43 protein-coding genes and 2 tRNA genes (2 of these 45 running past the window's edge) are annotated in these 57,671 nt (G+C 61.0%); 39 read left to right on the top strand and 6 right to left on the bottom strand.

Annotation, left to right across the window (positions count from 1 at the left end):
- The 4 genes from PZH32_RS00940 to PZH32_RS00925 form a co-directional block, all read left to right on the top strand.
- A protein-coding gene (locus PZH32_RS00940; RefSeq protein ID WP_275205761.1) for an ABC1 kinase family protein crosses the window boundary here: on the top strand, positions 1-525 show its 3' end. The gene continues 1,128 nt to the left of window position 1, outside the view; only the last 525 of its 1,653 coding nucleotides appear in the window; its start codon lies beyond the left edge, outside the window; the stop codon is at positions 523-525.
- Positions 526-764: 239 nt separating this feature from the next.
- Positions 765-1,235 carry a universal stress protein gene (locus PZH32_RS00935; RefSeq protein ID WP_275205760.1) on the top strand — a complete coding sequence of 157 codons (471 nt, stop codon included), beginning with the start codon at positions 765-767 and terminating at the stop codon, positions 1,233-1,235.
- Between the two features lie 582 nt (positions 1,236-1,817).
- Complete coding sequence (locus PZH32_RS00930) at positions 1,818-2,525, top strand: hypothetical protein (protein WP_275205759.1); 708 nt, start codon at positions 1,818-1,820, stop codon at positions 2,523-2,525.
- A 134-nt stretch (positions 2,526-2,659) separates the two neighbouring features.
- Positions 2,660-3,343 carry a PspA/IM30 family protein gene (locus PZH32_RS00925; protein WP_275205758.1) on the top strand — a complete coding sequence of 228 codons (684 nt, stop codon included), beginning with the start codon at positions 2,660-2,662 and terminating at the stop codon, positions 3,341-3,343.
- Positions 3,344-3,540: 197 nt separating this feature from the next.
- Here the strand turns inward: PZH32_RS00925 and PZH32_RS00920 are convergent.
- Both PZH32_RS00920 and PZH32_RS00915 read right to left on the bottom strand, forming a co-directional pair.
- Positions 3,541-3,627, bottom strand: a tRNA-Leu gene (locus PZH32_RS00920).
- A 221-nt stretch (positions 3,628-3,848) separates the two neighbouring features.
- The gene (locus tag PZH32_RS00915; RefSeq protein WP_275205757.1) at positions 3,849-4,106 is read right to left on the bottom strand and encodes a hypothetical protein; all 258 of its coding nucleotides are present in this window, start codon (positions 4,104-4,106) and stop codon (positions 3,849-3,851) included.
- A 283-nt stretch (positions 4,107-4,389) separates the two neighbouring features.
- On the opposite strand from PZH32_RS00915, the gene purE reads away from it, so the two are divergent.
- From purE to PZH32_RS00875, 8 genes are all read left to right on the top strand, one after another.
- On the top strand, positions 4,390-4,854 hold the full coding sequence (gene purE / locus PZH32_RS00910) for a 5-(carboxyamino)imidazole ribonucleotide mutase (RefSeq protein ID WP_275205756.1): 465 nt from the start codon (positions 4,390-4,392) through the stop codon (positions 4,852-4,854).
- Between the two features lie 121 nt (positions 4,855-4,975).
- Positions 4,976-7,231: a thiamine pyrophosphate-dependent enzyme gene (locus PZH32_RS00905; protein ID WP_275205755.1), complete on the top strand. Its 2,256-nt coding sequence runs from the start codon at positions 4,976-4,978 to the stop codon at positions 7,229-7,231.
- A complete protein-coding gene (locus tag PZH32_RS00900; protein WP_275205754.1) occupies positions 7,224-8,033 on the top strand; it encodes a 2-oxoacid:acceptor oxidoreductase family protein in 810 nt (269 codons plus the stop codon). The genes PZH32_RS00905 and PZH32_RS00900 overlap by 8 nt, the downstream gene beginning before the upstream one ends.
- Before the next feature lie 839 nt (positions 8,034-8,872).
- Positions 8,873-11,497 carry a molybdopterin-dependent oxidoreductase gene (locus PZH32_RS00895; RefSeq protein WP_275205753.1) on the top strand — a complete coding sequence of 875 codons (2,625 nt, stop codon included), beginning with the start codon at positions 8,873-8,875 and terminating at the stop codon, positions 11,495-11,497.
- 3 nt (positions 11,498-11,500) lie between these two features.
- Positions 11,501-12,100 carry a 4Fe-4S dicluster domain-containing protein gene (locus tag PZH32_RS00890; RefSeq protein ID WP_275205752.1) on the top strand — a complete coding sequence of 200 codons (600 nt, stop codon included), beginning with the start codon at positions 11,501-11,503 and terminating at the stop codon, positions 12,098-12,100.
- A 90-nt stretch (positions 12,101-12,190) separates the two neighbouring features.
- Positions 12,191-13,924 carry an ATP-binding protein gene (locus PZH32_RS00885; RefSeq protein WP_275205751.1) on the top strand — a complete coding sequence of 578 codons (1,734 nt, stop codon included), beginning with the start codon at positions 12,191-12,193 and terminating at the stop codon, positions 13,922-13,924.
- A complete protein-coding gene (locus tag PZH32_RS00880) occupies positions 13,911-14,660 on the top strand; it encodes a response regulator transcription factor (protein ID WP_275205750.1) in 750 nt (249 codons plus the stop codon). The genes PZH32_RS00885 and PZH32_RS00880 overlap by 14 nt, the downstream gene beginning before the upstream one ends.
- 893 nt (positions 14,661-15,553) lie before the next feature.
- On the top strand, positions 15,554-17,266 hold the full coding sequence (locus PZH32_RS00875) for an FAD-dependent oxidoreductase (RefSeq protein WP_275205749.1): 1,713 nt from the start codon (positions 15,554-15,556) through the stop codon (positions 17,264-17,266).
- Between the two features lie 265 nt (positions 17,267-17,531).
- Here the strand turns inward: PZH32_RS00875 and PZH32_RS00870 are convergent, their stop codons facing one another.
- Positions 17,532-18,743: a helix-turn-helix transcriptional regulator gene (locus PZH32_RS00870; RefSeq protein ID WP_275205748.1), complete on the bottom strand. Its 1,212-nt coding sequence runs from the start codon at positions 18,741-18,743 to the stop codon at positions 17,532-17,534.
- 226 nt (positions 18,744-18,969) lie between these two features.
- Here PZH32_RS00870 and PZH32_RS00865 point away from each other — a divergent pair, with 226 nt between their 5' ends.
- The 16 genes from PZH32_RS00865 to PZH32_RS00790 all read left to right on the top strand — a co-directional run bounded on the left by PZH32_RS00865 (position 18,970) and on the right by PZH32_RS00790 (position 38,097).
- On the top strand, positions 18,970-19,518 hold the full coding sequence (locus PZH32_RS00865; RefSeq protein ID WP_275205747.1) for a hypothetical protein: 549 nt from the start codon (positions 18,970-18,972) through the stop codon (positions 19,516-19,518).
- Positions 19,511-20,176: a Dabb family protein gene (locus tag PZH32_RS00860; protein ID WP_275205746.1), complete on the top strand. Its 666-nt coding sequence runs from the start codon at positions 19,511-19,513 to the stop codon at positions 20,174-20,176. Before PZH32_RS00865 ends, PZH32_RS00860 begins: the two co-directional genes overlap by 8 nt.
- A 393-nt stretch (positions 20,177-20,569) precedes the next feature.
- Positions 20,570-21,805, top strand: a complete 1,236-nt coding sequence (locus PZH32_RS00855) for a phenylacetate--CoA ligase family protein (RefSeq protein WP_275205745.1) — start codon at positions 20,570-20,572, stop codon at positions 21,803-21,805.
- A gap of 162 nt (positions 21,806-21,967) precedes the next feature.
- Positions 21,968-24,079, top strand: coding sequence for a bifunctional diguanylate cyclase/phosphohydrolase (locus PZH32_RS00850; RefSeq protein ID WP_275205744.1), 2,112 nt, complete (start codon positions 21,968-21,970; stop codon positions 24,077-24,079).
- 32 nt (positions 24,080-24,111) lie between these two features.
- Positions 24,112-24,474, top strand: a complete 363-nt coding sequence (locus tag PZH32_RS00845) for an Hpt domain-containing protein (protein ID WP_275205743.1) — start codon at positions 24,112-24,114, stop codon at positions 24,472-24,474.
- Between the two features lie 62 nt (positions 24,475-24,536).
- Positions 24,537-27,533, top strand: coding sequence for a hybrid sensor histidine kinase/response regulator (locus PZH32_RS00840; RefSeq protein WP_275205742.1), 2,997 nt, complete (start codon positions 24,537-24,539; stop codon positions 27,531-27,533).
- Positions 27,534-27,537: 4 nt separating this feature from the next.
- Positions 27,538-28,500 carry a transglutaminase-like domain-containing protein gene (locus PZH32_RS00835; protein ID WP_275205741.1) on the top strand — a complete coding sequence of 321 codons (963 nt, stop codon included), beginning with the start codon at positions 27,538-27,540 and terminating at the stop codon, positions 28,498-28,500.
- 14 nt (positions 28,501-28,514) lie between these two features.
- Positions 28,515-29,567 carry a type II secretion system F family protein gene (locus PZH32_RS00830; protein WP_275205740.1) on the top strand — a complete coding sequence of 351 codons (1,053 nt, stop codon included), beginning with the start codon at positions 28,515-28,517 and terminating at the stop codon, positions 29,565-29,567.
- Positions 29,560-29,895 (top strand): hypothetical protein, encoded by a 336-nt coding sequence (locus PZH32_RS00825; RefSeq protein WP_275205739.1) that lies wholly within the window; start codon positions 29,560-29,562, stop codon positions 29,893-29,895. Before PZH32_RS00830 ends, PZH32_RS00825 begins: the two co-directional genes overlap by 8 nt.
- The gene (locus tag PZH32_RS00820; protein WP_275205738.1) at positions 29,892-30,515 is read left to right on the top strand and encodes a DUF4860 domain-containing protein; all 624 of its coding nucleotides are present in this window, start codon (positions 29,892-29,894) and stop codon (positions 30,513-30,515) included. Before PZH32_RS00825 ends, PZH32_RS00820 begins: the two co-directional genes overlap by 4 nt.
- Positions 30,515-31,174, top strand: coding sequence for a hypothetical protein (locus tag PZH32_RS00815; RefSeq protein ID WP_275205737.1), 660 nt, complete (start codon positions 30,515-30,517; stop codon positions 31,172-31,174). Before PZH32_RS00820 ends, PZH32_RS00815 begins: the two co-directional genes overlap by 1 nt.
- Positions 31,175-31,744, top strand: coding sequence for a S4A5 electrogenic sodium bicarbonate cotransporter 4 (locus tag PZH32_RS00810; RefSeq protein WP_275205736.1), 570 nt, complete (start codon positions 31,175-31,177; stop codon positions 31,742-31,744). It abuts the gene before it with no gap.
- A gap of 19 nt (positions 31,745-31,763) precedes the next feature.
- Positions 31,764-32,837, top strand: coding sequence for a type IV pilus twitching motility protein PilT (locus PZH32_RS00805; RefSeq protein ID WP_275205735.1), 1,074 nt, complete (start codon positions 31,764-31,766; stop codon positions 32,835-32,837).
- Between the two features lie 110 nt (positions 32,838-32,947).
- Positions 32,948-33,787 (top strand): 1,4-dihydroxy-2-naphthoyl-CoA synthase, encoded by an 840-nt coding sequence (gene menB / locus PZH32_RS00800; protein WP_275205734.1) that lies wholly within the window; start codon positions 32,948-32,950, stop codon positions 33,785-33,787.
- Positions 33,788-33,814: 27 nt separating this feature from the next.
- Complete coding sequence (locus PZH32_RS00795) at positions 33,815-36,565, top strand: AMP-binding protein (RefSeq protein ID WP_275205733.1); 2,751 nt, start codon at positions 33,815-33,817, stop codon at positions 36,563-36,565.
- 146 nt (positions 36,566-36,711) lie between these two features.
- Positions 36,712-38,097, top strand: coding sequence for an amidophosphoribosyltransferase (locus PZH32_RS00790; RefSeq protein WP_428994005.1), 1,386 nt, complete (start codon positions 36,712-36,714; stop codon positions 38,095-38,097).
- A 3-nt stretch (positions 38,098-38,100) separates the two neighbouring features.
- On the opposite strand, the gene PZH32_RS00785 is transcribed toward PZH32_RS00790, so the two are convergent.
- The gene (locus PZH32_RS00785) at positions 38,101-39,075 is read right to left on the bottom strand and encodes a DMT family transporter (RefSeq protein ID WP_275205731.1); all 975 of its coding nucleotides are present in this window, start codon (positions 39,073-39,075) and stop codon (positions 38,101-38,103) included.
- A gap of 159 nt (positions 39,076-39,234) precedes the next feature.
- Between PZH32_RS00785 and PZH32_RS00780 the strand changes: the two genes are divergently transcribed.
- The 6 genes from PZH32_RS00780 (at position 39,235) to PZH32_RS00755 (ending at position 46,628) form a co-directional block, all read left to right on the top strand.
- Positions 39,235-40,959 carry a c-type heme family protein gene (locus tag PZH32_RS00780; RefSeq protein ID WP_275205730.1) on the top strand — a complete coding sequence of 575 codons (1,725 nt, stop codon included), beginning with the start codon at positions 39,235-39,237 and terminating at the stop codon, positions 40,957-40,959.
- Positions 40,952-41,677, top strand: a complete 726-nt coding sequence (locus PZH32_RS00775; protein ID WP_275205729.1) for a response regulator transcription factor — start codon at positions 40,952-40,954, stop codon at positions 41,675-41,677. Before PZH32_RS00780 ends, PZH32_RS00775 begins: the two co-directional genes overlap by 8 nt.
- A 295-nt stretch (positions 41,678-41,972) precedes the next feature.
- Positions 41,973-44,450, top strand: coding sequence for a molybdopterin-containing oxidoreductase family protein (locus PZH32_RS00770; RefSeq protein WP_275205728.1), 2,478 nt, complete (start codon positions 41,973-41,975; stop codon positions 44,448-44,450).
- 14 nt (positions 44,451-44,464) lie between these two features.
- On the top strand, positions 44,465-45,127 hold the full coding sequence (locus tag PZH32_RS00765) for a 4Fe-4S dicluster domain-containing protein (RefSeq protein ID WP_275205727.1): 663 nt from the start codon (positions 44,465-44,467) through the stop codon (positions 45,125-45,127).
- 107 nt (positions 45,128-45,234) lie between these two features.
- Positions 45,235-45,909: a TorD/DmsD family molecular chaperone gene (locus PZH32_RS00760; protein WP_275205726.1), complete on the top strand. Its 675-nt coding sequence runs from the start codon at positions 45,235-45,237 to the stop codon at positions 45,907-45,909.
- On the top strand, positions 45,906-46,628 hold the full coding sequence (locus tag PZH32_RS00755) for a ferric reductase-like transmembrane domain-containing protein (RefSeq protein ID WP_275205725.1): 723 nt from the start codon (positions 45,906-45,908) through the stop codon (positions 46,626-46,628). The genes PZH32_RS00760 and PZH32_RS00755 overlap by 4 nt, the downstream gene beginning before the upstream one ends.
- A gap of 144 nt (positions 46,629-46,772) precedes the next feature.
- Here PZH32_RS00755 and PZH32_RS00750 read toward each other — a convergent pair whose 3' ends face one another.
- Both PZH32_RS00750 and PZH32_RS00745 read right to left on the bottom strand, forming a co-directional pair.
- Positions 46,773-48,386, bottom strand: a complete 1,614-nt coding sequence (locus PZH32_RS00750) for a fibronectin type III domain-containing protein (RefSeq protein ID WP_275205724.1) — start codon at positions 48,384-48,386, stop codon at positions 46,773-46,775.
- Between the two features lie 168 nt (positions 48,387-48,554).
- The gene (locus tag PZH32_RS00745) at positions 48,555-49,256 is read right to left on the bottom strand and encodes a hypothetical protein (protein WP_275205723.1); all 702 of its coding nucleotides are present in this window, start codon (positions 49,254-49,256) and stop codon (positions 48,555-48,557) included.
- A 487-nt stretch (positions 49,257-49,743) separates the two neighbouring features.
- Here PZH32_RS00745 and PZH32_RS00740 point away from each other — a divergent pair.
- The 5 genes from PZH32_RS00740 to PZH32_RS00720 form a co-directional block, all read left to right on the top strand.
- A tRNA-Met gene (locus PZH32_RS00740) sits at positions 49,744-49,821 on the top strand.
- Between the two features lie 782 nt (positions 49,822-50,603).
- Positions 50,604-52,937, top strand: a complete 2,334-nt coding sequence (locus PZH32_RS00735) for an S-layer homology domain-containing protein (RefSeq protein WP_275205722.1) — start codon at positions 50,604-50,606, stop codon at positions 52,935-52,937.
- A gap of 183 nt (positions 52,938-53,120) precedes the next feature.
- A complete protein-coding gene (locus PZH32_RS00730) occupies positions 53,121-55,631 on the top strand; it encodes a leucine-rich repeat protein (RefSeq protein WP_275205721.1) in 2,511 nt (836 codons plus the stop codon).
- The gene (locus tag PZH32_RS00725) at positions 55,624-57,618 is read left to right on the top strand and encodes a hypothetical protein (protein WP_275205720.1); all 1,995 of its coding nucleotides are present in this window, start codon (positions 55,624-55,626) and stop codon (positions 57,616-57,618) included. Before PZH32_RS00730 ends, PZH32_RS00725 begins: the two co-directional genes overlap by 8 nt.
- 4 nt (positions 57,619-57,622) lie before the next feature.
- Positions 57,623-57,671, top strand: partial view of a FecCD family ABC transporter permease gene (locus tag PZH32_RS00720; RefSeq protein ID WP_275205719.1) — the start only. The gene runs 1,388 nt beyond the window's last position; the window shows 49 of its 1,437 coding nt (coding positions 1-49); the start codon lies at positions 57,623-57,625; its stop codon lies off the right edge, out of view.

The raw sequence follows: 57,671 nt of genomic DNA, 5'->3' as shown, positions 1-57,671 counted from the left end.
CAGAACATGGTGGTTACCTCGTCGGTGACCATGTTGGCTCGCGGCTTCGTTACTATCGAGGGCGTTATCGCCCAGGTGGCGCCCTCGATCAGCGTTATCGAAATTGTGTCCAAGCACGTCATTGCCCAGCAGGGCAGCCCGAAGAACATTGCCCAGCGCATGGTGGATCTGGCCATTGCGGGTACCGAGTCGGCCGAGGCGCTGGCAAAACTTCCCACGCAGCTGTCGAACACATTGGAGATGATCGATCGCGGGCAAATCAAGGTCAACGGTAATGTCGACGTGTCATCGCGGGTACTGGCCACGGTGTACGCCTCGGTGGGGCGCCTTTCGCTGGCGCTGCTGTCGGCGGGGCTTTTCCTGGGCTCTTCTATTCTGTGCACTACCGGCATGCAGCCGCAGTTCTTGGGCGTGCCGCTCCTGGGCGTGCTGGGATATCTGGGGGCTTTCGTGCTGGGGGTGTACACCATTGTGCGCATCATGGCCTCGCGCCATCGCCTGCTGAACAACGAAGAGCCGCGCTAGGCGTCACGGGAGCCAGGCGGGTCGCACGCTCCTGGGGCGCGGCTAGGCAACGCGATCCTTCAGGGCTCCCCGCGCCGAGCCGCTGAAGCGCGGAGCCGCAGCGCGGGGGTGGGCGATGGCTCGTAACATGGCGTCTACAGCTGGCGGCCTTTCAAAGGGCTGGTGGTAGAATGAATGCGTCTTTCATATATATGAGCAAATAGCTAATTAAATTGCTCTACCAGGGGAAAGGTGTTGCCATGTATCAGAAGATTCTTGTTCCCTACGACAAGTCCGACCCTGCGAAGAATGCCCTGCAGGCGGCTCTCGATCTGGCCGCGGGCGTGCCGGACGCCACCATCACCGTGCTTTCGGTGGTCGATTGGCATGACTTCAACGCCGAAACCTTCCGCATTGCCTCCCGTATGTCGGGGGTGCTGGGCGACTCTCTGGACATGGACGCCATCGCCGAGGTGGAAAGCGAAGCCGTGAAGGCCGACACCGATGCCATCGCTGCCGACATTGCGCCGCTGGTGGGCGATACCGCTGGTGTCGAAATTGCCGTGGTCAACGGCTCGCCCCACGATTCCATCACGGCCTATGCCGACGAGGGCGGCTACGACTGCATCGTCATGGGCCATCGCGGCCTGGGGGCTGTGCGCGGCATGCTGGGCAGCGTGTGCTACTCGGTGCTTCACAAGACCAGCGTGCCCGTCCTCATTGTGAAATAAGCTGTTCTGCTTGTCCTTCGGGATGCGCGGAAGCGCCGACGCTGAGGTGGCGGCAGGCATCTGCCGCCACCTCGCTGACTTCCTTAGGCGAACCTACGAGTTTAAACAAGACGGAAAGAAGGAACGATGGGTAGATCAGGCGGAGGCGGAAGCTTCGGCGGAGGCGGCGGAGGGTTTTCCGGCGGCTTCGGCGGGGGCGGGGGGTTCTCCCGCGGCCCCAGCTCGGGCGGTCGCTCTGGTGGGCCCAGTTTCGGGGGAGGCCGCTCAAGCGGACCAAGCTTCGGCGGCCATCCCGGTGGCTACTATGGCGGCGGCTTCGGCGGAAGCAGCTTCTGGGGTGGCTTTCTCGGGGGTCTTATGGGTTCCAGCCGGTCGGGTGGATCGGAGGGCGGGGGCAGTGTTCCTCCCCAGATGCCTCAGGGGCCGCAGCAGCCCGGGCCTGGGAACAGCGGCCAATCCGGATCTCCTCAGGGCACATCGCCGAACAGCGGTTGCGGAACGATCTTCATTATTGTTGCCGCCTTTATCCTTGTCGTGTTTCTCGGCATGGCGCTTTTCGGGGGTGGCTGTACGACGAATTCGGTGGCGGCTTCGACGGTAGAGCGCACGGCGTTGGCGCCAGGTTCCGCCCAGGAAACGGGCTACTATACCGATGAAGACGGCGATTGGATTCACAACACGGCCGTTCTGCAGAAAGGCATGCGCCATTTCTACGAGGAAACGGGCGTGTGGCCTTACGTGTACATTCTGCCCAACGGCAGCGTGACGTCCACGGCGGAACTCACCGATATGGCCCAGCAGCTTTACAGCCAGCTGTTCAGCGACGACGCCCACTTCCTTCTTGTCTTCTGCGACAACAACCAGGGTGGATTTAACGCGGGTTATTGGGCGGGCAGTCGCGCGCGCACGGTTATGGATGACGAGGCGGCTGAGGTGCTGGCCGATTATCTCTGGGTGCAATACCAGGACGCACCGTCAGAGGAGGAAATATTCTCCAATGCCTTCGCCGATACGGCTGACCGTATCATGACGGTTACGCCTTCACCATGGCCGGTGGTTGCGGTGGCGGTTGCTGTCATAATCATCGCCATCGTGGTGTTTGTGCTGGTGCGTCGTCGTCAGCAGGCCAAGCAACGCGAGGCCGAGCGCATGGAGCAAATCCTGAACACGCCGTTGGAAACCTTTGAGGATTCCTCGCTGAAGGATCTCGAGCAGAAATACGCCGAAGCATCATCGGCTCCGCCGGTAACCTCGTCGAAGCCCATTTCTGACGACCCCATTCAGCGCTAGATGTTTGGGCGCTCTGCTGCAAGACAGCGCGGCGCACAAGCCGCCCCTGTTGGAACCACCTTCGCTTTGTGCGAAGTTTGCCCCGGCCCTTCGGGCCACGACCTAGGCCGCTCAGGCCAGAGAGGAGCACCCCCATGGGTATTCTCGATCGTTTCGCCTCCATCGTAAAGGCGAACATCAACGAGCTGTTGGACAAGGCCGAAGACCCGGAGAAGATGGTCGATCAGTACCTGCGCGAGATGACGGAGTCCCTCGCCGAGGTGCGCGAGGCCACCGCGGGCGTCATGGCCGAGGAAAAGCGTACGAAGAAGCTGGTCGACGACAATATGGCCGAAATGGCCAAGTACGAGGATCTGGCAAAGAAGGCCCTGGCCGCCGGAAACGAGGACGACGCCCGCACGTTCCTGGCGAAGAAGCAGGAGCTGGCCGGCCGCACCGAGGGCCTGACCATCGCCTACGAAGGCGCCAAGGCCAACGCCGATAAAATGCGCATGATGCACGACAAGCTGGTCAAGGACATCGAAGAGCTGAATGCCCGCAAGGCCACCATCAAGGCCAAGGCTGCGGTAGCGAAGACGCAGGCCAAGGTGAACGAGATGACCTCCGCGGGCGACCGCGCTGAGGGCGCGCGCAGCGCCTTCGATCGCATGGAGGCCAAGGCCGACGACATGCTCGAGCGCGCCAATGCCGTGGCCGAGCTGTCCGAGAAGCCGAAGGATCCCACCGAGGAACTGGAGAAGAAGTACGAGCAGGCCGGAGTTACTGCTGCGGTCGATGACGATCTGGCTCGTCTGAAGAAAGAGATGGGTCTCGACTAGCTCGTGCTAGTCGTTTCCATAGCCGCAGGGTCCGCTTTCGGGAGGGAAGGCGGACCCTGTTTTTGTTGGGTGGGGTTGGCTTTTGCGCGGACGCTTCGGCTCTGGTTAAATCCCCATTTGCACTTTGTTTGCGCCGCAGAGTAGCAGAAACAAATCAGGCCAGGCGGAAAATACCGTCTGGCCTGGTCTTTCTTAAATGGTGCGGGCGAGAGGACTTGAACCTCCATGGGGTTGCCCCCATACGGACCTGAACCGTACGCGTCTGCCAATTCCGCCACGCCCGCAGGTGCACTTTGGCATTGCCAAAAGAGCGTTGACTATCATAGCCGACCCCGCGAGGTGACGCAAGGGGTAATTTTGTCCCGATGCAAACTTTCTGCGAAGCATGCCGAACGGAGTGAGGCGATGCTGGGCAGAAAGATGCTCTGTTGAGGGGGCGTTTGCTGCCATCGAGCCGCGGACCGCCGTTGATAGCTGCCGGACATCGCTCGGTCAGGGGATTCAGCTACTCCTCGCGCAGGATGGTGTTGGCCGTCTCCTTCAAGGCGGCGTCAGTCATGTCCTCCTGACGGCGCTCGCCCTTTTCCTCGTAGCCGATCTTGTCCTTCAGCTCATGGGTGGCCTTGTCCTTGGCGCGCTCTTCGCGGTCTTTCGCAGCGCGCATCTCATCGCCCACGTGGTCCTTCAGGTGCTTCAGCATCTCGTGCTCGTGCTCGCGATCGATGCGGGCGTCTTCGCGGCTGTCGGGAATTTCCAGGCTCATGGTGAGCTCCTTTCCTTGGTTTGTCCTGCGCTTTAAGAGCGTTCCGACGTTCGACAAAAGCACAATGCGTCGGCGCGCTTTGATGATGCGCTGCCTCTACTTTAGTGAGCAACCGCCATTGCGGCATTCACCGACCCCATTCGTCAACGAATTGCAACGCCTTTGATCCCTGATCTTCTCGTATCGGCTCCCCGCTGCCAGGGTTGCCGTGCTCTGGCGGCTATAATGGTGGAAAGAGAGCAGCCGCGCAGCGATAGCTGCGCGTTCGGACAAGGAGGATCGTATGGCGGAAGCAACGCCCGTCGTGGGCATCATCATGGGATCGGAATCGGACATGCCGGCCATGGAGCCGTGCATGGCGCAGTTGGATGCCCTGGGGGTTCCCTATGAAGTAAAGGTGGCCAGCGCCCACCGCAAGCCGGCCGTCGTCCACGAGTGGGCCGAGACGGCCCGTGATCGCGGCATCAAAGTGATCATCGCCGCCGCGGGCAAGGCGGCTCACCTGGGCGGCGTGGTGGCGGCCTTTACGCCGCTGCCGGTTATTGCCGTACCCATGAAGACCAGCGATCTGGGCGGCTTGGACTCCCTGCTGTCCATGGTGCAGATGCCCTCCGGCGTGCCCGTGGCCTGCGTGGCCATTAATGGCGCGAAGAACGCGGCTATTCTGGCCGTGCAGATGATGGGCACCAACGACGAGGCCATGTTGCAGAAGGTGGCCGACCTTAAGAAGGACATGGCCGAGGCCTAAAGCGCAGGGCGACGGGCGCAGGTGACGGCGCCCTTATCGGGGTTCTGGCAGGCGTTCGATCCGATGGAGCAGTCGGACGGCTTCTGACCCACCCTGGTTCAACGCGGGAAACGGATATCGCATGAAGCAACTTTTAATGGGAAACGAGGCGTTCGCCCATGCGGCCCTGGAGGCTGGGGTGAACGTAGTGGCGGGCTATCCTGGCACGCCCTCCTCAGAAGTGGTGGAAACGGTGGCGAAGCTGCACGGGCAGGGCGTCGCTCAGGACGTGCATGTGGAATGGTCCACGAACGAAAAGGCCGCCCTTGAAATGCTGGCCGGCGCTTCATACTGCGGAGCGCGTGTGCTATACACTTGCAAGCAGGTGGGTCTGAACGTGGCCTCGGACGCGCTGATGTCGCTCAACTATGTGGGCGTGCGCGGCGGGTGCGTGCTGTTCGTGGCTGACGATCCCGGCCCCATTTCGTCCCAGACCGAGCAGGACACGCGCCGCTTCGGCTCCTTCGCGAAGGTGCCGGTGCTCGACCCGTGCTCGCCCGATCAGGGCGTGGCCATGATGAAGGCCGCCTTCGAGCTGTCCGAGCGCTACGATACGCCGGTTATCGTGCGACCTACCACGCGCATCTGCCATGCCTCCACCTTCTTCGAGGTGCAGGAGGAGACCCACGGTCGTCCGCTGCCCGCCGACGGCTTCCAGAAGGATCCGAAGTGGGTCATCTTTCCGAAGCGTGCCTACGAGGCCCACGGCGAGATTGTTCGCCGTTTGGCCCGCATGGCATGGGATTTCGACTTTGATCCGGCGTTCTCGCAGTTCAACCAGGTGTTTGAAGGCGGCGGAATCGCGGCGCCGAGGGAGGCCGCTGCGGCGGCTGCGGCTGCGAGTGCGACGGCGGTAGGGAGCGCGCAGGCGGCTGGGGCGGACGACGCCTCCGGCGCCCCTACCATTGGCATTGTGGCTGGTGGCGTGTCCGTGGCCTACGCCCGCGAGGCCCTGGGGCTCATCGAGCGCGCGGCCGCTGCGGCCGGCGTGGCGGTGCCCCGCTACCGCTTCATGGCCGTGGGCACCCCGTATCCCTTCCCCGCAGAAACGGCCGCAGCCTTCGCTGCCGGGCTGACCGACGTCATTGTGTTCGAGGAGCTGGACAGCGTCCTTGAAGAGGAGATGCTCAAGCTGGCCGGTGCCCGCGGTCTGAACCTGCGGGTGCAGGGCAAGTTGACCGGCTCGGCCAACGACCGTGGCGAGAACTCCACCGAGAACATTGCCGGACGCCTCGGGCGCTTCTTCGACCGCACCAGCGGTACCGATGGGGTGGCTGGCCTGGTTGATCGCGCCATTGCGGGCGGCAACGGCCTTGCCTATGATGGGCCGCTTCCGGTGCGGCCGCCAGTTTTGTGTGCCGGCTGCCCTCACCGCGGGAGCTTCTACGCGGTCAAGCGCGCCCTGGGCAAGCGCCCCGCGGTGCTGACGGGCGACATTGGATGCTACACCTTGGGCAATGCCCAGCCGCTCGATGCGGTAGACACCTGTCTGTGCATGGGCGCCGGCCTCACCATGGCCCAGGGTTTTGCCGTGGCCGAGCCGGGGAAGAAGGCAGTGGCCTTCATCGGCGACTCCACGTTCTTCGCCAGCGGTATGACCGGCGTGGCCAATGCGGTGTACAACGGCCACGATGTCACCTTCGCCATTCTGGACAACGCCACGACGGCTATGACCGGCAGCCAGCCTCATCCGGGCACGGGCGTGACGCTGATGGGCGAGGAGCGTCGACCCATTGTCATTGAAGAGGTGCTGAAGGGGCTCGGCATCGAGTGCATCACCTTTGCGAATCCCCACTCCCTGGAAGGTGCCACGGAAGCAGCTCGTCGGGCCATCGATTTCGAGGGCCCTTCGGCAGTCATCTTCCGTGCGCCCTGCATTCAGCTGAAAAAGCCCGCAGCGCCGGTGGCCATCGACGCCGATACCTGCACGGGCTGCAAGAAGTGCATCACGTCCATCGGGTGTCCGGGCATCGGCTTCGATGCGGCGCGGCGCGGGCCTGCTTCTCGCGAGCGCGGCCAGGCGTTCGTGGATGGCAGCCTGTGCGACGGTTGCGGCCTGTGCGTGCAGGTGTGCCCCTTCAACGCCATCGCAAATCCGAACGAGGCTCCTGTTGACCTGCCCCTTTACGGCCGAGTGCTGGAAGACGAGATGAACGATTTTCAGCAGACGGAAATTAACGGCGAGCCTGATGAAACGCCGGGGGAGGCCCTGGGACAGGCCGAGGGCCTCGGATCTGACGGGGTTGCCGTAGCGCGCTGCATTGTGCACAGCGATGATCCGACGGGGCCCATCGACGGACTCCCTGTGTCGGCGCCGGAAGGAGGCTGCCATGATTAACGTTCTTCTTGCCGGCGTAGGTGGTCAGGGCACCGTACTGGCGGCGAAAGTGCTGGCCCAGGCGGCGCTGGCCCGTGGATGGCAGGTGCGCACCGCCGAGACCATCGGCATGGCCCAGCGCGGCGGCAACGTCACCAGCCATGTGCGCATGGGCTCCGAGGGTGAGGAAGTGTTCTCATCGCTGATCACGCCGGGAACCGCTGACATGGTCATTGCTCTTGAGCCGGGCGAGGCGGCCCGCGCACTGCCCTACTTGGCACCAGGCGGCGTGCTGGTGACGGCTACCACGGCCATCCAGCCCGTAACCGCGGCCCTGGCCAGTCAGCCCTATCGCGCAGGCGACGTGGTAGCCGCGTTGGAAAACGCCCTGCAAAAGAATGCCACGCAGGAGCAGCAAGCGGAAGCGGAGCGCGAGGAGGTGTTCGGGGACGCCGCAGCTGCGGCCGGCGCCGTCGGGGATGGCCGCAGCCTCAGCGATTGCAGTGCGGGCGCAACCAGCGCAAGCGCCCCTAGCGCTGCGCGTGGGACTTTTGCTGCCGCGGGCAAAGACGCCCAGGCCCCGGGCGTCGGAGGCTATCCCGTGCCGTTGTTCGTGCCCGTGAACGATGAGGCGCTGGTGACGGCCTTGGGCCCGGGTTCTCGCAAGTCGCTCAACATGATGCTGCTGGCGGTGGCCGTGGCGCAAAACCGCATTCCCCTCACGCTGGACGAGGTGAAGAAAGCGGTAGAGGCCTGCGTAAAGCCCCAGTTCGTAGCCATGAACCTCCAAGCCATCGACCACGCCGCCGAGGCGTACGGGTAGGGACTGTCTGTCCAGGTGTTCGGATAGGGAGCTGTTCGCCCGGGCGTACGGGCAGGGGCTGATCTCCGAGGTCACGGCTGCCGCTGATGCTTTGCATGAACGTATCGGCGTCAATCCGCCAGAATGCCGCCGCCAATGCCGCTGTTGGGTAATGCAGGGCCCGCTACGCGAACGGGACCCCTTGGTTTCCCTGTCTATTAAAGCGTGAACTGCCTGGGAGAGGCTGGTGTTTTCGTGCGCAGTCCCAGGAGGTACGGTAACAGGTGGGGCGAGAGAAGTTTCGCTGAGTCCAATTCTGCTGAACCTTGCGGGATGGTCAATCAGGGCCCGTTTTCCATCGACGCACCGTAAATAGGAACTTTTTGGTCAATCAGACGGCGTTTTCCATCGATTTGCTTCCACTGCGAAACGAGCGCAAGAGAGCCCGCCTTTCTGACCTGGTCTTTTCCCGACGCCAAAAAGGCGCGATGGAAAACGCAGGCTGATTGACCACCGAATCGATGGAAATCGGCCCCTGTTTGACCAAAAATCTCTTGTTGACATATCGTCGATGGAAAACGGGTCCTGATTGACCAGAGGACCCAACCGCGGTTGTTCTAGGTGCGTTTGTCCCGCGGGAGCGCCGCGTTTGGATGGTCACACCCTCCCGGTTTCTGCGTGGGCTAATTTACGAGTGATATTTGTGCTCCTTCTTAATGTCGCGTCAGTGGCTGTTAATAATTCGGAAAGAAAGAATGCGGACAGAGGTAATGGCTATCTCAAGGCGGATTTTTTACTCTGAAAGCGTGCCTCGGAAGCCGAGAAGGACTTCCGGGGCCACGAGAGGAAGAGGAGGATCAATGGCAACCTATCTTGAGAAGTTCAAGCAGGCGTCGATGCTGAACCGTCGCTCCTTCATGAAAGCCGGCGCGGCTGCAACCGTTGCTTTGGCGGGAGGTTCGTTGGTGGCGTGCTCGTCTCCCAGCCGCTCGAGCGACGAGTTGGCTACCACGGGGGAGACTCCAGCCGAGGAGGGTACCTGGCTTACGGCAGCATGCTGGCATAATTGCGGCGGCCGCTGCTTGAACAAAGTGCTTGTGCACGAGGGCAAGCCGATTCGTCAGAAGACCGACGACACTCACGAGGACAGTCCCGACTATCCCCAGCAGCGCGGATGCCTACGTGGCCGCAGTCAGTCGCAGCAAGTTTTCGCAGAAGACCGTATCAAGTACCCGCTTAAGCGCAAGGGGTGGAGTCCCGATGTCCCGAACGGCGAACTGCGCGGCAAAGACGAATGGGAGCGCATCAGCTGGGATGAGGCGCTCGACTATGTGGCTGACGGGCTAAAGCGGGCGAAGGAGCAGTACGGCAATCGTTCGATCCTGTTGCTTAAGGGGTGGAACCCCGAGATGACGCGAACGCTGGGCGCTTTTGGCGGTTTCACGAACTTCTGGGATACGAATTCCTATGGCTCTTGGTCGAAGACGCCGTTTCTGATCGGCTTCCATCATGACAACATGCAGGATCAGACCATTAACGACCGCTATGACCTGCGCAATTGTGAAACTATCGTCATGATGGCCATGAACCCTGCGTGGAGTGCTGCTGGCAGTCAAATGTGGAACTATTGGCAGGCCAAGGCCAATGGGGCGAAGTTCATCGTGATCGATCCCATGTACAGTGAGACGGCATCGACTCTCGATGCCCAGTGGATTCCCATTCGCCCTGCCACTGATATGGCATTTCTGCTTGGTGTGGCCTACGCCATGCTTGATCAGGATGAGGCTGAGGGTCTGATTGATTGGGATTTCCTCAACCGTTGTACGGTTGGTTTCGACGCCGACCACATGCCGGCCGACGCCAAGGAAAAGACCAACTTTAAAGATTATGTGCTGGGTGCTTACGACCACACGCCCAAAACGCCCGAGTGGGCAAGCGAAATCTGCGGTGCCAGCCCCGAGGACATTCGCATGCTGGCAAGCGCCATGGGCAAGGATCACAAGGTGGCCTTCCTGGTATCGGCGGCATCGGCTCGCGTGAATGACACCGACAACCTGCCGCAGATTATCATGACCGTGGGTGCCATGGGCGGCCATATGGGCAAGTCTGGTCATATGACGGGTACTACCATGCACGTGACCTCGGGAAATGGCGGCCCTGCACTCATTAAGGCGGGCAAGGACGGCCTGCCTGAGATCGAAAACCCGGTGGACGACCACATTAACGGCAACGAAGTATGGGACGCTGTTCTCAATGGCACGTATACCTTTACGGGTACTAAGCACTATGATCCTGCCGAGAAGCGCGACATCGATATTCATGTCATTTACCACTCCAGCGGCAATAAGATGCAGACGAATGTGGGTATGGCGCGAGCCATTGAGGCTCATCGCAAGGTGGACATGGTGGTGGCCCATGCGCAGTTCTACACGACGGCGGCGCGGTACTCCGACATTATTCTGCCCATCAGCACCGAATGGGAGCGCTTTGATGGTCTGTTCGGAGGAACCTTGGGTCACAAGTCCAACCGCGAGATGATGGTGGCCTACCAGCAGATTATCGACCCTCTGTACGAAAGCAAGTCCGATCAGGACATCGCCTGCGAACTGGCCGAGAAGCTGGGTCTTTCTCGCACGGATGTGTACCCCTTCGACGTGAAGCAGCAGTACTTCAACCAGCTGGCCTCTATGGAGGTATGCGACGAAGATGGCAAAACCTACGTGCCGGCCGTGGGCATTACTCAGGAAGACATCGATGCTCTGGGCGTCGAAGGGTCGCCGCAGGAGGGTAAGCTGCCCTATCAGGAGCTGAAGGATCTTGGCGTCTATCAGGTGAAGCGCCAGCCGGGTGACAACTACGGCTATATTGCCTTCGAGGACTTCGTGAAGGATCCCGAGGCCAACCCTGTCGAAACGCCCTCGGGCAAGCTGGAGATCTACTGCCAGACGCTGGCCGACACGTACAACGCTATGGGCTGGAGCAACGTGACCCCCATTCCCACCTATGTAAAGGTGACGAACGGGTACGAGGACGCCTCGGCGAAGGGGGCGGAGTACCCTCTGCAGGTGATGAATCCTCACTATCTGCGTCGTGCTCACAGCGTGTTCGACAATATCGGCTGGTTGCGTGAGGCATGGGCCAACCCCGTGTTCATTAGCACGGCTGACGCCCAGGCCGCCGGAGTTTCCGATGGCGATACGGTGCTCATCTCGAGCCCCTATGGGCAGTGCGTGCGCAATGCGACCGTGTATGCCGGCTTGATGCCTGGTGTGGTCGCACTTCCCCATGGCGCTTGGGTGGCGGTCGATGAGGCGACGGGCATTGATCAGGCCGGTGCCGACAATTACCTTACGGGTCCCGCTCCTAATGGCCAGGGCACCTCGGGATACAACTCGGCTCTGTGCAAGATTGAGAAGTATACGGGCGATGCGCTGGGCGCCGATGCCGATCAGCCGCTTCGCGTTGTCTGCAAGGACGGTGAATAATCCATGGCCGACGTTAAAGAGAACAAAGCACCGCAGGGCTTCTACTTCAACCAGCAAGCTTGCGTGGGGTGCCGTACTTGCCAGGTGGCTTGCAAGGACAAGAATGATTTGGATGTGGGGTACTTGTTCCGCAAGGTCGAGACGTTTGAAATCGGTGAGTTCCCCAAGCCCGCAGTGTTCCATTACTCGGGCGCCTGCAATCACTGCCACACGCCAGCCTGCGTCGAAGTGTGCCCTGCTGGTGCCACCTACATCAACGAGGAAGACGGCACGGTGCAGCACGATGACGACAAGTGCATCGGGTGCGAGTATTGTACGAAGGCCTGCCCCTACAGCCACCCGGTGCTGATCAAGGAGCTGAAAGTAGTGCATCGCTGCGATGGGTGTATCAACCTGCGTGCTGCAGGCGAGCAGCCGGCTTGCGTGGCCGCCTGCCCCATGCGCGCTCTTGAGTTCGGCCCGATCGAGGAGCTTCGTGCGGCCCATCCGGACGGGGTGAACCAGATATCGGTTCTGCCGGATGCCTCGCAGACCGATCCTTCGGTAGTCATTGATGCTCGACCGGCAGCCTTGGAGGGTGAGCCGAAGCGCTTGACCATGTAAGTTTCTCTCGTCGAAGCCGTGCGATCCTCCCTTCGCACGGCTTCGATCTTTAGATACACTGCACCGTAAGAGGGGAGGGGGTGTTGTGCGATGAAGCTGAAAACGAAATTTCTTTGTCTGATTGCGTTGCTGCTGGTCGTATCGCTCGGCGCTAACGTGCTGTGGACGACGAAGAACCAGCATACGCAAACTGAAAACGAGTTACGCGTGCAGGGACGAGCCTTGGCTCAGCAAATGGATGCCGTGTGGGAGTTTATGGTGTACAACCAGGATCGTTTGGCGGAGGTAGCTTTTACGGAAGATGGAGTTTACCAGGGACTTCATTGCGCTATTGCCGGCCGCATTATTGGTCAGGTTTTCACTCTTCAATCCGACTACACGACGCGCTTCGTTAATTTCGAGCCCCGCAACGACGCGGGGCTTCCCGACTCCTTCGAGGCCGAGGCCTTGGAAGCCTTTCATGCCGATTCGCAGCGAAAAGATTTCTACGGTTTCGTCGACTATGAAGGCGAGCAGGTGTTTCGCTATGTGGCGCCTATGACCATCGAAGAGGCGTGCTTGCAGTGTCATGGCGAGCCTGTGGGAGAATTAGATGTGACGGGCAACCCGAAAGAGGGTTGGCAAATGGGGGACGTGGGTGGCGCCATCAGCATCATCATGCCCCTTGATGTGTACCAGCAAAACGAACGCGACTCCATTGCGCAGGACGTGCTGTTCTTCGCCGTTATGCTGGCGGTATGCCTGGTGGTGGTGTACGTAGCCCTTACCTATTTGGTCACGCGACCGTTGGGGAAAATCCAAGCCGGCGTGACCCAGGTGTCCGAAGGTAATTTGAATGTGCAGCTTTCCTACAGTGAGTCCTCGCAGGAAATGAGCACGCTGACCAGCGAGTTCAATGGCATGGCCCGCGAGCTGGCCGACGTGTATGCCAACTTGGAAGATCAGGTGGCCGATCGCACGGCTCAGTTGCAGCAGGCCAACGAAGTGCTTGAGCGCCAGCGCAAGCAGCTGGAGTCGGTGAACGCCCAGCTGGTGGACGAGAACCAATACAAATCGGACTTCCTCTCCATGGTTAGTCACGAGCTGCGCACGCCGCTGACTTCCATTGTGGCCTTCGCTGAGCTGCTGAACAAGCACGTGGTAGCCACGGATGAGAAGGAGTGCCGCGCCCTGAAGGGCATCGAGGCGAATTCCCAGGCGCTTATGCTGATGATCAACGACATTCTGGAAATGAGCCGCTTGGATGCGGGCCACGTGCGGCTGAACTGCGAAGTGGTGGACCTGGGGGATGTGGTGTCCATAGTGAAGGCCACGGTGGGACCGCTGGCCGCAAAGGAGAACTTGACGTTCTCGAGCAGCGTGACACCCGATGTTCCCCTGGTGAACGCCGACTTCGATAAGCTGGTGCACGTACTGCAGAACCTATGCGGCAATGCGGTGAAATTCACGCCCGATGGCGGTAGCGTGCGGGTTGATGCTTCCTATGACGAGGCGACGCGCCAGGTGCTGCTGGTGGTGGCCGACACGGGCATCGGCATTGCTCCTTCGGATCACGAGCGCATTTTCGAGAAGTTTGCTCAGGTGGATTCGTCATCGACGCGGCGCTATAACGGCACGGGGCTGGGGCTTGCCATTGTGCGCGAGTACGTGGAGATGCACGGCGGTAGCGTACAGGTGGAGAGCGCGCTCAGTGAGGGGGCTACTTTCATTGTGCGCATTCCTCAAGACGGCCCGTCGTTGTCCGATGAGGAGAGGGGTGAGGCGGCTGGGCAGGCGCCTGCTTTGCCGCGCGAGGAGGAAGAGGATACCCATGGTATTGGATAAGCCCATCAAGGTAATGCTCATCGATGACGACCCGGGTATCCACGAAAGCCTACGCGACTTGGTAGAGGAAGAGGGCTACGAATTCTGCGGCGCGTTGAGCGGCAAAGAGGGGCTGCGCCTGCTTGATCAGGAGCGCCCCGACCTCCTGCTGCTTGATGTGATGATGCCGGGCATGAACGGCTTCGATGTGTGTCGCCAGATGCGCGACGAGGGCCGGCGCATCCCCGTTATCTTCTTGACCGCTAAGAACGATATCGTGGATAAGAGCACTGGCTTCAAGGCTGGAGCCGACGACTACGTGACCAAACCGTTCATTGCTGACGAGTTGCTGCTGCGCATCGATGCTCATGTGCGTCGTCATCGCGACGACATGCAGCATGCTCGGGTGCATGAGGCCGATGCCGCCGCGGAAGCTGTCGCCCGTGTCCGGCCCGACCACGTGGTGGTGGGAGACTTAGAGGTGCTGTTCGATCGCTACGAGGTGCGGCTGCGCGGTGAGGTGGTGCCGCTTACGGCCAAGGAGTTTGAAATCCTCTCGCTTTTGGCTGAAAGGCCCGGCGAGGTATTCACGCGCCGTCGCATCTACGAGCATTTGTGGGGCGAGGTCGCCGAGGTGGACGAAAACTCCATTACCGTGTTTATGCGCAAGATTCGCGAGAAGATCGAGGACAACCCCAGCGAGCCTCGCTACCTGCTTACGGTCTGGCGCGTTGGCTACAAGCTCGCGGATGAGTGAGGTTCTTGGGGACCTCGGACATGATAACAGCTGCTTTTGCGCAAGAAGATCCGCACGGCCAGGGCTGAACGGGGTCAATCGGGGCCCGCTTTCCATTCAGCCAGGCGCCGTCCGCGTTGGCGCCCAGCTTTGAGGGATGGTCAACCAGGTCCCACCTTCCATTCAGCTCGGTGTCGCCCGCGCTGGCGCCAGGATCTGCGGATGGTCAATCAGGGCCCGTTTTCCATCGACGCACCGTAAATAGGAACTTTTTGGTCAATCAGACGGCGTTTTCCATCGATTTGCTTCCACTGCGAAACGAGCGCAAGAGAGCCCGCCTTTCTGACCTGGTCTTTTCCCGACGCCAAAAAGGCGCGATGGAAAACGCAGGCTGATTGACCACCGAATCGATGGAAATCGCCGTCTGATTGACCAAAAATCTCTTGCTGACATACAGTCGATGGAAAACAGGTCTAATTTGACCACTTGCTTCAGTCTTGGTCCCTCCAAGGCTCCCGACCTCCCCGAACCCTCAAGCCCCGAATCCCAAGGCCTCCGATCTTCCCGAACCCTCAAGTCCCAAGCCCCTGAACCCCTGAACCCAAGGCCCGAAGCCTCCAGACCTCCAAGACCCCCCGAGGCCCCCAAGCCCTCCGAGGCACCCCAGGTTCCCGAGCTCTCCAAGGTCCCAAAGTGCCCGCGCAGCATCTCAACTCCCAAGCCCCCAACGCCCGCACAGCGCCCTCCCTCGCAGAAATTAAGTACTAGGCGGTGACCTGGAAAATCATACCTTTTGGGCGAGGGCTCGGCGCCTAACTCCCCGGTTTCGTGAGACTGACACATCCCTGGAAATTCCCTTTAATGAAGCGCAAGAAATTGGCACAAGGCCGGTTTCTCGAATAAGGAGGAAATTCATGGGAGAAAACAAGGGAATGGATCGTCGCGGGTTTCTGAAGACTGCGGCGCTTTCGAGCCTGGCGCTGGGCGCGACGGCCGCCATGGCGGGCTGCGCTCCTGCGGGCAACAACGAGTCGAGCCTGGCCGCTACGGGCTCTGATATTTCTTGGGACAAGGAAGTAGACGTGCTCGTGCTGGGCTCTGGCACTGGCACGTTCGCTGCGCTGGTGGCCGCCGAGAAGGGCGCCAACGTGTGCGTCGTCGAGAAGGGCACCATGTGGGGCGGCACCGCTGCCACCTCGGGCGGCGGTCTGGCCGTGCCGCTGTCCTACGCCGCCGAGGCTGCGGGCGTAAAGGACAGCAAGGAAGAAGTGGTGAAGTACTTCACCAACGCGTCCGATCATCGTGTCGATCAGGCCGTGCTGAGCTCCTATATCGACAACGGCAACGACTTCCTCACCTGGCTGTCCGAGGAGATGGGCTGGACGTTCAACGCGAGCCCGCTGTTCGGCGACTACTACGAGCCCATGGAGGGCTGGATCCCCATGGGCCGCGGCAGCTTGGGCGCGGCGAACGCCGAGGGCCCGCTGGTGGCAACCCAGATGTGGGAAGAGATGAAGGCCAAGCTGGAAGAGCTGGGCGTGGAAATCCTCATGAACACCGAGGCCACCGAGCTTTTGACTGACGGCTCCGGTGCGGTGCTCGGCGCGGTGTGCGGTGGCCAGAACATCAAGGCCTCCACGGTCATCGTGGCTACGGGCGGTTTCGACCACAACGACGAAATGCGCGCCAAGTACCTGCCCTACAAGCTTATGGCCACCTGCGTAGTGCCCACCAACACCGGTGACGGCCAGCGCATGGGCATGGACATCGGCGCGAGTGTGTCCTTCATGGATCGCTGGTGGGGTGTCCCCTGCGTCCTCACCACGGGCGACGACCCGCAGGCCCTCATCAACGATGGTCTCATCGCCCAGGAAATCGCCGGTTGCGACTGGGCTATGTACCGCGGTCTGCCTGGTGCGGTCGTGGTGAACAAGAAGGGCAAGCGCATCGGCAACGAGGCTGGTCCCTACGACCTGTTCAACCAGTCCTTCGCCTACTATGACACCGGCGAGCCGGGCCATGTGAACATTCCGTCCTACCTCATCTGCGACGCTGCCTGCTGGAATACCTATTCCATGCCGGGCCACATCGTGAGCGCCGTGGGCGACGGCGAGGGCAGCTTCTTCGATGAGACCTACGGTGGCGACGCCTCTGCTGCCGACGAGGTGCCCGAGTACTTCGTGAAGGCCGACACCCTCGAAGAGCTGGCTGAGAAGCTGGGCATCGATCCTGCGGGCCTGAAGGCCGAGATCGAGGCCTTCAACGCCAATGCCGCCGAGGGCAAGGATCCGGTGTTCCATCGTGGCGAGAAGCACCTGGACATCAACACCACCGGCGTTATGGCCGGCAGCCGCACCGACATCCCGAACCCGGTGCTGGCGCCCCTGGCCGCGGGCCCGTTCTATGGCACCACCTACGTGCCTGGTTCGTGCAGCACCGCCGGCGGCCTGACCATCAACGAGAACGCCCAGGTTGTGAATACGGCGGGCGAGCCCATCCCGAACCTGTACGCGGTTGGCTGCGCTTCCTCCGGTATCTCCGGCGGCACCTACGTGCATGGCGGCATCAGCCTCGGCTCCGGTGGCGTGATGAGCTGGGTGGCCGTGAACCACGCGCTGAGCGCCTAGGTTCGCGCCCTGCGGCGTAAGCTGTACCCATAACCCTCCCTTGAGCGGCCCCTGCTTCGGCGGGGGCCGTTTGACGGTTGGGGAGGGGGTAGGTGCCGTTCGGATGGGGTGGCCCGGAAAGGGGGTGGCGGTGGCCTCCGGCGCCGAGCAAGACAACGTGACCGTCTGCCGAGATGGTTGCTGTAGCCATGCGTAGCAGGAGGAGGACCACGTCTGGGCGCAATAGGCGCCGGCTCGCGGCTCTTGGGCGCGTTCGTGCCGCTAGCTACTTCTCCGCCTGCTCTGAGGTGAGCTTTCCTTTGAAGAAGTCGATGAGCTCCTGCTTGGAGTGAACGCCCAGCTTCGCGTAAATGCGTTTGGTGTGGGTGCGGGCGGTACCCTCGGAAATGAACAGCGTCTCCTGAATGATGCGCAGGCTGCGGCCTTCCAAAAGCAGCTGCACCACTTCGGTCTCGCGCTTTGTAAGACCGGCGTCCTTGGCGATGCGCTCGAAGGACGACTCGGTACTGGTGACGATGGTCTTCTCAAGGCTGTTAATCCAGATGCCGGAGAAGGCGAAGAATATGACGATGACGGAGAGGCAGATGAACGAGGCTGCTTCGTTGGCGATAAGGTGCTGCGCCGAGGTGAGCAGGGTCTCGTTGGCGACGTTGCCGGTGGCCATACCCAAGCTCCAGCAGAGGCTTGTGCCAGCGAAATAGGTGGCCTTGCGCAGGTCAAGGCCGAACACCGTCACGATGGTCAGGCAGATGAACAGCAGCTGCGAGAGCAAGAACAGCGGAGAGGGTCGGGTGAACAGCTCGAGGGGGCTCACGGCCATGGCCGCCATCCCAAGCGCTACCACGAAGCCGGTGCAGGCCCCCATGACGAAGGGCACGAGCACGGGCACGGCCCGTCGCATGCGTTTTGGCAGCGGACCCGAGCGTGCCGCGGGAGGCGCCGGGTGGCTCGAGCCGACGGCCAAGGTGAGGGGCGCTGCAACGACAAGCGCGTCGTACACTTCGCGCGGCACCAGCAAAAGCCCCAGGTCGAGCACGTAGAACAACATGAGTGAGCCAGAAAGGGCCACGGCCAAGGTGGCGAAGTCGTCGCACTTGGCCAGCGTTTCTAGGCGTAGGAGAGCGGCCAGGCTGCAGGCCACCCCGAGGGCCAGCGAGAGAGCGGTAGCGAGCGTGTCGGACTGGTTGCCGACTTGGCTCAGCAGCACGCAGCCGAGCAGCACAAGGGGTGTGCCCAGGGCCGTGGCCAAGCGGAGAGATTTCGGAATGACATCCCAGCGGGCATGCATGATGCCCACCGCCAGCGCCGTGCTCAGGGCAAGGCTCGGTAGCACGGCAATGTTGGGAGCCAGCACCGACTCCGAGAAAATGCTCGTGTAGTTGATCTGGTGAAACCACAGCCAAATGATGGAATCGAGCAGCGCAATAGAGGCCGCCTGGCGGCCGTTGATCTTGTGCGCCTTGAGGTTGATATGCACGTTTCCCTCCCTTGAATCGGCAAATCATACCTTTCGGACGAGGGCAAATACCCCATTTACCCGGTTTCGTGAGACTGACGAAACTCCCTGTGCCCGATAGGCTTCAGACAGGCTCGGTTGCTCATCGATGAACCTGAGGTAAGAGGCGGGAACGTCGGTGAAAGTGGAAGCTTTTCAGCAGCCGAGCCTATCTTTCGAAGGGGGATTTGTCAAGAAAGGGGAGACTATGAGGCAAAGCGCACCGTGCCTGACCCGCCGCTCTTTTGTGGCGGCTGGCGCCTGCGTCGGTGTTGCGTCCCTGGGGTTGCTTGCCGGATGCACCGGCGGTACCACAGAGGCGTCCGCACCGGAGGGAAACACGGAAGACCCGACGGAACAGGAGGCAAACGTGGCAACGGAAACCAACGAGGGCCTGGCGGCCACCGGCGGCGACGAAGTGGTCTACATCGTCGATCGCCTGACGGCCAAACCGGGCGAGGGCAAAGCCCTCTACGATGACTTCATGACGAACATGAAGCCGCTGATGGAGGGTGCTGGCTGGACGTTCGTCCGCGCCACCGTGGCGCCGGCCATCTGGCTCGACAAGGATTCGAGCATCATCGAGATCGAGTGGACGATGCCCGATATCGCCCAGGCGGCGTGGGCCTATTCCTCGGCCACGCGCTACAACCCCGAGTATGTGAAGTGGTGGGCCGAGGTGCGCGGCAAGGCCGTGTCGGTCGATCGCGTGTACTCTGCTTCGGAAAGCTACATGGAGGTGCTCAATAATGTTTAGTGGTGTTTTTGCCGTCACCTTCGCCGAGGGTATGGACGATGCGGCCAAGGATCAGTTCGTCGCCGATGCACGCACGGCGGCTGCGGCGGTGAGCGACGTCTTTCTGGCCGACAAGGTGCTCGAGCCGCCCATGCCCGGTGGCGACTTCGTCTGCGAAGTGGGCTTTGCCGATCAGGCGGCCTACGACGCGGCCAAGGGTGGCGCGGCCTGGGGCGATCTGAAGGCGCTCATGACCGACCCCTCCAAGGTGGCCAACTGCGAGTTTCTGGCCTACGGCGAGGGCGACCTGCTGCTGCAGGAGAAGGAGAACTCCACCTGCCACCGCATCCTGTTCTTCAGCATTCGCGAAGGTGCTGATCCGGCGATGATCGAGAAGATGGAAGCCCATATGAACGACATGGCCGATCACGTGCCGGGCCTGCGCAACTGCAAGTTCGCCCGCGTGGTGGAGTCCGAGGGCACCGACGAGTGGGCCTACGCCTACGAGTGCGACTTCGACGAGCCCATGAGCTTCCTCGGCAAGTACATGACCACGCCGTTCCACTTCCTGTACGTGGACAAGTTCTTCGAGCCGGCTTGCGCCGAGTGGGTCGCGAACGTGAACCTGTGCACTCCGTACATGGCCCAGGAGAAGCCCTTCCTCGCGAACTTCGCCTAGCGAGAAAGCGATTCGGCCCGAGTTTCGGCTGGCTGCAGATCGACTCGGCCCGAGTTTCGGCTGGCTGAAGAGCGGCTCGGTCTGAGGTTTGTTTCGGCCACACCTCGTGGTTCAGCTTTACGCCCCCGTCTACCTCCCGACGGGGGCTTTCTTGTTTGAAGCTGGTTGTGGGAGCACATTCCTCCGCAGCTCCCCCGGGCCGGTCGCCCCGCCACTCACCCTCCTTCTTCGACGCTCTGACAATAAGCCGACCTTCCCAGTCATGAAATCCGTGGCTCACGTCGTGTTTCCCCCTGCGGGATTACCGTGGAGTGAGCCCCCGTGCAGGGCTGGAGTTTGCTAGAATGAAGCACACTTGAGAGAAGTGTGGATTTTGAAGGAGACTCGACCCCCATGGAAATGACCGAAGAGCAGCTAACAATGATCACGGGCCAGCTGGCCACTATCAAGGAGCGCTCGCCGTTCTATGCGAAGAAATTCGAGGGGATCGACGTGGCCGCGGTACGTACCCAGGCCGACTTCGAGCAGCTTCCGTTCTCGGAGAAGGACGACCTGCGCGCGGTGTATCCCCTGGGCTTGCAGGCCGTCCCCGACGACGAGATCGTGCGCATCCACAGTTCCTCGGGCACCACGGGCACGCCCGTCATCATCCCCTACACTCAGCAGGATGTCATCGACTGGGCCACGCAGTTCGCCCGCTGCTATGAAATGGCGGGCATCACGCCCTTCGACCGCATCCAAATTACCCCGGGCTACGGCCTGTGGACGGCGGGCATCGGCTTTCAGCTGGGCGCCGAGCGTCTGGGCGCCATGGCCATTCCCATGGGCCCCGGCAACACTGAGAAGCAGCTGAAGATGATGCAGGACCTGAAGTCCACGGTGCTCTGCGCCACCAGCTCCTATGCTCTGTTGCTGGCCGAGGAAATCACCAAGCGCGGCCTGCGCGACAAGCTGCACCTGAAGAAGGGCGTCATCGGTTCCGAGCGCTGGGGCGAGAAGATGCGCAGCCGCATCCAGAACGAGCTGGGCATCGAGATCTATGACATTTACGGCCTCACCGAGGTCTACGGTCCGGGCATCGGCATTTCCTGCGACGCCCACGACGGTATGCACATCTGGGACGACTTCGTCTACATCGAGATTGTCGACCCTGAAACCGGCCAGGTGCTGCCCGACGGCGAAGAGGGCGAGCTGGTGCTCACCACGCTGCGCAAGCAGGGGGCGCCGCTCATTCGCTATCGTACTCACGACCTTACGCGCATTGTGCCGGGCGCCTGCTCCTGCGGCAGCCGCCACCCGCGCATTGCCACGCTCACCGGCCGCACCGACGACATGTTCAAGGTGAAGGGCTGCAACATGTTCCCGGCCCAGGTGGAAGAGGTTATCAAGGCCACCGACGGCACCAGCTCGGAGTACCAGGTCATGATCGAGGCCGTGGACGGCCACGACGTGCTTACTGTGCTGTTCGAAACGCCGCTGGAGGGCGAGGCCCTGGCCCGCTGCGAGGAAGAGCTGGCCCTCATCTTCAAGGCGAAGTGCGGTTGCACCCCGGAGGCCAAGGGCGTGCCGCTGGGCGAGCTGCCCCGCTCCGAGAAGAAGACGAAGCGCATCTTCGACAGCCGCTACTAAGCGGCGGCCCGGGAGGCACCGGACGTGAGGCGTCCGGTGGGCACTCCGCCCGAAAGGGGGTGCGCACCCAGGCGCGTGGGGCGCTTGGCAGAGAGCAGGCGCTGTGGGGCGCTGAAAAAGAACCAAAGCCGCCGATGGAAGGAGAGAGCCATCAACACGAGCTTGAACAATAAGCAGACTATCCTCATCGTCGATGACTCGATGCTGAATCGAGCGCTGCTCGCCGACATGATCGGCGACAGCTTCCGTATTCTGGAGGCCGAGGACGGCAAGCAGGCCGTGGCGGTTATGCAGAAAGAAGGCTCGGGCATCTCGTTGGTGCTGCTCGACTACGTCATGCCGCAGATGGACGGCTTTGGCGTGCTTGAGGTCATGAACCGCAACGGGTGGATCAAGGACATTCCGGTCATTATGGTGTCCGCCGAATCCGACGCGGCCTATATCGAGCGTGCCTACGAGTTGGGCGTTACCGACTTCATCAACCGTCCCTATGACGTGAACATCGTGCGTCGCCGCGTCATGAACACGCTCATGCTGTACCAGAAGCAGCGCAACCTTATGGGCATGGTGGCCGACCAGGTGTACGAGCGCGAGAAGTCCAACAACCTCATGGTGTACATCCTGTCGCACATTGTGGAGTTCCGCAACGGCGAAAGCGGCATGCACGTGCTGAATGTGCAGGCCATGACCGAGATGATCCTTACTCACTTGGTGCGCCTGACCGATCAGTACGACCTGACCCCCGAGGACATCTCGCTCATCTCCATGGCATCCAGCTTGCACGACATCGGCAAGATTGCCATCCCGGAGGAAATTCTCAACAAGCCGGGCCGCTTCACTGACGAAGAGTTCGCCATCATGAAGACGCACTCGGCCGTGGGTGCCCAGATGCTGGACGATCTGGAGCTGTACAAGGACGAGAAGCTGGTGAAGGTGGCCTGGGAAATTTGCCGCTGGCACCACGAGCGCTACGACGGCCGCGGGTATCCCGACGGCTTGAAGGGCGAGGAGATTCCCATCTCGGCCCAAGTGGTGGCGCTGGCCGATGTGTACGACGCCCTGACCAGCCCCCGCGTGTACAAGCCCCCCTTCAGCCACGAAGAGGCCCTGCGCATGATTCGCGACGGGGAGTGCGGCACCTTCAACCCGCTTATCCTCCAGTGCCTCACCGAGGTGGCCGGCGAGCTGGAAAGCCGTCTGAACCGCGGCGTCACGGGCCGCGAGGTCACGAACGATACGCAGCGTTTGGTGGAAACGGCCCTCGATGCGGCCGGCGACGCCGAGGTATCCAGCCGCACCCTGGAGCTGCTGGACTACGAGCGCATGAAGTACCACTTCTTCGCCTCCATGAGCAACGAGGTGCAGTTCGAGTTTACCGAGGAACCGCCCATGATCGTGCTGTCCGACTGGTCCGAGCGCAAGCTGGGCCTGCCGGAAATTGTCATGGATCCCTATAACGACGAGGCCTTCTGTCAGGTGTTCGGCTCGGAGAACTTGACGGCCATGAGCACGCTGCTGCGCGCCACCACTCCGGACGACCCGGTGGTGGACATGGAGATGCAGGTGACCGTGGAGGGCGAGACGCGCTGGCTCCATGCGCTGGCCCGCGCCTTGTGGAGCGAGGAGAACCCGCCGTCCTACATGGGCTCTATCGGCAAGTTCATCGACATCGACGATCAGCAGGCCCAGCTGCGCGACTTGCAGTTCAAGGCCTACCACGATCCGCTTACGGAAGTGGTGAACGGCGCCTTTGCCCGCAAGGTTATCGCCGACCGTTTGGGCGACGGCCAGGATCGCGACCGCGATACCGATCGCTTCGTGCTGGCCGTGTGCGATCTTGACCTGTTCAAGCAGGCCAACGATAACTACGGCCATCAGTTCGGCGATAAGGTGCTGCAGCACTTCGCCAGTCGTCTGCAGGACAGCGTCCGCGGCGACGACATTGTGGCCCGCGTGGGCGGCGACGAGTTCCTGCTGTGCATGGAGTGCCCGGTCAATCCGCAGCCGCTTATCGAGCGCATCCACGGCTCGCTGGAAGGCGAATTCGAGGGCTTCCCGCTGTCGGTGTCCATGGGCGTGGCCACCACCGAGGGCGGCGTGCGCGACTACGACGAGCTGTTCCGTCGTGCCGACGTGGCCCTGTACCACATGAAGCGCAGCGGGCGCGGCGGTTTCGTCTTCTATGACGATCTGAACGAAGAAGAGCAGCATTCCCTGACCGACGGCAGCCACACGGCGCTGTCGGGCATCGATGCCGGAGAAGAGGGCCAGTAGCGCGGCCGTACCAACAGTTAAGGAGAAACGACATGTCTTTGGAGATTGCCTACGCTGCCATGGGCGGCGACCTGGAAACGGTGCGCGGCCGCTTGCTCACCGACGAGCGCATCGAGAAGTTCGCGAAGATCTTCCTGCAGGACACCTCTCTGCAAACCCTGGAGAATGCCCTGGAAGCAGGGGATTTCCCCGAGGCCTACCGCGGCGCTCACACCCTGAAGGGCGTCAGCCGCGACTTGGGCTTCACGCCGCTGTTCGAGGCGTCGGCGGCGTTGTCCGACGCTCTGCGCCTGGACGATGCCGGCATGCCGGCGGCGCTGGAGAAGGTGCCCGAGCTGCTGCCGGCGGTGCGTGACGCCTATTCCTTGGTGGTCGACTCCATCGCTATCATCTAGCAAGCGGAAAAGGCGGCGTCGTACATGGGGGTGCGCAGCGCGGCTTCCGGAAGGAAAGGTTCATGACCGGAACGGATAGTAAGATAAAAAGCGGCCGCATTATTGTCGTGGTATTGGCCATTGCGGTGGTCATGGCGGCGTTCGCGGTGTTTATCTCTATGAATGCTGCGCGCATCAACGATCAGAACGCCCAGTATCTGCAAGGCTCTACCCAGCAGTCGGCGCGGCGCATCAGCGAGTGGATGACCGACTCTCAAACCGAGGTCAAACTGCTGTCCGCTATGTACGAACGAGGCTTGACGAGCGCCGATGAGGCCAGCATCGAGGGCATCAAGGTGCTCGCTGAAACCACGAAGTTCGACTACGTCACGTTTTCGGCCATGGACGGCTTGACCGTCGACGACCGGGGCCAGGCTGGCGACGCCTCCGATCGCGAGTACTACGTGCGCGGTATCGAGGGCGACTCGGGCGTCTGTGCCACCGACGATTCGCTCTTCTACGGTGACCTGTCAGTCATCTTCTATACCCCCCTGCGCTACGACGGTGAAGTCATCGGCGTCATTGCCGGCGCCTATCGCGAAGACTCCATGGAGGACTTCCTGGCCACCTACTTCTTCGGTGAGCAGACAAGCACCTACCTCTGCACTCGTGACGGCACCGTGGTGGCGCACTCTTCTTCTATGGTTTACGCCAATGAAGTAGACAATGCCCAGGATCTCTACTTCGAGAACGGCTCGTCGAGCGACATCACCCGTGCCGACTTGGAAGAAGCCTTCCATAACGGCTCCTCCGTCACGTTCGACTACAAGGGCGATGCGGGAAGCGGCATGGCCTACGTCATGCAGTTGCCCGACTACGACTGGATGCTCATGCGCACCTTCCCCAGCTCCATTACGGATGCTATGACGGCGCGCGCCAACTTGGCCGGCATGGTGTTCGTGGCGCTGGTGGCCTTGGCTCTGGCCGGTGTGGCTGCCTACTTCCTGGTGCAGTCCATTCGCCAACGCTCGAAGCTGCTGTCGGAGAGCGAGCACGTAACGGGCATAGTCAACTCGTCGCTGGCGCTATTCCAGCGATTCGCCGTCATCGATCTTGTGCACAATACCTACGAGTACTTGAAGGACGACGGCATCAAGGACGATTTGCCGCGTCATGGCGAATACAACATGTTCCGCTATTACTGGCAGACGCGCTTCTCCGATGAGGAAGAAGCCGACCGCATGAAGGCCATGCTCACGCCCGAGTACATTCAGGAGCATCTGACGGCGGACGTGCCCTACCTGCATCTTGAGTACCGCCTCACCGACCCGGAGACGGGCGACGTGTCGTGGAACCAGGCCTCCATGATTCCCCTGGTGCGCGACAATAACGGCGTGGTGCAAAGCGTGCTCATGTCGGTGCAGGACGTCACCGACGTCAAGGAGCGCGAGATTGCCAACCACAATGCCCTGGAAGACGCGTTCCGCGAGGCCGAGCGCGCCTCGAAGGCCAAGAGCGACTTCCTGAACTCCATGTCCCACGACATCCGCACGCCCATGAACTCTATCATGGGGCTGACGGCCATTGCTACCATGTACCTGGACGATCCGGAGCGCGTGAAGGACTGCCTGACGAAGATCACCACGTCCAGCCGCCATCTGCTGGGCCTCATCAACGAGGTGCTGGACATGGCGAAGATCGAGAGCGGCAACTTGGGCCTGTCGGAGGAGGACTTCGACCTGCCCGAAACGGTGGAGAGCCTGCTGTCCATCATGACGCCGCAGATCAACGACAAGAAGCTTGAGCTCAAGGTGGAAATTGCCGACATCGAGCACGAGCATGTGGTGGGCGACCCCATGCGTCTGCAGCAGGTGTTCGTGAACATCATGGGCAACTCGGTGAAGTTCACTCCCGAGGGAGGCACCGTCAGCCTGCGCATCAAGGAGCTGCCCAGCCGCATCAAGGGCTCGGGATGTTACGAGTTTACCTTCTCGGACACCGGCTGCGGCATGTCCGAGGACTTCGTGAAGAAGGTGTTCGAGCCCTTCACCCGCGCCAACGATTCCCGCGTTACCAAGGTGGAGGGCACGGGCCTGGGCATGTCCATTGTGCGCTCGGTAGTAAACCTCATGAACGGCACCATCGACGTGCAGAGCAAGCTGGGCGAGGGCACCACCTTCACCGTCACCGTGTACATGAAACTGCGCGAGGGCGACTCCCACGATCTGTCCACCTTCGAGGGGCTGCGCGTGCTGGTGGCCGACGACGAGGAAGCCTCCTGCGAAAGCGCCTGCGAGCTGCTGCACAGTGTGGGTATGGAAGCCGACTACGTGCTTTCGGGCGAAGAGGCAGTGGAGGCGGTGCGCCGCGCCGTCGAGGAGGCCCGCGACTACGTGGCCATCATTCTGGACTGGAAGATGCCCGGCAAAAGCGGCATCGAGGCCGCCCGTGAAATTCGCGAGATAGTCACCGAGGATCTGCCCATCATCATTCTTTCCGCCTACGACTGGACGGCTGTGGAGCAGGAGGCGCGCTCAGTGGGCGTCGATGCCTTCATCTCCAAACCGCTGTTCCGCAGCCGCCTCATTCATGTGATGAAGGGGCTGCTGGAGGAAGAGTCGGGCGAGCCGGTCAGCGAGTACGAGGTGCTGCAGCAAAGCGACTTCAGCGGACACCGGGTGCTGTTGACCGAGGATAATTCCATTGCTGCGGCCATTGCCCTGGACATTCTGGGCATGACGGGCCTCGAGGTGGATCACGCCGAAAACGGTCGCCGGGCCGTGGAGATGCTGCTGGATGCCGAGCCCGGCCACTATGACTTGGTGTTCATGGATATCCAAATGCCCGTCATGAACGGCTATCAGGCGGCCAGCGCCATCCGCGCCTCGGCCGAGGGCAAGGGCCTTGACGGCATCGTCATCGATCCGCGTACGGATTTGGGCGAAATTCCCATTGTGGCGCTGACGGCGGACGCCTTCGCCGACGACGTGGCCCGCGCCCGCGCGGCGGGCATGAACGCCCACATGTCGAAGCCCATGGAAATCGAGCTTCTGGTGAAAACGCTGAACGAGTGGTTGTAAGCCCATGGCCCGTCCGTCGACATATCGCCGCTTCTTGGGAGGGTGCGTTGCCCTTGTGCTGGCGTTCTCCCTGGTTGGCTGCGGTGGTGGCGAAGGCGGCGCCGGTGGCGGCAGCTCTGCGGCGGCCGAGGGCGATGGCGGCTCCACGTCCGGTCCCGACTACACTCCGCCCTCTTCTCTTTCCCTGTCGGCCTTCCACAGCGATGCCGCCCAAACCGGCAATGACTGCGCCATCGACACCTCGTGTCTGGCCGAGGGCTATGTGGGCGCGGCGGCTACCAGCTCGTCGCGACTGAAGTTCCAGGTGAGCAAGGGCGAGATGAGCTACAACTACGATCTGCCCGGCGACAACACGCCCATTGTGGTGCCGCTCAACATGGGCGACGGCCCCTACAACTTCCGCGTTATGCAGAACACTTCGGGCAACAACTATGTCGAGCTGTTCAGCGTCATCGAGAACGTGAAGCTGAACAGCGATGTGGCACCCTTCCTGGTGCCCAACATGTTCGTGGATTACGACGAGTCCTCGGCCGTGACGGCGAAGGCGCGCGAACTGGCCCAGGGCTGCGCCAACCAGGCCGACATTGTGCGCAACATCTACGAGTGGGTGGTGGACAACATCACCTACGACCACGACAAGGCCGTCCAGTTGGCCGAGGTAACCGGCTACGTGCCCAACCCCGACGAGACCCTTGCCTCGGGCACGGGCATTTGCTTCGACTACGCTTCCCTGGGCGCCGCCATGCTGCGCAGCCTCGGGATACCTTGCAAGGTGGTAACCGGCTACGTTTCCCCTGATAACGTCTATCACGCCTGGAACATGGTATATATTGATGGGGAATGGGTGAGCGTTGAAATCAGCATAAAGCCAAACGACTGGTCTCGGGTTGACTTGACCTTCGCCGCCAGCGGTGCCGCAAGCACCATCGGCGACGGGACCAGCTATACCGATCGATACACCTATTAGGAACAGGGGAGACCATGGCCAAACCAAAACTCGACAGCGCAGGCATCAGCCTTTTCTGCGAGAGCGTCGCCATGATGCTGGCGGCCGGCATCCAAACCGACGAAGCCGTGGGCATGTTGTCCGAGGACATCGGCGACACGGCTCTTCAGACCACCTGCGAGTCGGTATACCGCACGCTGAATCGGGGCCAGAACCTAGCCCAGGCCATGCGGGAGTCCGGTGCCTTCCCGCGCTATGCGGTGGACATGGTGGGCGTGGGCGAGAACGCCGGTCGTTTGGAAGAAGTGCTGCGGGCCCTGGGCGTCTACTACGATGAAGAGGACCGCCTGTTCGCGAAAATTCGCTCGGCCGTGGGCTATCCGGCGGCGCTGCTGTGCATCATGAGTCTTATCCTGGCCTTTACGGTCATTATCATCCTGCCGGTGTTCGAGGACGTGTACGTGTCCATGGCCGGCTCGCTGACCAACGGCTCGTTCAACGCCGTGGGGCTGTCCATTGGCATTGGCTGGGTGGCTTTGGGCATTACCCTGGTGTGCACCATTGCGGCGTTGGGCCTGGTGGTGGCCTCGCGTTCGGAAAGCGGCCGCATGACGGTCATGCATCTGTTCGAGAAGTTCCCCACTACGCGCCCGGCCATGGAGCAGCTGGCCGTGTCGCGCTTCGCCTCGGCCCTGGCCGCCTACACCGCTTCGGGCGTGAACACCGATATGGCCATGAAAGAGGCCCTGGAAGTCGTAGAGCATGCGGGGCTCAAAGCCAAGGGCCAAGCCGCCTACGGGCTCATGATCGACGCCGCCCAGCCGCGGTCGCTGGCCCAGGCCATTAGCGAGGCCGAGGTGTTCGAGCAGATCCATGCGCGCATGCTGACCATCGGCACGCGCTCGGGCTCGCTCGACGCGGCCCTCGACCGCCTGTCGGCCAACTTCTTCGACGATGCCATTCTGCAAATTGACTCCGCCATCGACAACATCGAGCCCGCGCTGGCGGCGTTTCTGACCATTGCCGTGGGCGCCACGCTCATTTCGGTCATGATGCCGCTCATCGGCATCATGGGATCGATTGGCTAGAGCCATGATTCACGGACGGACAGCTGCAACTAAGAAGCGCCAGGCGCGCCGCGTGGTCGGCGCCATTGTGGCCGTGGTGCTTGCCGTGGTGCTGTGGTTCACCTGGGACTCGGCGAACGTGGAGGCCGAGGCCCAAAGTGCCCTGTCGGTGCGCAACGCCGTGATGGACGCCGCCTTGCAGTGCGCCGCGGTAGAGGGAGCGTACCCCGCTTCCCTCACCTATTTGGAAGAGCACTACGGCTTGATTGTGAACCACGCCGATTACGTTGTTACCTACGAGGCCTTTGCGGCGAATGTGCCTCCCAGCGTGGTGGTGATGCCCCGATGAGCAAATCTGCCACCGCCATGAGCGCCCAAGCCACGGGCAAGGCCTACGGCGGCAACCCCCGCCGCCGCGAGCGCGATTTCGGTCGCGTGTTCACTGGCATCCTGTTCGCGCTGTTTGTGATCACGCTGCTGATGGCCATTCTGGCGGGTACAAACGTTTATAAAGCGCTCCATCAAGAAGGCGAAGTGGCCGACAATCAGCGCCTCTCCCTGACGCTGTTGGCCAACGACGTGCGCGCCAACGATCAGATTGACGCGGTGGCCCGCGCCTGGGTCACCGGCGAAGAGGTTACGCTGGAGCTGGCCGAGGGCGACACCCAGCTGGGTCAGGCCGCCATGGCCGAGAGCGCCGAGGTTACCGAGGGCAGCCTTTTGCAAGGGCCCGCTCTGGTGCTGCGCGAGACCATCGATTCCGGCGTCTACGAGACGCGCCTCTACCGCTACGACGACACCATCATGGAGGAGTATGCGTTGGCCGACGCGCCCTACGATCCTGAGAAGGCCACGCCGATCGTAAAAGCCTCGATGTTCGATTTCTCCTACGAAAACGGGCTGCTGACCATTACCACCGATGCCGGGCAGGTAACGGTGGCGCTGCGCTGCGGGGGAGGTGAGCGCTGATGGCCGGAGGATCTTCCAAGCGCCGGTCCATGGCCGACTACTCGGTGGCCACCCACGCCGCGGGCGTGCGCGAGGGCGATCGTCGCCTGGAGCGCTATCATCAGCACGTGGGCCGCGCCCGCGCCGATCGGGCCGTCTGGCCCGGTGCCGCCTTCATTGTGGAGGCGTTGCTGCTGCTGGTGTTCCTGACGGGCTCGCTGGCCGTGCTCATGTCGCTCAACGCCGATGCGGAAAACAGCGGTCGCGAGAGCGCCCAGCTGATGGACGCCCTTATCATGGCATCGAATTCCGCCGAGCAGTTTGCCGCCGACCCCCAGGCTGTGGTGGGAGCGCAGTCTATGGCGGCTGACGAGACCGACACGAACGTGGTGTACCAGGACAACCTGCTGCTTGTGCGCGAAGTGGCGGCCGAGCCCACGGCGGCCGGCACCTTGTTCCATGCCACCATCAACGTGTGGGACCAGCAGGACGTGGTCGGCATCGATACGCCCGATGCCGAGAAGGCCGTCTACGAGTTGACGCTGGTGGACCGTACGGTCGAGCCGGTGTATACCCTGGAAACCTCGGCCTACGTGTCGGGCGTCTTTGACATTCACGACGATCGCTTGCCTTTGGCCGACGTCAAGGGCGTTGGCGGCGATGACGGGGAGGTGGCGTAAATGGCAAAACCCCATGGTTCTGTGCGCATCGGCCCCATCAGCCTGTTCACGCTCATTATCATTTTGTGCCTTTCGGTGCTGGCGGTGCTGTCGTTGACCACGGCCCGCGCCGAGCTGTCCATCACCGAGCGCCAAGCGGCCACCACCACCGAGACCTACCAGCTGGAGCAAGCGGGTCAGAGGTTTCTGTCCGAGGTGGACGGCGCCCTGAAGCAGGGCAACCTGGCTTCCGTGCTGACTGAATGGGGCATCGAGGCGTCCTCGCCCGAGGCTGACTCCGGTGAATCTGCTGGCGAGACCATCACCGACGATGGCGCCACCGGCGAGGCCATCGCCGATGAAGGTATGGACGGCGCTGCGGCCCCGGGCGTTGCCGTGGGTGATGCGGGCCAGATTACCTGTTCAGGTGCTATAGAAGGGGCGCAGATAACCGCTACCTTCGCCATGGAAAGCGGGCGTCAGCTGCTGTGCGTCCTGAGCATTCAAAACGACAGCTACACGCTTGAGCAATGGAAAGTAACTACTCAGTGGACCGACGACGGCACAGGCGAGAACCTGTGGCTCGGCTAGCGAAAAAGGAGAAGCATCTATGGAACTGAAGCCACTGCTGCAGGAAATGATCGACAAGAAGGCCTCCGACGTCTTCATCGTTGCCGGCTTGCCGTTGACCTACACCGCCGATGGGCGCCAGGTGCGCACCGACATGGCGCCGCTCATGCCGGCCGATACGGCGGCGTTGGTGGCTGCCATCTACGAGCTGTCAGGTCGCGACGAGGCCATCTTCCTCGAGGGCCACAACCACGACGACGACTTCTCCTTCGCCGTGGCGGGCTTGGGCCGCTTCCGCGTGAACGTGTTCCGCCAGCGCGGCTCCTTGGGCGCGGTCATTCGCGTCATCCCCTTCACGCTGCCTGACCCGGCCGACTACCACATTCCCGACGACGTCATGCGCTGCGCCGACTTCCAGAAGGGCCTGGTGCTGGTCACTGGTCCGGCGGGCGCTGGCAAGTCCACCACCTTGGCCTGCATCATCGACAAGCTGAACAAGAACCGCACGGGCCACATCATCACCATGGAGGACCCCATCGAGTACGTGCATCGCCACGAGGGCTGCATTGTCACCCAGCGTGAGATTCCTTCGGACGTGGCCACCTACGCCGAGGCCCTGCGCTCGGCCATGCGCGAGAGCCCCGACGTTATTCTGCTGGGCGAGATGCGTGACTCCGAGACCATCGGCACGGCCATGACCGCCGCCGAGATGGCTCAGCTGCTGTTCTCCACCCTGCACACCACGGGCGCCTCCTCGACGGTGGACCGCATCATCGACGCCTTCCCCGCCAACCAGCAGCGCCAAATTCGCATGCAGTTGTCGCTGGTGCTGCAGGCCGTGGTGTCCCAGCAGCTGGTGCCCACGAAGGACGGCGGCATTGTGCCGGTCTTCGAGATCATGACGGCCACACCGGCCATTCGCAACCTTATCCGCGAGGAGAAGACGCACCAGATTGACAGCGTCATTGCCTCCAGCGGCGCCCAGGGCATGCGCACCATGGACCAGAGCCTGTACAAGCTGGTGAAGGAGGGCACCATTACCAAGGAGACGGCGCTGCAGCACGCCATCCACCAGGAAGCGCTGAAGAAGCGCTTCGAAACCGAAGGTATGTAAGGAGTTCCGTTCGTCCTGCCGGACGAACGGACCGGTCGCAACCTCGCTGACGTTACGAACGACCAGTAAGGAAAACGATAGGTAAGGCAAGAGAAGGATTAGGAGTAGTTTTGACGAAGTACGAATGGAAGACGGGCAAGGAGTATCAGGAGATTCGCTATGAGCTGTGCGATGGCGTGGCGAAGATCTCCATCAATCGCCCGGAGCGCCGCAATGCGTTCACGCCGCGCACGGTCATGGAGATGTACGACGCCTTCAACGAGGCGCGCGACGATGCCTCAGTGGGCGTCATTATCCTGACGGGCGTGAACCACGGCGGTCGCCACGAGGACGAGGCCTTCTGCTCGGGCGGTGACCAGAAGAAGCGCGGCAACGGCGGCTACGTGGGCGAGGACAACATCCCCCGCCTGAACGTGCTGGATTTGCAGCGTCTTATTCGCGTGGTGCCCAAGCCGGTCATTGCCATGGTGAACGGCTATGCCATTGGCGGCGGCCATGTGCTTTCCATTCTGTGCGATCTGACCATTGCCGCTGACACGGCGAAGTTTGGCCAGACGGGCCCGAAGGTGGGTTCTTTCGACGCCGGCTACGGCGCGGGCTATCTGGCTGCCATTGTGGGCCAGAAGAAGGCACGCGAGATCTGGTACCTGTGCCGCCAGTACACCGCGGCCGAGGCGCTGGAGATGGGCCTGGTGAACAAAGTGGTTCCCTTCGATGAGCTGGAAGACGAGTGCATGGCCTGGGCGGCCGAGATGATGCAGTTCAGCCCCACGGCCCTGCGCTTCATGAAGGCCTCCTTCAACGCGGCCACCGATGGTCTGGCGGGCATTCAGCAGCTGGCCGGCGACGCCACGCTGCTGTACTACACCACCGACGAGGCAAAAGAAGGCCGCGATGCCTTCAAGGAGCATCGCGCCCCCGACTTCACCCAGTTCCCGAAGTTTCCCTGATACTCGTAGCAACGCGCAGCACGCTTCATGATCGATATTTTTGAAAGCACGGCCCAGATGCGGCCCGACCAGGTGTTCCTCTCCTTCGTGAACAAGCAGGGGGAAGAGACGACGTGCACCTATCGTCAGACGCGCCTGATGGCGGCGCAGCTGGCGCGGCGCTTGCGCGACAAGGGCGTGTTTCCCGGCGACGTGGTGGCGGTGGATTTGCCCAACTGCCCCATGTACGTGTTTCTGGCCCTGGCGGCGGCCTACGGGTCGTTCGGGCTCGTGGCGCTCAACCATCGCCTGACCTCGTCCGAGAAGATGACGCGGCTCATGGAGCTGGAGCGCTGCGGCCTGCGTGTGGCCCAGCGCATCGACGAGACCGCGGCCCAGCGCCTGTTCGACCAGGTGCGCGTGTCGCTCACGCGCGGGGAGTCGCCCCTGCGCCGCGTGGACGACAGCCTGGGCGGCCTGGTGGAGGACGCGGTGCACTTCGCCGAGCGGGCGGCCCATACCTTCGATGCCGGGCACCGCGCGCTGATCATGTTCACGTCGGGCACCACGGGCAAGCCGAAGGCGGCGGAGCTGACTTGGCGCAACTTGGTGGAGGCATCCCAGGCGTCCAACCGAGTGCTAGACGGGCGCAACCGCGGCCGCGGCCTGTGGCAGGCGGTGCTGCCGTTCTTCCACATTGGCGGGTTCCAGGTGCTGGTGCGCAGCGTGTGCAGTCACTGGCCCGTGCGCGTCTACGAGCGCTTCGACGCGAAGCGCATTCTGGAAGAAGCTGCGGCTTTTCATGCCACCCATATTTCCGTGGTGGACAAGATGCTTCAGGACATGCTCGATGTTGAGGCCGAGGTGCGGCCCTCCGAGCGGACCATCGGCCAGTACCAGTGCATTCTGTTGGGCGGCGGTCCCTTGAACGCGAAGACCATCGGCCGCTCTTTGCAGGCGCGGGCGCGCGTGTACGCCAGCTATGGCATGACGGAAACCTCGAGCCAGGTGGCCAACGCCCTGGTGACGCCCAGTTTCACCGGGGGCATGGAACTGCTTCCCGGCTACACCGCCCGCATTGCCGAGCCTGACGAGGAGGGCTTCGGGCGCCTGGCTCTGCGCGGTCCGGGCGTGTTTGCGGGCTATGCCAACGCGCGAGCGGCGTTTACCGTGGACGGGTTCTTCCTGACGGGCGATACCGCGGCATTGCACGAGGGCCGGCTGTACGTGCGCGAGCGCACGGCGGACATGTTTGTCTCCGGGGGCGAGAACGTGTACCCGGCGGAAATTGTGGACGCCCTGGTGCGCGTGCCCGGGGTGGCCGACGCTTACGTGTTCGGTGTGCCCGATCCCAGCTGGGGACGACGCCCTGTGGCGCTGGTGGAGCGCACGGGCGGGGCGGGGGCCCCGCGACCCTCGGCCGAGGAGATTCGCGCCGTATTGGGCGAGCGTCTTTCGCGGCTGTATGTGCCTGAACGGCTTTGTCTGGTGGACGAGCTGCCTCGGGGCGGTATCGGCAAAATCGACCGCGCTGCCTGCGAGCGCCTGTACGATCAGCGCATCCAGATAGCGCGCGTGGTGCTCCATCGCGTGCGCCTGCCGTTTTCGACCCCCTTCCGCACGCCGAAGGAGACGCTGACCTATCGCGAGTCGGTCATTGTGGAAGTGGTGGATCACCAGGGCCGCGTGGGCCTGGGCGAATGCACCGCCTTCGATACCGATTGGTACCTGCCCGAAACCCTGGGCCAGGACATGGCCGTGCTGCGCGAAGTGCTGGCGCCGCGCGTGATTGCCACCACCTACCTGCATCCGCGTGAAGTGTCGGCCGACTTCGCTCACCTGGAGCGAGCCGCCGCCGCGCCCATGGCCTGCAGTGCCATTGAGATGGCTTGCTGGGATTTGTACGGCAAGATTACGGGGCGTCCTCTGTGGCAGATGCTCGGCGAGGAGTTCGACCGTCTGACCGACCTTGACGCCGGTGCGTCAGGGGGAGAGCGCCGTGCCGTGGGACGCGCTCTGGCCAAGGCGCCGCGCGCGGCCAAGCGACGGGTGTACTCCGGCGCGGTGGTGGGCCTGGGCACGCCGGCCCAAACGGTGGAGGAGGTGCGTGCCTGTGTCAAGCAGGGGTACCAGCGCATCAAGTTAAAGGTGGCGCCGGGCAAAGGGCTGGCCTCCGTGCGCGCGGTGCGCCGAGCCTTCCCGCGGCTGCTTATTACCTTGGACGCGAACCAGAGCTTCAGCCTGCACCACATGGCCGAATTGCGTGCCTACGACGAGCTGGACATTGGCTGGATCGAGGAGCCGCTCGATCTGTCCCGCGCCGGGGTGGATCGGCGCGAGGACGCCTTCGGCCGCTTGGCCTCGTTCCAGCACACGCTGGCTATGCCCATCTGCGTGGACGAGTCGTTCGTGAACGCCGAGGAGGCCGACCGCCTGTTCGACTATCCCGAGCTGCGCTGCGCCATGGTGAAGATTGGGAAGTTCGGCGGCATTCAGCCGGCCCTCGAGTTCGTGCATAAGGCGCTGTCTCAGGGGCGCGAGGTGTGTATGAGCGGCATGTACGACACGGGGGTGTCGCGGTTTGTGCACGCTGCCTTCCAGACGCTGCCCGGTGTGGTCATCCCCGGCGACTTGGGCGCTACCTCGCGCTACTTCGACCACGATTTGACTGTGCCTGCTTACGAGGCGCCCCAGGGCATCATCACGCTGAACGGTGCCGGTCATGAGTACGGCATTGGGTGCGCCTTGGCGCTGCCGGCACTGACCGAGGTGCGCATGGGCCGCTCGGTCATCGAATAGCACTGGCAGAAACTTTCGCCCTTTTTAACGTGCAGGCAACATTCGCTCGATTGCACCCTTTATACTTTGCTTCGTAAAGGAACACACTTTCCGAGACGGAGGACCTCGTGGGCGGTTTTTTCGGAGCAGTATCCAAGCGCGACGTTGTGCATGACGTTTTTTTCGGTGTGGACTACCATTCTCATCTGGGAACTCGTCGAGCTGGCATGATTGTGCTCGACAAGGAGGACGGCTTCCAGCGTCAAATTCACTCGATTGAGAACACGCCGTTCCGCACCAAGTTCGAGAACGACATCGTCACCTTCCACGGCAGCAGTGCCGTGGGCTGCATCAGCGACGCCGATCCGCAGCCGCTGTTGGTGCGATCGCATTTGGGCACCTTCGCCATTACCACCATCGGGGCCATTAACAACGCCGAAGAGCTGGTGGAGGAATACTTCTCGGGGCGCAACAGCCAGTTCATGGCATTGTCGTCGGGGGCAGTGAACGCTACCGAGCTGGTGGCGGCGCTGATCAACCAGAAGGACGACTTGGTTTCCGGTATTCAGTACGCACAGTCAAAGATCGACGGTTCTTTGACGCTGCTGATCATGACGGCCGATGGCGATCTTATTGCGGCCCGTGATTTCCTGGGACGTTTGCCCGTGCTGGTGGGACGCGACGAGAACGGCCATTGCGTGGCCTTCGAGAGCTTCGCCTATCAGAAGCTGGGCTATCATGACGAGTACGAGTTGGGTCCTGCGGAAATTGTGCGCCTTACCCCCGACACCGTCGAAGTGTTGGCCCCGGCGCGCAGCGAAATGAAGATGTGCGCCTTCATGTGGGTGTACTACGGCTATCCGAACTCCAATTACGAGGGCATGAACGTGGAAGTGATGCGCTATCGCAATGGCGCCATCATGGCCCGCGACGAGGCTGCCCGCGGCGCGTGTCCCGAGGTGGACTACGTGGCTGGCGTGCCCGATTCCGGTATTCCCCATGCCATTGGTTATTCCACGGAAAGCAAGATGCCCTTCGGACGTCCCTTCATCAAGTACACGCCCACGTGGCCGCGCTCGTTCATGCCGGCCAACCAGGATCTGCGCAACAAAATTGCCAACATGAAACAGGTGCCGGTGCCCGAGCTCATCCACGATAAAAAGCTGCTGTTCGTAGATGATTCCATTGTCCGCGGCACGCAGCTGCGCGAGACGGTGAACTTCCTGTACGACTCCGGCGCTGCCGAGGTGCACATGCGCAGTGCCTGCCCGCCTATCATGTACAGCTGCAAGTACCTGAGCTTCTCGTCCGGCAAGTCCGACATGGACCTGATTGCCCGTCGTGTGGTGGATCAGCTGGAAGGCGAAGAGGGCGTGGAGCATTTGGACGAGTACGCCGACGCCACCACTGAGCGCGGACGGTGCCTGCTGCGCACCATCTGCGAGGACATGGGCTTCGACAGCCTGAGCTACCAGAGCCTTCCGGGCATGCTGGAGGCCATCGGCATCGACCCCGAGAAGGTATGCACCTACTGCTGGGATGGTAGGGAGTAGGCACTACCGCAAAAACGCATCAGCTTCTTCGAGTTCAATCGCCGCTGCTTCGGTAGCGGCGATTTGCTTTTTCTCGGCACGCAGGGGCAGGTACTCGCTGACGACAATGCCCGCGAAGATGAGGGCGAAGCCGGCGAAGGAGGAGGCAGTGAGCACCTCGCCCAGCAGCAAGATGGAAAACGCCACGCCGAAGACCGATTCGGTGGCTAGAAACAGGGCTGCCTGAGCGGGGTCGACGCGGGCCACGGCGGCGTTCTGAAGCCCCAGGGCAATGCACGAGGCGAAGACGGTCAGGTAGACCAGGCTTACCCAGGTTTCAGGGGAAAGCTGCGCGAAGTTGGGCGTGGGCTCGGTGACGATGCCCACGATGAAGCCCAGAATGCCGGCTACGACGAACTGGATGACGGTCAGCAGCGTCATGGAGCGACCGGGCGCGTATTTCGCCGTGTACAGCACGTGGAAGCTGAGGAACAGCGCCGACAGCAGCGTGACAAGGTCGCCGAAGCGCAGGGAGAATCCGCCCGCGCCGCCGTAGGCAACACAGCCGACGCCGGCAACGCACAGGAAGGCGGCGACAAGATTGAAGCGCGTCGGTTTCTTGCGGATGATGTACCACCCCAGGAAGGGGATGATGACCACGTACAAGGTGGTAAGAAAGGCGCTGTTGGAAGCGGTGGTGTCGGTCAGACCCGTAGAGTTGGCCCAGTAGGAGAGAAAGAGCAGCACGCCCAGGATGGCGCCATCGCGCAGGTGGCCGCGGGCGTTCTCGCGCCAGCGCGCCGCGATGCGGGGGAACGTGACAATGCCCAGGATAATGCCCGCGCCCAGGAAGCGCACGCCAACCAGCCAGCTGGGAGGAAACTCATCGACGGTGGATTTGATGACCACGGTGCCCATGCCCCAAATAGCCGCCGCCAAAAGCAACGCCGCCTTGAAGGCCCATAGGGGCAGCCCGTTATGTTTGATGTGGGAAAACATGGTCGCAGCATCATAACACGCGCAGGAGGGGAGTCAATGGACGGGGGTTGCGAAGTGGTGCCACCTGGTGCGCCGAGGCCCATGCGTGGAAATTGAGTGCTTCCCCTATTGACGCTTGAACCATGCTACAATGCCCGCTCAATGTCGAGGGGTATCGGCATGCAGGGGGTAGAAATGGGGAAGGTCGATCAAGACCAGCATGGCTTGCGGGAGGGTAAGGCCCGCGGTCTTAAGACAATTTATCTCACAGTGCTCACCGTGGCATTCGCTCTGTCCTTTGTCGCTTATGCTGCGTTCACGCTCCAATCGGAGAAGCGGCAGGCGGAAATGGTGCTGCTTGAGGAAGCGCGCATGTTTGCTCACGAGATGGATGCGGTATGGAAGTTCATGGATAACTCCCAAAGCGTCATCAACAACTCTACCAAGGGTGGCTATGAGTTCAAGGGACTCCACTGCGCCGTGGTGGGCAAGAGCGTGGGAAAGTTGTTCTCGTTCGGCACCGATTATGTGATCCGCTATACGAACTTCAACCCACGCAACGAGCAGGACGTGCCCGATGAATTCGAGGCCGAGGCACTCGAGGAGTTCAACGCCCAACCGGGTGAGCGTGAGTTCTACGGTTTCGCCCCTTTCGACGGCGAGGATCGGTTCCGTTATGTTCAAGCTCTCGAAGTAGATGAGAGCTGTCTGGAATGTCACGGATCTCCCCAGGGCGAGATAGACATTACCGGTTATGCCAAGGAAGGCTGGGAGATCGGCGACGTGGGCGGTGCCATCAGCATCGTCATCCCCGCTGACCAGCACGAGCGGGCCTTCTGGGAAAATATCATGCGTGATCTGCTGTTCTTCATTCTGATCACCACGGTCATTGGGACTATCGTCTACGGTGCCACCATGGTGTTCGTGCTGCGTCCCCTGAAGGGACTGCACGGCGCCTTCGGGCAGATGCGCCAGGGACGGCTCAACGCCTCGCTGGAAAACCGAAAAGCGGCCAAGGAGGTCACCAACCTCATCGACAGCTTCAATGACATGGCCGGCGAGTTGCGCGATATGTACGGCCATCTGGAAACCCAGGTACAGGAACGCACCTTCGACCTGCAGGAAGCCAATAGCCTTCTCGAGCGCCAGCGTGACAAGCTGGAAGTACTGAACGGGGAACTGGCTCAAGAGACGCGGTTTAAATCTGACCTGTTGAGCATGGTTAACCACGAACTGCGCACGCCGCTTACCGCCATCCTTACCTTCGCCCAGGCGGCGCGGAAATCCTGCGGCTCCGAGCGAGAGGACGATCAGCGCGCCTGGGACCATATCGAGAAGAACAGCCAAATTCTGCTGGGCATGATCAACGACATGCTGGACATTGCGCGGTCGGACGCCGGCACGGTACAGGTGGCGTGCGAAGCCATTGACCTGGGCGAGGTAGTGGCGGTGGTGCGCGAGACCATGGCTCCCTTGGCGGACAAGTACTTGGTGACTTTCCGAGCCACGGTGGCGTCCAATGTGCCGTTGGTGCTGGGCGACTACGACAAGACTACGCGCATTCTGGAAAACCTGGTCAACAACGCTATCAAGTTCACGCCCGATGACGGCGCTGTGAGCCTGTCGGTCACCTTCGACGCGGCTGCAACGGCGGTGAAGTTGGTGGTGGCCGACACGGGTATAGGCATCGCGCCGGCCGATCAGGATCGCATTTTCGATCGGTTCGTTCAGGTAGATAGCACTTCGACGCGCAAGTACAACGGCAGCGGCCTTGGTCTTGCCCTTGTGCGGGAATATGCCGAGCAGCAAGGATTTACTGTTAGCGTTGAAAGCGCCTTGGGCGAGGGAAGCTCGTTCATCGTGGTAATACCGGAATCAAAACTTGTGAGGGGAAATGATGAGTAAGGTTATGCTTATCGATGACGAGGAAGAGCTGCACGAGGCCGTGGCCTCGCTGCTAGTGGCCCATGGCCTTGAGTACGTGGGGGCGCGCACGGGAGCGGAAGGCTTGCAGCGTTTGGAGCAAGAGCAGCCCGATTTGTTGCTGCTTGATGTCATGCTGCCTGGCATGAACGGCTTTGACGTTTGCAAGCGCATTCGCGAGGAAGGCAATCGCATACCCATCATCTTCCTTTCCGCGAAGTGCGATATCGTGGACAAGAGCGTCGGGTTCGGTGCTGGAGGAGATGACTACGTTACCAAGCCCTTCGATGCCACTGAGCTGATGCTGCGCATCGATGCGAATATCCGCCGCCATAAAGATGCGCTCGATTTCGCGGGGTCGCGCAATCGGGAGGGCACGGCACGCATCGGTGACTTGGAGGTGCGTTTCGGTGAGTACGAGGTGCTGGTAAAGGGAAAGTCGGTGCCGCTAACTACCAAGGAGTTCGAGATCCTTGCCTTTCTGGCGGCGCATCCCGGCAAGGTGTTCACGCGCGGCCAGATTCAGGAATACGTGTGGGGGGAGTCCAACGCGGACTGCAAGCCCACGAACAATGTCACAGTGTTTGTGCGTAAGATTCGCGAGAAGATCGAGGAGAACCCATCGGAGCCCAGGTATCTGCTTACGGTACAGCGTGTGGGGTACAAGATGGCCGAGCGGGTGGAGTCAACGGCGCTATGAGTTTGTGCGTCGCTGTTGCCTTCCGGTTAAGAAGGAGCGCAAGGCGCTAAGCCTTTGATCAGGCGTTTAACATCCTGTTAAGAAGTTTTTAACCCTGGGTTTTCCGAAAAGAGGCAAAACTAACCCAGGATTTATGGCCTTGTCCAGCGTATTTTTTTAAAGTAGAGCCAGCGAAAAGCCAGGGGGATTGGAGGCTTTTCAACAAGCTCGCGCGAGGCACCCTGTCCCTCCCTCTGGGGCCTCGGCGCGAGTGGCTTTGGCGCGACGAGTCGCCACATTCAGGAGAGGAGAATCCATGGCAGAACAGACGAAGCGCGGTTTTTCCCGCAGAAGCTTCATCAAGGGTGCGGCGGCATTGACGGCCACTGGCGCTCTGGTTGGTTGCAGCCCTCAGGGTGAGAACTTGGCGGAAACCGGCGGCGAGGCGGCGGTGGAAATTCCCGAAACGAAAATTTACTCAGGCGCGTGCCGTGGCCAGTGTGCTGGTGGTTGCTATCTGAACGTGCACGTGCGCGACGGCCAGGTGGTTCGTACCACGGCCGGCCATTTCGACGACGGCCCCGAGTTCGACCGTATCTGCCCGAAGGGTCTCACGCAGCCGGCTCGTGTCTACAGCACCGAGCGCCTGCAGTACCCCATGCGCCGCGTGGGGAAGCGTGGCAGCGGAGAGTTCGAGCGCATCAGCTGGGATGAGGCTATCACCGAGATCACCGACAAGTGGAAGCAGTATACCGAGGAGTTCGGCCCGCAGTCCATCGCCGTCTTCCTGGGCAGCGGCAATACCGCCACGCTTTCGGGCGCCGCTCCCGAAGGTTCCATCATGGCGCGCCTGATGAACGTCATGGGAGCGTCCCGCGTGCTGCCCGACCGCGACATTGCCACTCCTATGGCGAACATGTACGTGTTTGGTTACGCGAATGCCTACCAGCACCGCATGTCTGACATTTACAACACCGACCATGTTGTGTTGTGGGGCGGCGAGACCTGCGTATCCGATAAACAGCGCACGCACTTCTACTTGGACGTGCAGGAGCAGGGCAAGGAATTTATCGTCATCGACATTGCCTACCGCACCATGGGCTCGAAAGCCGATTGGTTCATTCCCGTGCATCCGGCAACCGACGGCGCGCTGGCCCTGGGCATCATTCACGAGATTTTTGAGCAGGGCTGGGAGAAGACCGACTTTTTGCGCGACCACACCGAGGCGCCCTTCCTGGTGAAGGACGATGGTATGTTCCTGCGCATGAGCGATTTGGGCGTCAAGCCTACCACCACCACCGACGAGCAGGGTAACGAAGTTGAGGTGGATCCTCAGGTTATCTGGGACGAAAGCACCAACGGCCCAGTGCCTTATAGCGAGGCCACCAAGCCGGCCTTGACCGGCGTGCCTAAGGTGAACGGTATTGCCGTGCGCACCGAGATGGACATGATCCGCGAGGCGGCCGAACCTTGGACGTTGGAGCACACCACCGAGGTTACCGGCGTCAGCGCTGAGGACATCCAGCATTTGGCCCACCTTTACACCCAAGAGGGCAAGGTCATGACCGACATGAAGTACGGTCTGAACCATTACAACAACGGCATGTACAGCTCGAAGTGCATCAACTCGCTGCTGCTCATCTCCGGTCAGATCGGCCAACATGGCGCCGGCCTCTGCATTGGCGAGAGCAACTTCGGCGAGGGCAATGTGGCGGCGGCGCTCGCCCTGCCCAGTACGTCGGGCGAGCTGCCCCAGGGCGTGGCGGGAAAGCTGAACTGGACGCACTTCCTGGACATCGTCAAGACGGGCAAGAAGATGGGCGAGGACTATCCGATCAAGTCATTCTACGCCATGGCCACTAACGTCGTATCGAACCAGACGCAGCAGAACGACACGCTGGAGGCGCTGGAGGCCATCGAGTTCATCGTCATCCAGGATATGACGATGAACGACACAGCTCTTTACGCCGACATCTTGCTGCCCGCCTGCCACTGGTTCGAGAATGAGGACCTGCGCGTGCGCTACTACTCGAACCCTTATCTGCTGTGGAACGAGAAAGCCGTCGAGCCCCTATACGAGAGCAAGCCCGACGTCGAGATCTACCGCATGCTGGCCGATGCTCTGGGCTACGGCGACTTCTTCGACTTCACCAACGAAGAGTATCTGGAAGTATTGCTGAGCACGCCCTACGGTATCGAGAACGGCGTGACGCTCGACAAGATCCGCGAGAAGAACTACCTGCGCTGCCAGCCCGATCCCGAGGTGGCGTTCGAGGGCGGCATCTTCGGCACGCCCACCACGCGTGCGCAGTTCTATCGCGAGGATCCGCAGCCTGACTACATGATGGGCCAGGAGCTGGACATCGAGAAGGAGAAGTTCGCCCTGTACTGGGAGCCGGCGCGTGAGGCCGACCTGTCCAACCCCATCCGTAAGAAGTTCCCCTTCAGCGTCTGCTGCGAGCACATGCGCACCCGTACCCACACCCAGTGGTACGACGTGGACTATCTGAAGGAATACGAGCGCGAGCCTATCTGCCGTATCAACCCCGAGGATGCGGCCGACTACGGTATTGAGGAGGGCGACGTCGTGCGCCTGTACAACGACCGCGGCTCGGTGACGCTGCGCGCCACCATCAATCCCGGGCAGCAGCGTACCGTGCTCCATTGCCCCCGCAGCTTCCTTATGCGCGAGCACATCGACGGCGACTTGGCCCGTACTACGTTCAACGACTACAACCAGGCCTGTCGCAACCAGTCCTACTTCGACTGCGCCGTGGCCATCGAGAAGCTCTAGGGAGGATGAGATAGATGACTCGTTACGGAATGGCTATCGATCTTCATCGCTGCGTTGGCTGCCAGGCATGCGCTGCAGCGTGCAAGATTGCCAACAACAACCCCAAGGATGTGGTCTACAACGTGGTGTACACCAAGACCGACTACGACTGGGACACCTTCGGCACCGCGGTGGTGAAGGGCGCTGTGGCCAATGACAACGCGGGCGGTACCTTCCCCGATTGCACTCTGCTGTACCTGCCGGTGCAGTGCCAGCACTGCGAAAACCCGGCCTGCGAGGAGGCCTGTCCCACCGGTGCAACTTCGAAGGACCCGGATACCGGCATCGTGTCGGTGGACAGCGAGCTGTGCATCGGCTGCGAAAGCTGCATCAAGGCTTGCCCCTACGACGAGGTGCGTACCCTCATTAAATCGCCAGAGTACTACCTTGACGTGGAGGTGGGCGAGTTCGATGCGCCGCCGCACAACGCCGGCACGGTCGAGAAGTGCACCTTCTGCAAGAACCTGATCGATCGCGGCGAGGTGCCGGCTTGCATGCAGCTTTGCCTGGCTCGTGCCCGCTTCTGGGGCGATCTGGACGACCCGGAGTCGGATGTGTCCCAGGCCATCGAGGGTCGCGAGTACGTGCACCTGTGCGAGGGCGCTGGCACGAATCCGAACGTCTACTACTTGTTGTAGCCGATTGGCATAGCCTTACGAACAATACGGGCGGCCCGACGAACAAGCGTGGGGCCGCCCGTCGCTTGCGGGGCTCTTTCTCTGTCGTCCCTGCGCGAAAGGACATCATGAAAAACCAAGAAACTATTCTGCGCGCCGTGGGCATAGCCGATGCCTGCGAGTTGCTCTCCTGTCTGTTCGCCTACCCAAATGAGGTGTTTGCCGAGGGCCTTGTGACCGGTGCTGTGGCTCAGGACGCTGAAGGCTGCTTGATCGATGCGGGTGTGGCTGAGGAGACGGCGGGGGAGGCGGCTTTGGCGCTTCGCTCATGGTGCGATGTCGACGTTGCCGAGCTGTTTGGCGTTTTGCGGCGCACTTATACCAAGCTGTACCTGGCGCCAGGGGGCAAGGCTCTCATTTTCCCCTACGAGACGGCGTTTCGGCACGTCGAGCGCGGTTTGCCCGGCAAGCCCTCGCTCTTCCGCACCTCGGTGACTATCGACGTAGAGCGCCAGATGCGCGAGGCCGGCGTAAGGGCGAAGAACGACCGCACAGAGCCGTGCGACTCGGTTTTCGAGGAGTTTGAGTTTCTGTCCTATCTGGCGGCTCGTTGGGCCGACGCGCTGACGCGCGAGGCCGAAGATGAGGCCGCTCGGTGGGAAGAGAGCCTCGCCCGCTTCGATGTCGAGCACGGCGCCTCGTGGCTTCGTCCGTTCATGGAGCAGACGAAAGAAAAGGGGGCCGACACGCCCTATGCGGCCTTTGCTGAAGTGGGTCTGAAGTTGCTGGAGGTGCTCCCATGAGCTTTCTGCTAGTGCTGGTTGGTTCAATCGTCTTCGCCTTAGTGTGCAAGAAGCCGCTGAAGGTGGCGCCCTGGGCGTTCTATGCGGCAGCCATTGTGCTGGACGTTCTATTTATTGTCGATGCCACCACGCGCATGCCGGGCTTGGTGCACGATGGACTGTACCTGCTTATTCACAAGTGCACGCTGGCCACGGCTCTGTTTGTAGTGGTGATGTACATCGGCGTGTTCCGCAAGGACGGCTGGGTGTCCCAGCAGCTGCGACCCGTACGGGCCGAGCTTTCCATCCTTGCCTGGCTGCTTGCCCTGGGTCATGTGGCCCTGTATTTGGGGTCCTACGTGACGCGGCTGGCCTCGGGCATTGCGCGACCGGCTGTGGCGCTATCATTGGGAGTGGCCCTGCTGCTTTTGGTGCTGCTGCTGGTCCTGGGCGTCACATCGTTCAACGGGGTAAAGAAGCGCATGAGCAAAACCCAGTGGCGCCGGGTGCAAAAATGGGCCTATCCATTCTTCGGGCTGGTGTACGTGCATCTTATGCTCATGCTGGCTCCAGCGGCTCTGCAGGGCGGCGCGGCAGCTCAGGCAAGCGTAGCGGTGTACACGGTGGTATTCGGTGGCTATGCTGTGGGCCGCACGGTTCGCGCCGTGGCCGATCGACGGGTTGCAAAGAACGAGAAAGCCGCAGAGCTGGCTCTGGACGAAGAGTTGTGCCTAAGTTGATACCGTGAGCGCGCCTACAGCAAGAGTCGAACCTGGCCATTGAGGCTTTGGGCCTTGAGGACAGAAAAGAACCCTCTCTTCTTCCAGCGAATTGGAGAGGGTCAAATTGTTGCGGAGGTACCCGCCTGAATCGGGGTGAGGAGGCTACTTTACTTTCACGGATTTAGCCTTGGACCAATCGGAGTAGAGATTCGCGGCCTTGCCCTTTTCGTAGTCGTATTCGGAAATATAGGCGCGCACCTGCACGTAATACTTTTTGCCTTTTTTCAGCCCAGACACTTTGAGCGAAGTCTTATAGCAGTTCCTGATAGTCTTCACTTTGGCATTTTTCATGCTTGAGCTAGTAGAATAGCGCACCTGGTAACCGCTGACCTCCCACTCCTGGTCAGCTACCGTGCTCTTCCATTTTGCCGTAAAGGACTTCTTGGCTGCCGTCACTTTAGACAAAGAGAGTTTGCTGGGTCTAACGCGGAAGATGGCATCCTTTTCCCCGGTGTACTTCCCAATGCCGACGACGGTAATGTCGTTCATGCCGATGATAGGTTTGCTTGCGGCGTCGACTTTGTAATCGGTTCCCTGACGTAGCGTCTTTCCGTTGAGCTTGACCGTTACTTTGGGCTTGATGGCTTTTCCCGTGTAGGCGGCGGGTGCTACGGTGATCTTGGCACGCCAGATAGAGGGCCAGATTTCGAAAAAGTTCACGGTGTAATCAAGCTCTTGGGGGATGCCCACCACTTGCACGCGGAAACGGTCGCCAGGCTCTATGTCAGCTAGATTTTTGGGACGGAATATAACGCAGCCACGCTGGCCGTAGCTGGTGTTGTCGACATAAAAGTCGCCATCGGCCTTTGCTTTGGAGAACGTCCATGTCCGGCCATCTGATTTGCGCGTTAGTGTTACCTTCACTTCAGAGGCGTCGAGCACTTCGCCCGTCGATACCGACCATGCTGGCAAAGAGCTGAAGTTCGACGATTCGTTCAACACCGTCCCCTTGAAATACTCAAGAGGCATATTCTGTGCTGGCCACACAACATTCGATTGAGTGGCATCGCTGTTGGACCTGTCGTGCGCACAGGTTGCGCTGAAGCCCTCAACGTAGCCCACTCCCGTTTTCCCCATGGTTGGATTGAGGATCCAACGACGATGGCCAACGCGGCTAATATTGGTAGGGTCGGAGTCATCCATATAGCCAACATTGGCGCTGGCGATATTAGCGCGCATTGAGTAAAGATTGCTTGAAGATGCGCCCTTGCAGCCCCTTTCGTACAGCGCTACATCCATGCCCTTGGGCTGAGAGGGATAATGGGAGAGCTTGCCGTTGATGCAGTTTACCAAAGCGGCTGCTTGTGCCAACTCGTTGTAGGTTTCATCGAAGGTCACATTTGCATCGAGGCCGGCAATGTAGCGCATGGCGTTAAGGGCGTTCAGGCCCTCCTGCAGATTTGTCTTCGACGGTTTGCCAGCGGCGTAAGGTGCCTTCAGCTTAGGCTTTACGGCGTAGCCGCGATCTTTCTCGGTGTCGAAGGGATGAGCCTTCACCCAGGCAATGATCTCAGCCTGGGTATGGGTGGTTACGTTGGGCAACGAGGCGGTTTCTTCGAGAGGGTAAATCTCTTCGGAGTTCGCAGTGGCTCGGCCTGCGTTGTCGTATTTGTCCGCCGCCCATGCCGCCGCCGGGGTAAGGGTTAGGGCGAGCGCCGCCGCCAGCGAACAAGAAACAAGGTTTTTGAGAAGCCTCACGAAAGCCGTCTTTCTCATATTGGTTCGAAAGACCCTCTCTTCTTCCTAAGAATCGGAGAGGGCCAATGGTGTTCAAGAGAGTATTTTGCGTTGGGATTTACTTTACCCGCATCCAGTGGGAATTGGTCTTGCTCTTAGTGTAGAACTGAGATTTACCCAGATCGCTGCGATACTTAAGCTTCCAGTCTATAGGCTTGTTTTGCCAAAGGGCGCCTTTCCAGTCCAGAAAAGACCTTCTTTGTCCTTCGGAATGAAGTCGGAGTCATTGTAGTTGTCTTCCACATAGGACCCGTAGTGGTCGTTGTCCCCTCCAATACCGATGCAAAGTCCCTTGTAGTTGGCGGGATATGTGATGGTCACCTTGCAGGTCGCCTTTTTGTATACCTGAATAGTTCCGTTTTCTATGTTCTTGAACTTCTTACCGCCCTCAATCTTCCAGTTCCCAAATTTGACGGTAACACCATGTTTGTTCTTGGCTTCGAGGCATTTGCCTGTCGTGTAGTCCACTGCCGTGAGCCATGCTGTTCCCCACGTAAGGTTCCAATCGCCAACGGTGTTGCTCATAGCTTTAAGCTGCTTTGAGGAAGGATTGAACTTGTTGTTAAAAACGACGGTAAGCGTTAGTTTCTTGTAGCCCTTTTTGCTGGCTTTAGTGACCTTGTAATTTTTGATGGTCGCCGCCATGCTCTGGAATCCTGCACCCGGCCATGAGGTTTTGAACGCGACTGCTTTGTTCTTCTTCAGATCCCACTTCAAGTTCAGCGATTTCATGTGGGACGCGCTGGCTGCCTGCGCCTCCGGGGCAGTGCCGGGAATAGCACCGAGCAGACAGAGTGCGAGCACCGCAGCAACGAGCAGTGCGATTCCCCTTTTCCAGATTTGCGTCATGGCCTTCTCCTTCTTCTCCGCAATACACTTCTGATTCGTCAGTCTATCATCTAAAGATGAGCAATTAACGGCGTGTTAAGACAGGTAGATTGGGAGGAATGGCTGATTACTTTTTCTTGGTGCCTGGTGCGCTAAAGTTTCTCAAAATGACTTTCGGCGTCTTGCGGTGATCTTCAAGCTTGCGGGAACAAGTTGCTTAATTGCGCGCCTTCCTTGGCAAAGTGTGCGGCTGTTTTCGCAAGTGTGCGGCTGTTTTCGCAAGTGTGCGGGAAGTGTGCGAATTGGTAAATTTGAGTCGCCCCGCCTTGAATCGTTTCAATACTCTGAGGGCAGTTAATATTCCCGTAGATGAAGATGCGGTCGAATTGGGTGCAGAAATGTTTGGAAATGAGGAGAAACTGTGAAACTGGTTTAGATCGATCTGCTCTTTCCTTGCAATATGCGCTTAACGGCGTAATATATTTCCTTGCCCTTTGAGGCAACCCATTGCGGGGTGGAGCAGTCTGGTCAGCTCGTCGGGCTCATAACCCGAAGGTCGTCGGTTCAAATCCGGCCCCCGCGACCATGAAACATCAGGTCAGCACGAATATAGGTGTGCTGGCCTTTTTTCTTTTCCCTTCCAAAGTGGGCGGATCCGCTAATTTGCCTCACTCTCTAACAGCTTCCGTCGACATTCACCGCTTAGCCGTTACTCGTCGCCTAACCGATTCTCGGCAAAAACAACCCTTTCAATAGGCCGAAATTTCCGATAAAGGAATATATTAAATTGTAAACGTTGAAGCCCGTAGGCGGCGGCCGAGGCTTGATGGGATTCTGGTACAAAGCGCACCTCAATCCGAATTGCGGTCTGACAACGAGTAGGCTAGCTCCAGTATAGTGACCCTACTTTACCACGGCCAGGTAACGTAGGGTCCTTTTTGCGCAACGTCCCCTACCCGCGATTTAAGCGCGCACGTTGAAATAAACCCACAAGCTACTTAACCTTTACTGCCAGCTTCTTGCTCCAGCTTCCGTAGACTATGGAGGCGCTGTGGAGGGCCGGGCTCTGCCGATGCCCGCGACTCTCGCACGAAGCTCGCGCTCATGGATCCCCCGATCAAATGATGTAATTGCGACTATTACAATACAATATCGGCCGTTTCATTGTGTCTGGAGATCATCGCTTCTGCAACAAGCAGGAAACTAATTAAAGTGACTTTTTTCGGAAATAGTTCCATTTGATACTTATTCAAAAATAAGTATATTCTTAATCAAGAATAATCGCGCTACACTACTGAAAATCGCAAAGAGCCTTGCGATATGTGTGATCTTGTCTTTCATCAGTAGAAACCAGGAGGAAGGGAATTCATGATCAAACCTCAGTTCAAGCGCGTTACGTCGGCCTGCGCCATGGCTGGTCTGAGCCTGGCCACGGCGGTTGCCGTGGCCATGCCGGTGGGTCTGGCCAACGCCGACACGGTCGTGCAGTGGCCGACCCCGGACAGCGATAAGCCGTACATGAGCTATACGCTCAACAATGATGGCTCCATCAAGTCCCAGCAGGTTCTGTCGGCCATCTATGGCTACTACACGCCGTTGTCCAGCTACCTGGGCCTAACCAACACCACGGTGGTGAACCCGTCGTCTGGTTCTTCGGGCGGAGCGAGCGACAACATCCTCGACCAGATTGCCGCCAACGGCCTGTACGGCACCTATGCCTCGCCGGCCAACCAGAACCTTGACCCCTACTGGGCCAACGTGTGGCTGAAGGAGCTCAAGCCGTCGCTGGGCATCACGCCGAACGCCGACAAGGCTCCGGGCCACGAGGTGGCGCTGGTGCCGTCCGAGCGCGGCATGGCTTCCGCCAACCTGTCCCTTTATGAGGACTCCGGCGTTTCCGCCTCCTTCTACTATCGTCCTCAGATCATCGCCGGCGGCCAGAACGCCTATGCTGGTTACGCCGAGATGGTGGACAAGATCAACGCAACGGGCAAGGCTCACGTGGCCGGTGCCGATAAGGATGCCGAGAACGGCATTGGCCTGGAGAACTACCAGGCGGGCGACGAGTCTTACGATCCCATCATCATCACCCAGCATGCCAAGGCTGCTGACGGTGCCTACATTGCTGCCGGCTCCATGAACGGCAACATGCAGACGCTGTACCTGCTGGCTGCGGCTGCCGAGGATGTTATGGCTTCCGATCCCACCTTCGTGACGCGCTACGGCGACCCCACGGAGATTGCTGCCGACATCGAGGAGCTTTCCTACGGTTCCCGCTACTACGTGCTGAAGGGTATTGAACAGGGCACCATTCAGAAGAAGACCGTTGCTTACGTGAACAGCATCGACGCGGCTGAGCAGACGGCTCAGCTGACCATCGTCGACCCCACTGCCTTCATCGGCGATGAGAAGATGGGTTACGCCACCAACTACTTCCATCCCGCCATCGACCTGCAGGACATCACCACCAACCTGGTGGACAAGCTGGACAAGCGCGGCGATGCCGAGTGGGCCAAGGGCTTTGTGTGGAATGGCGATGAGATGCCGCCGGTGTTTGGTTATGTGAACGTGCCGATCGCCGACCTGGCCAAGGCCGACGTGCTGATGTGCAGCCAGGGTGCTGCCATGGGCGGCGGCGCGAAGGTTTCCCAGGCTGACCTGTCTGCCGCCTTCGACGTGGCCGGCGTGGCCGAGAAGGATCGTCCCGTGGCCTTCATCAACACCCCCACTGACCTGGGTCTGGGCGGTTGGAACTCCGACCGTATCTGCTACATGCCTGCTTTCATCGGCTTCATCTACCCCGAGGTGGCTCCCGCTTCCGAGATGATGGCTTACTACTACAGCACGGTTTCCCACGTGAAGGATCAGTACCTGGACGACACCGTGGCCATCAACTGCTCGAAGCTGTCGCTGCGCAGCGGCGACACCCTGGCGGCCCCTGCCGGCGGCTACGCCTCGAAGTTCGCTGCCATCAAGAGCAAGCTGGTGGAGGGCATGAAGTACTACGCCGCCAACCAGAGCAGCATCGATGCCAAGCACCTCAACCTCACCGGCATCAAGGATGGTAGCGGCAACCTGCGCAACCCGCGCTACCAGAACGGCAACTACCTGGCTTCCGCCGTGGGTCTCTTCTCCGACGTGACCAACAAGAACGCCGATTGGGAGATCGACATGATCACCCGTGCCGTGAACGCTGGGCTGATGACCGGCTACTCCGACTCTGGCAAGTTCGGTCCCTATGACACCCTGACTCGCGAAATGGCCGTGACCGTTCTGTATCGCGCCATGGCTAACCCGGAGGCCGGCGAGGCTCCTGGCACCGACACGGGCGGCTATAAGGACGTCAAGGCTGGTCAGTGGTACACCAAGGCCGTGAAGTGGGCCAAGGACAACAATATCGCCACGGGCTATGGTGACGGCACCTTCGGCATCGGCAAGGCCATCTCCCGTGCCGAGCTGGCCAACATGGTGCACCGCGCCGCAGGCAGCCCGACGGCCTCCAGCTCTGATGCGTTCAACGCCACCACCGATAAGCACAAGGTGCCGGATTGGGCTCAGAACGCTCTGACCTGGACCGCTGCCAACGAGATTCTCTCCGGCGTTGACAACGGCGCTGCGGGCAAGGAGCTGCAGCCGAATAGCCCGGTGCTCCGCGTCCAGATGGCCAAGATCATCGTGCAGTCGGTTGACCATTTGAAGTAGCTCAAGGATTGAAGCGGAAATTCTTGAAGCAATGAAGGGCTATGGGTGCCGGATGGCCGGCGCCCATAGCTTGTGTCAGGACGCCGTGCCTCTGAAGGTGCCGAAGTCTTGGCATGGCAGCAAGCGCCGAGGGCGCCAGCAGTAGACGAGAGGGCACTCCAGGGGGACGAATCGATGGGGAACATGAACAGTTTCAAAATGCTTCGTATTTCACTGGCGGCAACGCTGGGGCTTTCGCTCCTTCCTTTCTCCGCTTACGCGGTGGGGGAGGCGGCTGAGAGCGGCGTTTCTGCCGAGACGACGTCCCTGGTGACTCTTGCCGAGCAGAACGGAACCTTTGCCGACAGCGCGAGCGGCCTCAACTTCACTGTTTTGGAGGGCGGCAAGGTGGCGGTCGGCACGGGTTCGGATGGCAGTGCCCTGATCGACAAAAACACGAAGGCCGTCGAGATTCCGCGATCGGTTCGCTGGTCGGGCGTCGAGTACCAGGTGACCGCCATTGGCGAGAACGCCTTTTGCAACACGGCCATCGAGAGCGTGACGCTGCCGGAGGGCCTAGCTACCATCGGCAAGCGCGCCTTCAAGTTCTGCCGTCAGCTGCGGGCCGTTGCCATCCCCGATAGCGTAGAGCTCATTGATGCCTTCGCCTTCTTCTGCGATAACAAGCTGGCCTCGGTCACCTTTGGCAAAAACAGTCGCTTGACCGAGCTGGGCAAGGGCGTCTTTGCCTTCGGTCGCACTAACGAGGATCGCAATACCGCTGACGGCGATACGACAACGGCGCTCAAGACCATCACGCTTCCGGCGAATCTGAAGGCCATTCCCGCGTATCTGTTCGACGGCTGCTATGCCTTGGAGGAGTGCGTTATCTCCGGAAAGACCCTGGATTCCATCGGGGACTACGCATTTCGCGAGTGCACCGCGCTGAAGTCCATTGACATTCCTCCGCTCACCTCCACCAAGTGCCCCTTGGGCTATTATGCCTTTAGCAACGACACGGCCTTGGCGGACATCACGTTCCGCGGCGATATGGACAAAGAGCCCGTGGGCGTGACGACGGGCACCGAGTTCGCCTACTGCACGGGCGCCAAGAACATCTACTACTACGGCCAGCGTCTTTACTCGGTGGCCTATACGGGCAACCACGGCCTGCAAACCTTCGCCAAGGATGCGGTCGATTGGTTCACGGTGTACTTCTATGGCAATCAGGCCGCCGCCGAGGCAGGCGGCAAGGCCGATGGCTACGTGATGGTGCCCGCCGGAACCACCATGCGCGACATTCGCGCGGGCGTCGGCAGTGCGCACATTCACGATTCTGAGAACTATCAGCCGGGGAAGGGCTGGGCATTCAGCGGCGACTTGCGTTCTGACGCGGGCCTTTCCAATACCATTACGGCTTACCCGTGCGATGCGAAGGATCTTGCCAACGGCGATGTGGTGTTCAAGGATGCCGTGCAGGAGTTCGTGTTCCTGGGTAAGCCTATTGATCTTGAAGTTCAGGTTGTGGATGCGGCGGGTTCGGTGGTGGACCCGAGCGACTACGACCTTGTTGTCACCGATGCAGCCGGCAACCAAGTTTCGCCGGATCAGATTTCCTCGGCCGGCTCCTACCGGGTCGAGGCGCGCGGCAACGGCGCGTACCGCGGTACCACGCCCGCTGGCGTGCTTACCGTCTCCAAGCACGAGGCCACGTGGAAGCGCTTGTCCGCTTCGTCGTCGCCCGATCTGATGAAAACGGTCAACAATATCGCGTTTCGGGCGTTCAGCTACGCCACCGCCGACCAGACCAACCCCGACAACGTGCGTTCTGAATACGCCGTTGTGGTGGCTCAGGACAATACTCAAACGGCCCTGACCGCGCTTTCCCTGGCCGGTGCGCTGAACGCCCCCCTGCTTTTTACGGGGTCGTCGCAGTTGTGCGAGCAGACCACGTTTGATATCAAGCGCGTGGGAGCGCGCCAGATTGTCGTCGTCGATGCGGGTGGAAAGATCTCCACGTCGGTCGACACGCAGCTTCGAGGCATCCTGGGCGTGCAGAACGTCTATCGCGTCAGCGGCAAGGATGCCGTCGAGGCGGCCTGCAAGGTGCGTTCGGTGGGCGCCGGCGCGGTGCTGGGCGTGAAGTGGCCCAAGACCTGCTTTGTCGTTTCTAGTAAGAATGCCGCCCAGGTGGCCATGGTGGGCGCCTACGCCTATGGGCTGGGGGCCCCGGTGCTCTACACCGAGTCCGACGGGAGCATTAGCTACGCCACCTTGAAAGAAATCTACCAGGGGGGCTTCCAGGACGTGGTGCTGGTGGGCTCCAAGGCCGATGTCTCCCATGCGCTGGAACTGGCTCTGGACGGCCTTACGGTGACGCGTATTTCTGGAAACTCTCAAGAGGAAACCAGCCGTCAGCTGGCCGATCACTTCCTTCCGACGGACGACTGCACCATGGAAGGCTTTACCGTAGCGGGCGAGAATGACACCGCTTCCCTGATTGCGGCCAGCGTGCTGGCAGGCCGCAACCAGGCACCGCTGCTGGTGGTAGGCACGGCCGGCCTCGACCAATCCTATCGCCTGGCCGCCGAGCGCCGTTTCGAGTTTTCCAAGGCCTGGGTGGTGGGCGCCGAGAGCGCGCTGAGCGCCCATGACTTCGAGCGCTTCAAGAACGTGGGCGCCGAGGCCATCGCCGAGGGCGCGGCCCATGAGTAGGCGTTTTCTGCGCTGCCTGTGTGCAGCAGTGCTGATGGGTGCCTTGACGTCGGGCCTGATGGGCTGTCGTTTCAGCAACGAGCTTATTGAGGTTCGCTACGACCAGAGCGCCAGCATCATCGATTACGACACCGACCAGAAGAACTACGTCCCCAATCCGGAGGCGGAGATCATTCACGATTCCGCCATTCCCGTCTACACGGAGCAGGACATCGACGGCGTGGAGACCATCGAGGAGATCGTCCCTATTTTCAGCACGCCGGCCAACACCGATACGCCCGTGGAGCAGGTGTTCTACGACCCTGAGTCGCCACTTGACCGCACGGCGCCCCTCTTCTCGATGAAAGAGGAGCCCGAAGAGCAGGAAGACCAGCCCGAGGAGCGCCCCGACGACCAGAACCCCACCGAGGTGTCGGGCTATGGCGAAGGCGCCGCCGAGGGCGTTTCCGATGGCGGCGAGGAGGACGACGACGAGGGTGAAGGCGAGGCCGAGGGCGATGCCGGTGACGTGGAGTCGAGTGAATCGACCCACAAGCCGAGTGACCGCGGCGAGCAGGTGTTCAACGCCTCCGGCGGCCTGTTGGAGCCCCTGACCGACGTCCACCGCGTGGCTACGGTAGGGGAATACGCCAACTTGATTCAGGTTATTGGCGGTCCGGGTGTGCTGTGCGCGGCCGACGATGACTTCCTGGACGACTCTGCCACGAAGCGCATCTTCAAGGGCAAGCCGTGGAACATCGCGAAGGTGGCCAGTGCCTGGGAGTACGACGCCGATGAAGACAGCTACACCGTTAACTTCGATGCCCTGGTAGCCAGCGAGCCCGATTTGGTGCTGGTGCCCGAAGGGGTCGACCTGCTGACCGAAAAGCAGATTGCAAAGCTCAATGCCCAGGGCACGTCCGTCGAGCCCGCGCCGAAGCTGAACTCGCAGAAGTCAATTTCGCTGCTGGCAACGTGGCTGGGCAACAGCCTGCTGGTAACCGACGCCGGCTACGACGCCCAAGTGCGCGCCGATATGTACACCGAGCAGTTCGTCGGCTCGGACATGGATGCCCTTATTGCTTCCAATGGGGGATTGACCTCCTATAACGGCGTGGACTACAGCGACAGTGGCGCTCCGGTTAACCTGACGGCTGACAACTGGACCGTGCTGGTGACCGACTGGGACGCCTCGGCCACCTATCACGCCCAGGCGGGCGGCAGTCCGCTGTGGACTTCCAAGGGTCTGGCGCTGGCTCATGCCGGCTATGGCTGGTCGCCGGCGAACTACTATCTGAGCGCCGGCGGCGTCAACAACAACGCTGCCCAGTTCCCCGATATCTCCAGCGCCCGTACCCAGGATAAAACGTATCCGATCTGGCAGTTCAATCTGGGCCAGCTGAGTGCGGCGGCGGATAACTTCACCGGCGTCAAGAAGCCCTTCAGTGCGCTGAAGAGCTCGGGCGATGCGGCCTGTCTGGTGCGCGCCCCTGCCAGCTTCTCCGACGTGGCCGACGAGAGCGACGTGGTGTCGGTGCTCGGCGCCCCCACGTTCCGCTACGTGCTGTGCGCGAACCAGGACATTGCAAAGAAAATGACGGATGCCCGTACCCGCGCCACGGCGGCCCAGGAGGGACTGTACGCGGCCTACGACTGGCGCACCGCCGGCCTTATTTCCGGTGTGGGCTATGTCACGCCGTCGCAGTGGCTCATCGAGGCGTGGATTGGCAATCTGCCCGCCTGGTCGGTGCCTAACCGCAGTTCTATCTGCGCCGAATACGAGGAGCCCTATGGCATTCGCGCTGTAGGCAACGGCCTGTACTGCGACTGGCTCGACGGCTCGGCCGAATCCTTCCTGCTGGCATTCTGGGTCAACGACTTCTACGACAGCGAGGACAGCGACTATACCTCGTTCAAGAGCGAGGCCACGGCGTTCTACCGCGCTTTTTACGAGTACGAGCTGACGGAGAGCGATCTCAAGGCCATGCTCTCGGGCAAGGAGGACTAGCGCGGTGGCGAAACTCTCTTTAAAAAAGACGGACGGCGTTGGCGCGGCTCCGG

Source organism: Adlercreutzia equolifaciens, assembly GCF_029076695.1.
Lineage (GTDB): Bacteria > Actinomycetota > Coriobacteriia > Coriobacteriales > Eggerthellaceae > Adlercreutzia > Adlercreutzia equolifaciens_A.
This window is presented reverse-complemented; position numbering and strand designations above follow the sequence as displayed.

Coding starts and splice junctions, on each gene's coding strand:
- PZH32_RS00935 (WP_275205760.1), top strand. CDS start 765: ATGTATCAGAAGATTCTTGTTCCCTACGACAAGTCCGACCCTGCGAAG.
- PZH32_RS00925 (WP_275205758.1), top strand. CDS start 2,660: ATGGGTATTCTCGATCGTTTCGCCTCCATCGTAAAGGCGAACATCAAC.
- PZH32_RS00915 (WP_275205757.1), bottom strand. CDS start 4,106: ATGAGCCTGGAAATTCCCGACAGCCGCGAAGACGCCCGCATCGATCGC.
- purE (WP_275205756.1), top strand. CDS start 4,390: ATGGCGGAAGCAACGCCCGTCGTGGGCATCATCATGGGATCGGAATCG.
- PZH32_RS00905 (WP_275205755.1), top strand. CDS start 4,976: ATGAAGCAACTTTTAATGGGAAACGAGGCGTTCGCCCATGCGGCCCTG.
- PZH32_RS00900 (WP_275205754.1), top strand. CDS start 7,224: ATGATTAACGTTCTTCTTGCCGGCGTAGGTGGTCAGGGCACCGTACTG.
- PZH32_RS00895 (WP_275205753.1), top strand. CDS start 8,873: ATGGCAACCTATCTTGAGAAGTTCAAGCAGGCGTCGATGCTGAACCGT.
- PZH32_RS00890 (WP_275205752.1), top strand. CDS start 11,501: ATGGCCGACGTTAAAGAGAACAAAGCACCGCAGGGCTTCTACTTCAAC.
- PZH32_RS00885 (WP_275205751.1), top strand. CDS start 12,191: ATGAAGCTGAAAACGAAATTTCTTTGTCTGATTGCGTTGCTGCTGGTC.
- PZH32_RS00880 (WP_275205750.1), top strand. CDS start 13,911: ATGGTATTGGATAAGCCCATCAAGGTAATGCTCATCGATGACGACCCG.
- PZH32_RS00875 (WP_275205749.1), top strand. CDS start 15,554: ATGGGAGAAAACAAGGGAATGGATCGTCGCGGGTTTCTGAAGACTGCG.
- PZH32_RS00865 (WP_275205747.1), top strand. CDS start 18,970: ATGAGGCAAAGCGCACCGTGCCTGACCCGCCGCTCTTTTGTGGCGGCT.
- PZH32_RS00860 (WP_275205746.1), top strand. CDS start 19,511: ATGTTTAGTGGTGTTTTTGCCGTCACCTTCGCCGAGGGTATGGACGAT.
- PZH32_RS00855 (WP_275205745.1), top strand. CDS start 20,570: ATGGAAATGACCGAAGAGCAGCTAACAATGATCACGGGCCAGCTGGCC.
- PZH32_RS00845 (WP_275205743.1), top strand. CDS start 24,112: ATGTCTTTGGAGATTGCCTACGCTGCCATGGGCGGCGACCTGGAAACG.
- PZH32_RS00840 (WP_275205742.1), top strand. CDS start 24,537: ATGACCGGAACGGATAGTAAGATAAAAAGCGGCCGCATTATTGTCGTG.
- PZH32_RS00835 (WP_275205741.1), top strand. CDS start 27,538: ATGGCCCGTCCGTCGACATATCGCCGCTTCTTGGGAGGGTGCGTTGCC.
- PZH32_RS00830 (WP_275205740.1), top strand. CDS start 28,515: ATGGCCAAACCAAAACTCGACAGCGCAGGCATCAGCCTTTTCTGCGAG.
- PZH32_RS00820 (WP_275205738.1), top strand. CDS start 29,892: ATGAGCAAATCTGCCACCGCCATGAGCGCCCAAGCCACGGGCAAGGCC.
- PZH32_RS00815 (WP_275205737.1), top strand. CDS start 30,515: ATGGCCGGAGGATCTTCCAAGCGCCGGTCCATGGCCGACTACTCGGTG.
- PZH32_RS00810 (WP_275205736.1), top strand. CDS start 31,175: ATGGCAAAACCCCATGGTTCTGTGCGCATCGGCCCCATCAGCCTGTTC.
- PZH32_RS00805 (WP_275205735.1), top strand. CDS start 31,764: ATGGAACTGAAGCCACTGCTGCAGGAAATGATCGACAAGAAGGCCTCC.
- PZH32_RS00795 (WP_275205733.1), top strand. CDS start 33,815: ATGATCGATATTTTTGAAAGCACGGCCCAGATGCGGCCCGACCAGGTG.
- PZH32_RS00785 (WP_275205731.1), bottom strand. CDS start 39,075: ATGTTTTCCCACATCAAACATAACGGGCTGCCCCTATGGGCCTTCAAG.
- PZH32_RS00780 (WP_275205730.1), top strand. CDS start 39,235: ATGCAGGGGGTAGAAATGGGGAAGGTCGATCAAGACCAGCATGGCTTG.
- PZH32_RS00775 (WP_275205729.1), top strand. CDS start 40,952: ATGAGTAAGGTTATGCTTATCGATGACGAGGAAGAGCTGCACGAGGCC.
- PZH32_RS00770 (WP_275205728.1), top strand. CDS start 41,973: ATGGCAGAACAGACGAAGCGCGGTTTTTCCCGCAGAAGCTTCATCAAG.
- PZH32_RS00765 (WP_275205727.1), top strand. CDS start 44,465: ATGACTCGTTACGGAATGGCTATCGATCTTCATCGCTGCGTTGGCTGC.
- PZH32_RS00760 (WP_275205726.1), top strand. CDS start 45,235: ATGAAAAACCAAGAAACTATTCTGCGCGCCGTGGGCATAGCCGATGCC.
- PZH32_RS00755 (WP_275205725.1), top strand. CDS start 45,906: ATGAGCTTTCTGCTAGTGCTGGTTGGTTCAATCGTCTTCGCCTTAGTG.
- PZH32_RS00750 (WP_275205724.1), bottom strand. CDS start 48,386: ATGAGAAAGACGGCTTTCGTGAGGCTTCTCAAAAACCTTGTTTCTTGT.
- PZH32_RS00745 (WP_275205723.1), bottom strand. CDS start 49,256: ATGACGCAAATCTGGAAAAGGGGAATCGCACTGCTCGTTGCTGCGGTG.
- PZH32_RS00735 (WP_275205722.1), top strand. CDS start 50,604: ATGATCAAACCTCAGTTCAAGCGCGTTACGTCGGCCTGCGCCATGGCT.
- PZH32_RS00730 (WP_275205721.1), top strand. CDS start 53,121: ATGAACAGTTTCAAAATGCTTCGTATTTCACTGGCGGCAACGCTGGGG.
- PZH32_RS00725 (WP_275205720.1), top strand. CDS start 55,624: ATGAGTAGGCGTTTTCTGCGCTGCCTGTGTGCAGCAGTGCTGATGGGT.